Origin of the sequence: Lactobacillus sp. PV037 (assembly GCF_014522345.1) — a bacterium.
GTDB lineage: Bacteria > Bacillota > Bacilli > Lactobacillales > Lactobacillaceae > Lactobacillus.
In genome coordinates this window covers 1095758-1153428 of sequence record NZ_CP041987.1, presented here as the reverse complement: position 1 = coordinate 1153428, position 57671 = coordinate 1095758, and the positions used below count along the sequence as shown (strand labels likewise).

Annotated in this window: 38 protein-coding genes, 32 tRNA genes, 6 rRNA genes, 2 pseudogenes and 1 riboswitch (2 of these 79 running past the window's edge); of the genes and pseudogenes, 64 read left to right on the top strand and 14 right to left on the bottom strand. The window is 36.6% G+C overall.

Going from position 1 to position 57671, the window contains the following annotated elements; translation table 11 throughout:
* The 3 genes in view from FP435_RS06240 to FP435_RS06230 are tightly spaced (at most 1 nt apart) and all read left to right on the top strand, a layout consistent with a single transcriptional unit that may run on beyond the window.
* Positions 1-932, top strand: partial view of a bifunctional metallophosphatase/5'-nucleotidase gene (locus FP435_RS06240; RefSeq protein ID WP_265483332.1) — the 3' portion only. Its footprint begins 463 nt before the window's first position; 932 of the gene's 1395 nt are visible here — the last part of the coding sequence; its start codon lies off the left edge, out of view; its stop codon occupies positions 930-932.
* Positions 913-1455: a YutD family protein gene (locus FP435_RS06235; protein WP_265483330.1), complete on the top strand. Its 543-nt coding sequence runs from the start codon at positions 913-915 to the stop codon at positions 1453-1455. The genes FP435_RS06240 and FP435_RS06235 overlap by 20 nt, the downstream gene beginning before the upstream one ends.
* Before the next feature lies 1 nt (position 1456).
* On the top strand, positions 1457-2239 hold the full coding sequence (locus tag FP435_RS06230; protein WP_265483328.1) for a TIGR01457 family HAD-type hydrolase: 783 nt from the start codon (positions 1457-1459) through the stop codon (positions 2237-2239).
* A gap of 4 nt (positions 2240-2243) precedes the next feature.
* Here the strand turns inward: FP435_RS06230 and FP435_RS06225 are convergent, their stop codons facing one another.
* Positions 2244-2891 (bottom strand): VTT domain-containing protein, encoded by a 648-nt coding sequence (locus tag FP435_RS06225; RefSeq protein ID WP_265483326.1) that lies wholly within the window; start codon positions 2889-2891, stop codon positions 2244-2246.
* Between the two features lie 20 nt (positions 2892-2911).
* Entirely contained in the window at positions 2912-3868 is a 957-nt protein-coding gene (locus FP435_RS06220) for an NAD(P)/FAD-dependent oxidoreductase (protein WP_265483324.1), read from the bottom strand.
* A 100-nt stretch (positions 3869-3968) separates the two neighbouring features.
* Here FP435_RS06220 and FP435_RS06215 point away from each other — a divergent pair, with 100 nt between their 5' ends.
* The 39 genes from FP435_RS06215 to FP435_RS06025 all read left to right on the top strand — a co-directional run bounded on the left by FP435_RS06215 (position 3969) and on the right by FP435_RS06025 (position 24037).
* Positions 3969-4337: a CvfD/Ygs/GSP13 family RNA-binding post-transcriptional regulator gene (locus FP435_RS06215; RefSeq protein WP_265483322.1), complete on the top strand. Its 369-nt coding sequence runs from the start codon at positions 3969-3971 to the stop codon at positions 4335-4337.
* A 320-nt stretch (positions 4338-4657) separates the two neighbouring features.
* Positions 4658-6228, top strand: a 16S ribosomal RNA gene (locus FP435_RS06210).
* Positions 6229-6457: 229 nt separating this feature from the next.
* A 23S ribosomal RNA gene (locus FP435_RS06205) occupies positions 6458-9364 on the top strand.
* A gap of 59 nt (positions 9365-9423) precedes the next feature.
* Positions 9424-9540, top strand: a 5S ribosomal RNA gene (gene rrf / locus FP435_RS06200).
* The 16S, 23S and 5S rRNA genes sit together here with 16 tRNA genes alongside, the layout of an rRNA operon.
* Positions 9541-9542: 2 nt before the next feature.
* A tRNA-Val gene (locus FP435_RS06195) sits at positions 9543-9615 on the top strand.
* Positions 9616-9618: 3 nt separating this feature from the next.
* Positions 9619-9691: transfer RNA gene (locus tag FP435_RS06190), tRNA-Lys, on the top strand.
* A gap of 18 nt (positions 9692-9709) precedes the next feature.
* Positions 9710-9791, top strand: a tRNA-Leu gene (locus FP435_RS06185).
* A gap of 21 nt (positions 9792-9812) precedes the next feature.
* Positions 9813-9885, top strand: a tRNA-Thr gene (locus FP435_RS06180).
* Positions 9886-9902: 17 nt separating this feature from the next.
* Positions 9903-9974, top strand: a tRNA-Gly gene (locus FP435_RS06175).
* 12 nt (positions 9975-9986) lie between these two features.
* Positions 9987-10072: transfer RNA gene (locus tag FP435_RS06170), tRNA-Leu, on the top strand.
* 9 nt (positions 10073-10081) lie between these two features.
* Positions 10082-10155 (top strand) — tRNA-Arg (locus FP435_RS06165).
* Positions 10156-10159: 4 nt separating this feature from the next.
* Positions 10160-10233 (top strand) — tRNA-Pro (locus FP435_RS06160).
* A gap of 21 nt (positions 10234-10254) precedes the next feature.
* Positions 10255-10328: transfer RNA gene (locus tag FP435_RS06155), tRNA-Met, on the top strand.
* A 12-nt stretch (positions 10329-10340) separates the two neighbouring features.
* Positions 10341-10414, top strand: a tRNA-Ile gene (locus tag FP435_RS06150).
* 33 nt (positions 10415-10447) lie between these two features.
* Positions 10448-10521, top strand: a tRNA-Met gene (locus FP435_RS06145).
* Between the two features lie 3 nt (positions 10522-10524).
* A tRNA-Asp gene (locus tag FP435_RS06140) sits at positions 10525-10597 on the top strand.
* A gap of 5 nt (positions 10598-10602) precedes the next feature.
* Positions 10603-10675: transfer RNA gene (locus FP435_RS06135), tRNA-Phe, on the top strand.
* Positions 10676-10687: 12 nt separating this feature from the next.
* Positions 10688-10758, top strand: a tRNA-Gly gene (locus tag FP435_RS06130).
* Between the two features lie 4 nt (positions 10759-10762).
* Positions 10763-10837 (top strand) — tRNA-Ile (locus FP435_RS06125).
* Positions 10838-10839: 2 nt separating this feature from the next.
* Positions 10840-10929, top strand: a tRNA-Ser gene (locus FP435_RS06120).
* 1396 nt (positions 10930-12325) lie between these two features.
* A tRNA-Glu gene (locus FP435_RS06115) sits at positions 12326-12397 on the top strand.
* 23 nt (positions 12398-12420) lie between these two features.
* Positions 12421-12511 (top strand) — tRNA-Ser (locus FP435_RS06110).
* 6 nt (positions 12512-12517) lie between these two features.
* A tRNA-Met gene (locus FP435_RS06105) sits at positions 12518-12591 on the top strand.
* Between the two features lie 3 nt (positions 12592-12594).
* Positions 12595-12667 (top strand) — tRNA-Asp (locus tag FP435_RS06100).
* A 5-nt stretch (positions 12668-12672) separates the two neighbouring features.
* Positions 12673-12745 (top strand) — tRNA-Phe (locus FP435_RS06095).
* 4 nt (positions 12746-12749) lie between these two features.
* Positions 12750-12831: transfer RNA gene (locus FP435_RS06090), tRNA-Tyr, on the top strand.
* Between the two features lie 6 nt (positions 12832-12837).
* Positions 12838-12908: transfer RNA gene (locus FP435_RS06085), tRNA-Trp, on the top strand.
* A 28-nt stretch (positions 12909-12936) separates the two neighbouring features.
* Positions 12937-13009 (top strand) — tRNA-His (locus tag FP435_RS06080).
* A 7-nt stretch (positions 13010-13016) separates the two neighbouring features.
* Positions 13017-13088, top strand: a tRNA-Gln gene (locus FP435_RS06075).
* A 24-nt stretch (positions 13089-13112) separates the two neighbouring features.
* A tRNA-Cys gene (locus tag FP435_RS06070) sits at positions 13113-13183 on the top strand.
* 29 nt (positions 13184-13212) lie between these two features.
* A tRNA-Leu gene (locus FP435_RS06065) sits at positions 13213-13296 on the top strand.
* A gap of 123 nt (positions 13297-13419) precedes the next feature.
* On the top strand, positions 13420-14586 hold the full coding sequence (locus FP435_RS06060; protein WP_265483320.1) for a glycosyltransferase family 4 protein: 1167 nt from the start codon (positions 13420-13422) through the stop codon (positions 14584-14586).
* Positions 14579-15625: a glycosyltransferase family 4 protein gene (locus FP435_RS06055; protein WP_265483319.1), complete on the top strand. Its 1047-nt coding sequence runs from the start codon at positions 14579-14581 to the stop codon at positions 15623-15625. The genes FP435_RS06060 and FP435_RS06055 overlap by 8 nt, the downstream gene beginning before the upstream one ends.
* Positions 15622-16635: a lysylphosphatidylglycerol synthase transmembrane domain-containing protein gene (locus FP435_RS06050; protein ID WP_265483318.1), complete on the top strand. Its 1014-nt coding sequence runs from the start codon at positions 15622-15624 to the stop codon at positions 16633-16635. Before FP435_RS06055 ends, FP435_RS06050 begins: the two co-directional genes overlap by 4 nt.
* Before the next feature lie 8 nt (positions 16636-16643).
* A complete protein-coding gene (locus FP435_RS06045; RefSeq protein WP_265483316.1) occupies positions 16644-18707 on the top strand; it encodes an LTA synthase family protein in 2064 nt (687 codons plus the stop codon).
* Positions 18708-19069: 362 nt separating this feature from the next.
* A 16S ribosomal RNA gene (locus tag FP435_RS06040) occupies positions 19070-20640 on the top strand.
* A gap of 229 nt (positions 20641-20869) precedes the next feature.
* Positions 20870-23776: ribosomal RNA gene (locus tag FP435_RS06035) — 23S ribosomal RNA — on the top strand.
* A 59-nt stretch (positions 23777-23835) separates the two neighbouring features.
* Positions 23836-23952, top strand: a 5S ribosomal RNA gene (rrf, locus tag FP435_RS06030).
* Between the two features lie 12 nt (positions 23953-23964).
* Positions 23965-24037, top strand: a tRNA-Asn gene (locus FP435_RS06025).
* A 287-nt stretch (positions 24038-24324) separates the two neighbouring features.
* Here the strand turns inward: FP435_RS06025 and FP435_RS06020 are convergent.
* Positions 24325-25716 carry an MFS transporter gene (locus tag FP435_RS06020; RefSeq protein ID WP_265483314.1) on the bottom strand — a complete coding sequence of 464 codons (1392 nt, stop codon included), beginning with the start codon at positions 25714-25716 and terminating at the stop codon, positions 24325-24327.
* 123 nt (positions 25717-25839) lie between these two features.
* Here FP435_RS06020 and FP435_RS06015 point away from each other — a divergent pair.
* From FP435_RS06015 to metK, 4 genes are all read left to right on the top strand, one after another.
* A tRNA-Ser gene (locus tag FP435_RS06015) sits at positions 25840-25929 on the top strand.
* A gap of 179 nt (positions 25930-26108) precedes the next feature.
* A tRNA-Glu gene (locus FP435_RS06010) sits at positions 26109-26180 on the top strand.
* 5 nt (positions 26181-26185) lie between these two features.
* Positions 26186-26258 (top strand) — tRNA-Val (locus tag FP435_RS06005).
* A 72-nt stretch (positions 26259-26330) separates the two neighbouring features.
* Positions 26331-26409: riboswitch (SMK box riboswitch) on the top strand.
* Entirely contained in the window at positions 26407-27615 is a 1209-nt protein-coding gene (gene metK / locus FP435_RS06000) for a methionine adenosyltransferase (RefSeq protein ID WP_265483312.1), read from the top strand. It overlaps the preceding riboswitch by 3 nt.
* A 99-nt stretch (positions 27616-27714) precedes the next feature.
* Here the strand turns inward: metK and FP435_RS05995 are convergent, their stop codons facing one another.
* The 3 genes from FP435_RS05995 to FP435_RS05985 form a co-directional block, all read right to left on the bottom strand.
* Positions 27715-28476, bottom strand: a complete 762-nt coding sequence (locus tag FP435_RS05995) for a YibE/F family protein (RefSeq protein WP_265483310.1) — start codon at positions 28474-28476, stop codon at positions 27715-27717.
* Complete coding sequence (locus FP435_RS05990; protein WP_416209748.1) at positions 28473-29576, bottom strand: YibE/F family protein; 1104 nt, start codon at positions 29574-29576, stop codon at positions 28473-28475. Before FP435_RS05990 ends, FP435_RS05995 begins: the two co-directional genes overlap by 4 nt.
* 73 nt (positions 29577-29649) lie before the next feature.
* On the bottom strand, positions 29650-30303 hold the full coding sequence (locus tag FP435_RS05985) for a phosphatase PAP2 family protein (RefSeq protein WP_265483308.1): 654 nt from the start codon (positions 30301-30303) through the stop codon (positions 29650-29652).
* A 293-nt stretch (positions 30304-30596) separates the two neighbouring features.
* Here FP435_RS05985 and leuS point away from each other — a divergent pair.
* From leuS to FP435_RS05970, 3 genes and pseudogenes are all read left to right on the top strand, one after another.
* Positions 30597-33010 (top strand): annotated as a pseudogene (gene leuS / locus FP435_RS05980) (leucine--tRNA ligase).
* Between the two features lie 54 nt (positions 33011-33064).
* Complete coding sequence (locus FP435_RS05975) at positions 33065-34696, top strand: putative polysaccharide biosynthesis protein (protein WP_265483307.1); 1632 nt, start codon at positions 33065-33067, stop codon at positions 34694-34696.
* A 184-nt stretch (positions 34697-34880) separates the two neighbouring features.
* Positions 34881-35627: a hypothetical protein gene (locus tag FP435_RS05970; RefSeq protein WP_265483305.1), complete on the top strand. Its 747-nt coding sequence runs from the start codon at positions 34881-34883 to the stop codon at positions 35625-35627.
* Positions 35628-35657: 30 nt separating this feature from the next.
* Here FP435_RS05970 and FP435_RS05965 read toward each other — a convergent pair whose 3' ends face one another.
* Complete coding sequence (locus FP435_RS05965) at positions 35658-36275, bottom strand: SOS response-associated peptidase family protein (protein ID WP_265483303.1); 618 nt, start codon at positions 36273-36275, stop codon at positions 35658-35660.
* 62 nt (positions 36276-36337) lie between these two features.
* A tRNA-Leu gene (locus tag FP435_RS05960) sits at positions 36338-36421 on the bottom strand.
* A 67-nt stretch (positions 36422-36488) separates the two neighbouring features.
* Here FP435_RS05960 and FP435_RS05955 point away from each other — a divergent pair.
* Both FP435_RS05955 and FP435_RS05950 read left to right on the top strand, forming a co-directional pair.
* On the top strand, positions 36489-37337 hold the full coding sequence (locus tag FP435_RS05955; protein WP_265483301.1) for an NAD(P)H-hydrate dehydratase: 849 nt from the start codon (positions 36489-36491) through the stop codon (positions 37335-37337).
* A gap of 65 nt (positions 37338-37402) precedes the next feature.
* Positions 37403-38323: pseudogene (locus tag FP435_RS05950) on the top strand (serine hydrolase); the annotation flags it as partial.
* 34 nt (positions 38324-38357) lie between these two features.
* Here the strand turns inward: FP435_RS05950 and FP435_RS05945 are convergent.
* Entirely contained in the window at positions 38358-39746 is a 1389-nt protein-coding gene (locus tag FP435_RS05945) for an IS3 family transposase (protein ID WP_265482988.1), read from the bottom strand.
* A 163-nt stretch (positions 39747-39909) separates the two neighbouring features.
* Between FP435_RS05945 and FP435_RS08440 the strand changes: the two genes are divergently transcribed.
* The 4 genes from FP435_RS08440 (at position 39910) to fba (ending at position 43816) form a co-directional block, all read left to right on the top strand.
* Positions 39910-40143: a hypothetical protein gene (locus FP435_RS08440; RefSeq protein ID WP_416209737.1), complete on the top strand. Its 234-nt coding sequence runs from the start codon at positions 39910-39912 to the stop codon at positions 40141-40143.
* An 87-nt stretch (positions 40144-40230) separates the two neighbouring features.
* Positions 40231-40875, top strand: coding sequence for a L,D-transpeptidase (locus FP435_RS05935; protein WP_265483299.1), 645 nt, complete (start codon positions 40231-40233; stop codon positions 40873-40875).
* 252 nt (positions 40876-41127) lie between these two features.
* A complete protein-coding gene (gene argS, locus FP435_RS05930) occupies positions 41128-42804 on the top strand; it encodes an arginine--tRNA ligase (RefSeq protein WP_265483298.1) in 1677 nt (558 codons plus the stop codon).
* A 94-nt stretch (positions 42805-42898) separates the two neighbouring features.
* Positions 42899-43816 carry a class II fructose-1,6-bisphosphate aldolase gene (gene fba, locus FP435_RS05925; protein ID WP_265483297.1) on the top strand — a complete coding sequence of 306 codons (918 nt, stop codon included), beginning with the start codon at positions 42899-42901 and terminating at the stop codon, positions 43814-43816.
* Between the two features lie 40 nt (positions 43817-43856).
* On the opposite strand, the gene FP435_RS05920 is transcribed toward fba, so the two are convergent.
* Positions 43857-44711 (bottom strand): RluA family pseudouridine synthase, encoded by an 855-nt coding sequence (locus tag FP435_RS05920; RefSeq protein ID WP_265483295.1) that lies wholly within the window; start codon positions 44709-44711, stop codon positions 43857-43859.
* A 119-nt stretch (positions 44712-44830) separates the two neighbouring features.
* Here FP435_RS05920 and FP435_RS05915 point away from each other — a divergent pair, with 119 nt between their 5' ends.
* From FP435_RS05915 to FP435_RS05885, 7 genes are all read left to right on the top strand, one after another.
* Positions 44831-46891: a PBP1A family penicillin-binding protein gene (locus FP435_RS05915; protein WP_265483293.1), complete on the top strand. Its 2061-nt coding sequence runs from the start codon at positions 44831-44833 to the stop codon at positions 46889-46891.
* Between the two features lie 20 nt (positions 46892-46911).
* On the top strand, positions 46912-47268 hold the full coding sequence (locus tag FP435_RS05910; protein ID WP_265483292.1) for a YlbF family regulator: 357 nt from the start codon (positions 46912-46914) through the stop codon (positions 47266-47268).
* A gap of 2 nt (positions 47269-47270) precedes the next feature.
* The gene (locus FP435_RS05905; protein WP_265483291.1) at positions 47271-48491 is read left to right on the top strand and encodes a metallophosphoesterase family protein; all 1221 of its coding nucleotides are present in this window, start codon (positions 47271-47273) and stop codon (positions 48489-48491) included.
* Positions 48478-50910 carry an AAA family ATPase gene (locus FP435_RS05900; RefSeq protein WP_265483288.1) on the top strand — a complete coding sequence of 811 codons (2433 nt, stop codon included), beginning with the start codon at positions 48478-48480 and terminating at the stop codon, positions 50908-50910. The genes FP435_RS05905 and FP435_RS05900 overlap by 14 nt, the downstream gene beginning before the upstream one ends.
* A gap of 2 nt (positions 50911-50912) precedes the next feature.
* A complete protein-coding gene (locus FP435_RS05895; protein WP_265483287.1) occupies positions 50913-51893 on the top strand; it encodes a 3'-5' exoribonuclease YhaM family protein in 981 nt (326 codons plus the stop codon).
* A gap of 109 nt (positions 51894-52002) precedes the next feature.
* Positions 52003-52272 carry an ACT domain-containing protein gene (locus FP435_RS05890; RefSeq protein ID WP_265483285.1) on the top strand — a complete coding sequence of 90 codons (270 nt, stop codon included), beginning with the start codon at positions 52003-52005 and terminating at the stop codon, positions 52270-52272.
* A 9-nt stretch (positions 52273-52281) separates the two neighbouring features.
* On the top strand, positions 52282-53625 hold the full coding sequence (locus FP435_RS05885; protein WP_265483283.1) for a PFL family protein: 1344 nt from the start codon (positions 52282-52284) through the stop codon (positions 53623-53625).
* 90 nt (positions 53626-53715) lie between these two features.
* Here FP435_RS05885 and FP435_RS05880 read toward each other — a convergent pair whose 3' ends face one another.
* The 4 genes from FP435_RS05880 to FP435_RS05865 form a co-directional block, all read right to left on the bottom strand.
* Positions 53716-54639: a peptidylprolyl isomerase PrsA gene (locus tag FP435_RS05880; RefSeq protein WP_265483282.1), complete on the bottom strand. Its 924-nt coding sequence runs from the start codon at positions 54637-54639 to the stop codon at positions 53716-53718.
* A 101-nt stretch (positions 54640-54740) separates the two neighbouring features.
* The gene (locus tag FP435_RS05875) at positions 54741-55070 is read right to left on the bottom strand and encodes a hypothetical protein (protein ID WP_265483280.1); all 330 of its coding nucleotides are present in this window, start codon (positions 55068-55070) and stop codon (positions 54741-54743) included.
* Between the two features lie 14 nt (positions 55071-55084).
* Positions 55085-55621: a hypothetical protein gene (locus tag FP435_RS05870; protein WP_265483279.1), complete on the bottom strand. Its 537-nt coding sequence runs from the start codon at positions 55619-55621 to the stop codon at positions 55085-55087.
* Positions 55622-55676: 55 nt separating this feature from the next.
* The gene (locus tag FP435_RS05865; RefSeq protein ID WP_265483278.1) at positions 55677-56111 is read right to left on the bottom strand and encodes an HIT family protein; all 435 of its coding nucleotides are present in this window, start codon (positions 56109-56111) and stop codon (positions 55677-55679) included.
* Positions 56112-56215: 104 nt separating this feature from the next.
* On the opposite strand from FP435_RS05865, the gene FP435_RS05860 reads away from it, so the two are divergent.
* Positions 56216-56959, top strand: coding sequence for an ABC transporter ATP-binding protein (locus FP435_RS05860; protein WP_265483277.1), 744 nt, complete (start codon positions 56216-56218; stop codon positions 56957-56959).
* On the top strand, positions 56952-57671 hold the 5' portion of the coding sequence (locus tag FP435_RS05855) for an ABC transporter permease (RefSeq protein WP_265483276.1). 483 nt of this gene lie beyond the right edge of the window; 720 of the gene's 1203 nt are visible here — the first part of the coding sequence; the start codon lies at positions 56952-56954; its stop codon lies off the right edge, out of view. The genes FP435_RS05860 and FP435_RS05855 overlap by 8 nt, the downstream gene beginning before the upstream one ends.

The window sequence follows — 57671 nt, the reverse complement described above, 5'->3', positions numbered from 1 at the left end:
AAACGCTGGATAACATGCTTAAAAAAATGGCTAATAAATATGATTTTTTAATTGTAATTAGTCATATTGGGTTAACGTTAGATAAGTATATTGCTGAGCATTATCCACAGGTAAAGTTGATTATTGGTGGTCACAGCCATGATTTGCTTGCAGAAGGGATGAAAGTAAATCAAACTTGGATTACTCAAACCGGTAAATGGGGTAAATATGTTGGGGATATTCTTTTAGAAATAGAAAATCATCAGTTAAAAAGTGTTACTCCTAAAACAATAACAGTAGATGACTTGCCTGAGCACAAGGGAGATAGAGAGTTTGTTGAAAAATTAAGATTAAGTGGTGAAAAACTCTTAGCTGGTCGCCAGATTGCTAATTTACCTAAAAAATTTGCTCAGGGACAAGAAGTGATGATTCAGGCAGCTCTTAATGCAGTCAGTGAAGCGGCTAAGACAGATATTGCGATGCTAAATTCAGGGCTCTTTTTAACAGATGTGAAGCCAGGTGTCTTTACAGAAGCTGACTTACAAGCACTTTTACCTCATCCAATGCATGTGGTAAGAAGTAAATTAATTGGAAGAGAATTATGGCGCTTGATAATGGAAATGGAAAAAAATCGTCACTTTCTCCAGAAGTTTCACCAAATAGGAATGAGCTTTCGCGGGAAAATATTTGGTAATATCGTGTATAAAGGTATTAAAGTTGATCCAAATTCCAGAACTGTCTATATTAACGGACAAGAAATTGAACCAGAAAAAGAATATGTTATTGCCGTATTAGATCATCACGTCTTAGTGCCATTTTTCCCAACGCTATCAATTGTAGGAGAAAATAATTTTTTATTTCCTGATTATTTAAAGACAGTCGTTGCAAAGTATTTAAGTAAAAATTATCCCCTGAAAAAAAGAGGTGAAGATAGTGGAGAAAACAGAAAATGAAAAAAAGCAGGTTTATCATCCTTTAGCACAGGTAATTAAGGATGAAGAAAAGGTCTTTATTGATGGAAGAGAATATGAACTAATTGAAAATGTGAGAAATGCATTTGATGTAGAAGTTCTCAAAGAAAAATATGATCCTTTTTTAAATCAATATGATTATCTTGTTGGGGATGTTTCAAGTGAACATTTACGTTTAAAAGGATTTTATGATAGTCAAGATCGGGCTCCAATTGATAAAAAAGCAAATGTAATTGTTGATTACCTGGAAGAGTATTGTAATCCTGGAAGTCCATATTTTATCTTACATTTAGTTGAACAAAATGCAGTCAAGAAAATAGTATTGGGGAGAAAAAACACTCAACATAAAAAGCAGTATCGTTCTTCTAAAAAAGCCCATAATAAAAACAATTTTAAAGATAAAAAAGTTCATCGCACCCGTATTCGCAAGAATGCTATAGCAACTCGAAAAAAGAACCGAAGTAATAGAAAGAATAGTTTTGTAATTAAGAAAAGGAAGAGTTAAGTTGAAAAACAAAAAATATAAAGGCTATTTAATCGATCTAGATGGAACTGTTTATCGAGGTAAACAGACCATTCAAACAGGAGTGGATTTTGTTCATAGATTGCAAGAAAAAAATATTCCCTATCTTTTTTTGACTAATAATACTACTAGAACAAGACAAATGGTCTTAGAAAAGCTGAACGGGCATGGTGTAAAAACTCAGTTAGATCATATTTACACTCCTGTTTTGGCAACGATTGATTATTTATTAGAGAAAAATCCAGGAGTAGATAAAATTCCTGTCTATATAATTGGAGAAGTAGGTTTAAAAGAAGGACTCCTTAATAATTCTCATTTTTATCTTGATGAAGACAATCCTAAGTATGTAATTGTTGGAATGGATACCCAGATGACCTATGAAAAAATTAGGACGGCAGTTAGGGCAATCAGAAAGGGTGCAATTTTCTTGGGAACTAATCAAGATTTGAATTTACCCGCAGGGGATGAATTGCTACCGGGAAATGGTTCTCAGTGTGCAATGATTAGTGCAGCTTCTGGGGTAGAACCAATTTATATTGGAAAACCATCCCCAATCATTGTTAACTATGCTTTAAAGATAATTAATTTACCCAAAGAAGATGTAATAATGGTAGGTGATAATTATGATACTGATATCATGACTGGGGTAAATTATCAAATGGATACCTTATTAACATTGACAGGGGTAACAAAAAAGGAGGAATTAGTTGATAAACTAACTCCTCCTACCCATGTGGTTGAACATTTAGGAAATTGGCAAGTATAAAAAATTAAAATTCTTTTCTTTGGACAATTTTTTTTCGTATCCAGATAATAAGCACTGGAACTACTGAAATTAAAATGATGCCAAGAACGATTAATGAAAAATGATCTTGTACTAAAGGGATGTTTCCAAAGAAGTAACCAATGATTGAAAATAAAGTTACCCATAAAAAACCACCGATAAAGTTATAAATAATAAAAGTACGATAGTGCATTTTGCTAGCGCCAGAAACAAAAGGAACAAAAGTACGAATAAATGGAATAAAACGTCCAATTACAATAGTCTTTCCACCATGAGTAGCAAAGAAATTCTCTGCTGCTCTTTTTTTGTTCTCATCAATCAGCTTATTGAACCAAGAATGTTTAGAACCGCTGTGTTGGGACCAATTACCAATTTCGTAATTGGCAGTATCACCTAGAATAGCTGCAATTAAAAAGATAAAATAGCAAAGCCAAAAGTTAAGATGGTATTTTGGAATAGCAGCCATTGCACAAGCTGCAAAAATAAGTGAATCTCCTGGTAAAAAAGGAAAAATAACCACACCAGTTTCAATAAATATTATTAAAAATAAAAATAAATAAGACCAGTTACCAAATGTGTTAACCAATGTCACTAGGTGCTTATCAATATGTAAAATAAAATCAACTAGGTTCATCGAAAATCCTTTCTAAGTATTTATAGGCCAGTAGAGTGTAAGGTCATCTTTTTTTCTGGAAAAAGTGTGTCCATTATTTTACTAATGGCAATTTGTACTTCTCCAAAACCTATTCCAATCATTGGGGCACGCCCAGGATAGGTAATTGCATCTCCCACTGCATAAATTCCTTGAATATTTGTCTCCATAAAATTATTTACTTCAATTAGTCCGTGGCTTAATTGAAGTCCCCATTTTCTTAATTGAGTATTATTTGATTTAAATCCATATGCGACTAAAAGGTCATCAAATTCTTTTTCAATCAAGTTATTATTTCCTACTTCTTTAAGAGTAAGCTGGATTTTGTTTGAAGAAGTAGGTTGAATTTTAGAGGGAAGAAATGGGGTGAAAAAGCTTACATTTTTAGAATTAGAAAGGGTCGTGACATTGCTTTCAAGCCCCCTAAAAGATGTTCGCCGATGAATTAAGGTGACTTTATTACGTGGTGATAATTCAAGAGCCCAATCTAAAGCTGAATCTCCACCTCCTAGTACCGCGATTTGCTTGTTCTTGAAGTCTTGTGGATTAGGAAGAAAATAGTGAATATTCTGTTCAAGAGTGGAAGGAATTTCAAGTGGAAGAGGTTTAGGTTGAAAAGCACCTAACCCAGTGGCTAGAACAATACTTTTAACGTAGTAATCATTATCAATAATAAAACCATTTTGATCACTCTTATTGATTTTTTGAACACGATAATTAGAAATAATATTTTTAGTTTCAATTTGGTCATTGAGATTTTTAATTAAATTATCTCCGGTAATTTTGGGATAGGCGGGTATATCTTTGATTTGTTTGTTGGGATATAGATATTTTGGCTGGCCGCCAATTTTTTCTAAAGCTTCAAAAGTAACTGTGTTAAAACCATGGAGCTGGGCAAAACTAGTTGCAAAAAGTCCAATGGGTCCGCTACCGATAATAGCTAAGTCATATTTTTTCACAAAAATTAGTCTCCTTAATATAGAAATTATTCGTCTTTTATTATTACATATTTTTCAAGATAAAAGGGAGAGATTATAATAAGGTAAGGGAGATGAGACGATGAAAAAAGTAGAAATAGGAGAAGTAGTAGAAGGAAAAATTAGTGGGATACAACAATATGGAGCTTTTGTAAGATTAGAAAATGGTGAAGAAGGACTGATTCATGTATCAGAGGTAAGAGAAGGATACATCGCAAAAATTGGAGAAGAATTCTCTGTGGGACAATTGGTGAAAGTAAAGGTAATAGATATCGATCCTTATAATGGGCAAATAAGTCTTTCAACACGCGCTTTACAGCCAAGTAAAATGCGACGAGAAAGAAGACGCTTTTGGACATCTAAAAGTGTAAAAATAGGATTTAAAGGCTGTGAGGAAGAACTAAAAAAAGAAATAGAAAAAAGGGTTGCGAAAAGTAAAAGGATAGGGTAATATATTTATTGCTGTTAAGGAAGAAAAAACAGTGAAAAAATATGTTGACAAAGATGAATAAACAACGTATAATAATAAAATGTCTTCGGGATAACAAACCGGCGACAAAGAATTTTAAAATTATCTCTTGCAAGTAAAAAGCAAGTATGATATAATAGATAAGTCGTCAATCGACGCTTTAGTACCTTGAAAACTGAACAAAAATTCGTAAGTGTGCGGGGGAAATAAACCCCAAACAAAGCGAAGTCAATTCGCAAGCAATAAATTTGAGATAACAAATCAAAAAAACGTTAAGAGCTAAGAAAAGCTCATTTCAAAAAGGAAATGAGAGTTTGATCCTGGCTCAGGACGAACGCTGGCGGCGTGCCTAATACATGCAAGTCGAGCGAGCTTGCCTAGATGATTGAAATGCTTGCATTTCATGAAACTAGATACAAGCTAGCGGCGAACGGGTGAGTAACACGTGGGTAACCTGCCCAAGAGACTGGGATAACACCTGGAAACAGATGCTAATACCGGATAACAACACTAGACGCATGTCTAGAGTTTGAAAGATGGATTTCTATCACTCTTGGATGGACCTGCGGTGCATTAGCTAGTTGGTAAGGTAACGGCTTACCAAGGCAATGATGCATAGCCGAGTTGAGAGACTGATCGGCCACATTGGGACTGAGACACGGCCCAAACTCCTACGGGAGGCAGCAGTAGGGAATCTTCCACAATGGACGAAAGTCTGATGGAGCAACGCCGCGTGAGTGAAGAAGGGTTTCGGCTCGTAAAGCTCTGTTGTTGGTGAAGAAAGATAGAGGTAGTAACTGGCCTTTATTCGACGGTAATCAACTAGAAAGTCACGGCTAACTACGTGCCAGCAGCCGCGGTAATACGTAGGTGGCAAGCGTTGTCCGGATTTATTGGGCGTAAAGCGAGTGCAGGCGGTTTAATAAGTCTGATGTGAAAGCCTTCGGCTCAACCGAAGAACTGCATCAGAAACTGTTAAACTTGAGTGCAGAAGAGGAGAGTGGAACTCCATGTGTAGCGGTGGAATGCGTAGATATATGGAAGAACACCAGTGGCGAAGGCGGCTCTCTGGTCTGCAACTGACGCTGAGGCTCGAAAGCATGGGTAGCGAACAGGATTAGATACCCTGGTAGTCCATGCCGTAAACGATGAGTGCTAAGTGTTGGGAGGTTTCCGCCTCTCAGTGCTGCAGCTAACGCATTAAGCACTCCGCCTGGGGAGTACGACCGCAAGGTTGAAACTCAAAGGAATTGACGGGGGCCCGCACAAGCGGTGGAGCATGTGGTTTAATTCGAAGCAACGCGAAGAACCTTACCAGGTCTTGACATCCAATGACAACCTAAGAGATTAGGCTTTCCCTTCGGGGACATTGAGACAGGTGGTGCATGGCTGTCGTCAGCTCGTGTCGTGAGATGTTGGGTTAAGTCCCGCAACGAGCGCAACCCTTGTCATTAGTTGCCATCATTAAGTTGGGCACTCTAATGAGACTGCCGGTGACAAACCGGAGGAAGGTGGGGATGACGTCAAGTCATCATGCCCCTTATGACCTGGGCTACACACGTGCTACAATGGACGGTACAACGAGAAGCGAACCTGTGAAGGCAAGCGGATCTCTGAAAGCCGTTCTCAGTTCGGATTGTAGGCTGCAACTCGCCTACATGAAGCTGGAATCGCTAGTAATCGCGGATCAGCACGCCGCGGTGAATACGTTCCCGGGCCTTGTACACACCGCCCGTCACACCATGAGAGTCTGTAACACCCAAAGCCGGTGAGATAACCTTTAAGGAGTCAGCCGTCTAAGGTAGGACAGATGATTAGGGTGAAGTCGTAACAAGGTAGCCGTAGGAGAACCTGCGGCTGGATCACCTCCTTTCTAAGGAAGGGCAACTGATGGAGAGTGTGAAGACACTAAAAGAAGTCAGAAAGCCAAACAAGAAAAAGGCACACAGAAGAATTTTTGTTTAGTTTTGAGGGCAGTAAAGAAGTTCTCAAGAGTTAGTACATTGAAAACTGAATATAATCAAAGCAAAAAACCGAGACAATCGAAAGAGAAACAGATTGAAGAGCGACCGAGAAGAAGAGAGAAACTCAAACTTGAAATAGGTCAAGTAGAAAAGGGCGCATGGTGAATGCCTTGGCACTAGAAGCCGATGAAGGACGTGACGAACCACGAAAGGCTTCGGGGAGCAGTAAGTAAGCGATGATCCGGAGATATCCGAATGGGGGAACCCAATACCGAGAGGTATTATCGTATGATGAATAAATAGTTATACGAAGGAAGACGCAGTGAACTGAAACATCTAAGTAGCTGCAGGAAGAGAAAGAAAAATCGATTTCCTAAGTAGCGGCGAGCGAACAGGAAAGAGCCCAAACCAACTGGCTTGCCAGTTGGGGTTGAAGGACTGCGATGTAGTACTTGAAGTGATAGCAGAATTATCTGGAAAGATAAGCCAGAGAGGGTGATAGCCCCGTAAGCGAAATTGCGACAAGACTTAGCAGGATCCTGAGTAGGTCGGGACACGAGGAATCCCGATTGAATCCGCGAGGACCATCTCGTAAGGCTAAATACTAACTAGTGACCGATAGTGAACCAGTACCGTGAGGGAAAGGTGAAAAGAACCCCGGGAGGGGAGTGAAATAGAACCTGAAACCGTGTGCCTACAAGTAGTCAGAGCACATTAAAGTGTAATGGCGTGCCTTTTGTAGAATGAACCGGCGAGTTACGTTATGTTGCAAGGTTAAGTCAGAAAAGACGGAGCCGTAGCGAAAGCGAGTCTGAATAGGGCGAAAGAGTAATGTGACGTAGACCCGAAACCAAGTGACCTACCCATGACCAGGTTGAAGGTGTGGTAAAACACACTGGAGGACCGAACCCACGTGAGTTAAAAATCGCGGGGATGAGTTGTGGGTAGCGGTGAAATTCCAAACGAACTTGGAGATAGCTGGTTCTCTCCGAAATAGCTTTAGGGCTAGCCTCGTGTGAATGATAATGGAGGTAGAGCGCTGTTTGGACTAGGGGCCCGTCATGGGTTACTGAATCCAGATAAACTTCGAATGCCAGATATCAATGCACGGGAGTCAGACTGCGAGTGATAAGATCCGTAGTCGAAAGGGAAACAGCCCAGATCACCAGTTAAGGTCCCCAAATCTATGCTAAGTGGAAAAGGATGTGGAGTTGCGTAGACAACTAGGATGTTGGCTTAGAAGCAGCCATCATTTAAAGAGTGCGTAATAGCTCACTAGTCGAGTGACGCTGCGCCGAAAATTTACCGGGGCTAAGCATAGTACCGAAACTGTGGATGCATATATTATATGTGTGGTAGGAGAGCGTTCTAAGTGCGGTGAAGTTAGATCGAGAGGACTAATGGAGCGCTTAGAAGTGAGAATGCCGGTATGAGTAGCGAAAGATAGGTGAGAATCCTATCCGCCGTAAGACTAAGGTTTCCTGGGGCAGGCTCGTCCGCCCAGGGTAAGTCGGGACCTAAGGTAAGGCCGAGAGGCGTAGCCGATGGACAACAGGTAGAAATTCCTGTACTGAAACTGCTTGTTATGAGCAATGGAGGGACGCAGGAGGCTAATGACGCATGGTGTTGGATATCCATGTGCAAGCGTTAAGAGTTAAGATGAGTCAAATGCTTGTCTTTAAAAGCTTGAGACGTGATGCGTAGTGAAGTTAAGTAGCGAAGGTCATGATGTCACACTGCCAAGAAAAGCTTCTAGCCAGAGTAGTTTTACCCGTACCGCAAACCGACACAGGTAGTCGAGGAGAGTATCCTCAGGTGAGCGAGAGAACTCTCGTTAAGGAACTCGGCAAAATGACCCCGTAACTTCGGAAGAAGGGGTGCTGATTGTAAAAGATCAGCCGCAGTGAAGAGGCCCAAACAACTGTTTATCAAAAACACAGGTATCTGCAAAATCGTAAGATGACGTATAGGTGCTGACACCTGCCCGGTGCTGGAAGGTTAAGAGGAAAGCTTAGCGCAAGCGAAGGTTTGAATTGAAGCCCCAGTAAACGGCGGCCGTAACTATAACGGTCCTAAGGTAGCGAAATTCCTTGTCGGGTAAGTTCCGACCTGCACGAAAGGTGTAATGATTTGGGCACTGTCTCAACGAGAGACTCGGTGAAATTATAATACCCGTGAAGATGCGGGTTACCCGCGACAGGACGGAAAGACCCCATGGAGCTTTACTGTAGCTTGATATTGAGTATTTGTTAAACATGTACAGGATAGGTAGGAGCCAGAGAAGATAGGACGCTAGTTTTATCGGAGGCAATGTTGGGATACTACCCTTGTTTGATGGATCCTCTAACTCAGATCGCTAAGCGCGGTCGAGGACAGTGTCAGGTGGGCAGTTTGACTGGGGCGGTCGCCTCCTAAAGTGTAACGGAGGCGCCCAAAGGTTCCCTCAGAATGGTTGGAAATCATTCGCAGAGTGTAAAGGTATAAGGGAGCTTGACTGCGAGAGCTACAACTCGAGCAGGGACGAAAGTCGGGCTTAGTGATCTGGTGGTACTGTATGGAAAGGCCATCACTCAACGGATAAAAGCTACCCTGGGGATAACAGGCTTATCTCCCCCAAGAGTTCACATCGACGGGGAGGTTTGGCACCTCGATGTCGGCTCGTCGCATCCTGGGGCTGAAGTCGGTCCCAAGGGTTGGGCTGTTCGCCCATTAAAGCGGCACGCGAGCTGGGTTCAGAACGTCGTGAGACAGTTCGGTCCCTATCCGTCGTGGGCGTAGGAAATTTGAGAGGAGCTGTCCTTAGTACGAGAGGACCGGGATGGACATACCGCTGGTGTACCAGTTGTCGAGCCTTCGGCATCGCTGGGTAGCTATGTATGGACGGGATAAGCGCTGAAAGCATCTAAGTGCGAAGCCCCCCTCAAGATGAGATTTCCGATGCGAAAGCAGTAAGACACCTTAAAGACGATGAGGTAGATAGGCTAGGAGTGTAAGCTCAGTGATGAGTGAAGCGGACTAGTACTAATCAGTCGAGCACTTGACCAAAGCTCTAGGTTTTAGGCTTTAGATTATATTCAGTTTTGAGTGTAAAAGCTCAAAGAAAGTATAGTAACGATAGCAAGAAGGAAACACCTGTTCCCATGCCGAACACAGAAGTTAAGCTTCTTAACGCCGAAAGTAGTTGGTGGGAAACTGCCTGCAAGGATAGGTAGTTGCTATGCATGGAGGATTAGCTCAGCTGGGAGAGCATCTGCCTTACAAGCAGGAGGTCACAGGTTCGAGCCCTGTATCCTCCATCTGAGTCGTTAGCTCAGTTGGTAGAGCATCTGACTTTTAATCAGAGGGTCGGCAGTTCGAGACTGCCACGACTCATTGACCCTATATATTTTTGCGGGTGTGGCGGAATTGGCAGACGCGCTAGATTTAGGTTCTAGTGTTTTCGGACGTATGGGTTCAAGTCCCATCACCCGTATCCGCCTTAAGTGAGCAGCTTGCCGATTTAGCTCAGTTGGTAGAGCATCTGTCTTGTAAACAGGGGGTCGAAGGTTCGAATCCTTTAATCGGCATTACAATTAAATATTATGCGGAAGTAGTTCAGTGGTAGAACATCACCTTGCCATGGTGGGGGTCGCGGGTTCGAATCCCGTCTTCCGCTTATCATTATCATGCCGGGGTGGCGGAACTGGCAGACGCACGGGACTTAAAATCCCGCGGTTGGTGACAACCGTACCGGTTCGATTCCGGTCCTCGGCATATAATGATGCACCCTTAGCGCAACTGGATAGAGTGTCTGACTACGAATCAGAAGGTTGAAGGTTCAAATCCTTCAGGGTGCATTTTCGGGAAGTGGCTCAGTTTGGTAGAGCACCTGGTTTGGGACCAGGGGGTCGCAGGTTCGAATCCTGTCTTCCCGATTTGTAACATGGTTACATATTGGCGGTGTAGCTCAGCTGGCTAGAGCGTCCGGTTCATACCCGGGAGGTCGAGGGTTCGATCCCCCCCGCCGCTATAAGGTATACTTGGACCTTTAGCTCAGTTGGTTAGAGCAGACGGCTCATAACCGTCGGGTCGTAGGTTCGAGTCCTACAAGGTCCATATTCGGATCTTGATTTTTTATATTAGAATTATCGCGGGATGGAGCAGTCTGGCAGCTCGTCGGGCTCATAACCCGAAGGTCATAGGTTCAAATCCTATTCCCGCAATTTGGTCCCTTAGTGTAGCGGTTATCACGCCTCCCTGTCACGGAGGAGATCACCGGTTCGATTCCGGTAGGGACCGTAAATGGCTCGATAGCTCAGTTGGTAGAGCAAAGGATTGAAGCTCCTTGTGTCGGCGGTTCGATTCCGTCTCGCGCCATTAGAAAAACATGCGGGTATAGTTTAGTGGTAAAACGAAAGCCTTCCAAGCTTTAGTCGCGAGTCCGATTCTCGTTACCCGCTTTATGGGCCTATAGCTCAGCTGGTTTAGAGCGCACGCCTGATAAGCGTGAGGTCGATGGTTCAAGTCCATTTAGGCCCATTGGAGATTTACTCAAGTGGCTGAAGAGGCGCCCCTGCTAAGGGTGTAGGTCGGTTTATACCGGCGCGAGGGTTCGAATCTCTCAATCTCCGTAACAAGAGGATATTAAATTAAAATAGTTAATGAAGATAAGACGCAATTAGTTGAAAAGGCTAATTGCGTCTTTTTATAATCTTTCTTTTTAGTTATATTTTCTTCAGCTATTTGTATTTTAATAAATGCCATAAAAGTGTATAACTTGTAGAAGAAGGAAACCATACCTAGATTGGATACCGAGGATACTTTAGAGCGCAAATTACTTATTAAACTGCTCTTTCTCCTAGATTTAAATGTAAACTATCTACTAAACTTATGTAAAGAAGTGCCAATAGGTTAAATTTAAGGGGATAAGCAAGCTTTATAAAGTGGAGAAATTACTGCCTAGGGTACCTGGTTGGGCCCCTCTCTGCTCTTTTATCAAGGAGTGAGAGACGCTACTTCCTATTTTCTAGTGAGTTTTCTTATCATGAGTAATGAGTTCCTCGCTAAAATTTATTCTAAAACCAGTTCTGAGGTTGGTAGTGACTTGAATATTAATGATTTATTGATGAATACCATAAGAAGCCCCTAATTCTAAAATTTTCTGTAGGAATGGTATTAAAGAACCATTCAGTAGCTTTGAGTAGCAATCCAGAGAGTAAGGGAAAGATTTTTATTATAAAAGTCGGACTGCATGATGAAACTTCTATTTTAGCCAAATCTAGAATACACAGCACAAACTTGTTAGATTGCAAATTACCTCTAAAACACCTATCGTAAAAGTGGGAGAATGAAATTCTTCTCACTGTAAACTCTATTATTAGAGCTAAAAATTTTTAACCAAAAGACAAGAGATTTTAAAGATTCCTACTAAAAATAGATTTTTGTAAATTTTAAAATCTATCAGAGTTTGGCAATTAATCTTGGAAGGTCTGATAGTAAGGTGTAAGACGTATTTTTGCAAGGAAGACTAAGTATTATACCCTAGTGTATTTATCGCTTAGCGCTGCTTATAGTTGGAGGCAGCAAAATTCAAACCAATAGAGCTTAAACCGTTTAAAGCTCAATGTGAAAGATACTTGAGTATTTAAATAAAGCTGAGGCAAGTGAGAAGTAAAAGAAAGAATAGAAAAGTGAAATTATTTAAAGGGGAAAGAGATAACAAAGGGATGAAAAAGAAGAAGTCAGGTTTATTTTTACACATCTAAACACCAAAAATGTTCTTACTAACATGAGGCAGAAGAGAATTTTATAAAATATGAGGGTTATAAAAGGCGCCATTAAAAGGTTTAAGAAAATAGGAGAAAATAATTTTAAAAAACACTTGCATAAGTCAGGTTTTTCTAGTATTATGATTATTGCTGATGCGATGAAAAGTGAGAAAGCTTAAATCAAGTCAGAAAAAAGTAAAAAAAGTTGTTGACGAAAGTTAACAGATCTGGTATCATTAATAAATGTGTTAGATAAGAAGGCCCGTTGGTCAAGTGGTTAAGACACCGCCCTTTCACGGCGGTAACATGAGTTCAAATCTCGTACGGGTCATTACCATTTAATGGTAATATTATGGAGGATTACCCAAGTCCGGCTGAAGGGAACGGTCTTGAAAACCGTCAGGCGGGTTCTGCCCGCGCGTGGGTTCGAATCCCACATCCTCCTTATTATCGCGGGATGGAGCAGTCTGGCAGCTCGTCGGGCTCATAACCCGAAGGTCATAGGTTCAAATCCTATTCCCGCAATTTGGTCCCTTAGTGTAGCGGTTATCACGCCTCCCTGTCACGGAGGAGATCACCGGTTCGATTCCGGTAGGGACCGTAAATGGCTCGATAGCTCAGTTGGTAGAGCAAAGGATTGAAGCTCCTTGTGTCGGCGGTTCGATTCCGTCTCGCGCCATTCTGGAGGCCTAGCGAAGTGGCTAAACGCGGCGGTCTGTAAAACCGCTCTCTCTGAGTTCGGTGGTTCGAATCCACTGGCCTCCATAAAATAGGGATATCGTATAAAGGTAGTACATCGGTCTCCAAAACCGCTAGTGTGGGTTCAATTCCTACTATCCCTGTTTTGATATATTATTTATCAAATCCACGGCGGAATTGGTGAAGTGGTTAACACACCGGTTTGTGGATCCGGCATGCATGGGTTCGATCCCCATATTCCGCCCTAACATTGGAATATAGCCAAGCGGTAAGGCAATGGACTTTGACTTCATCACGCGCTGGTTCGAATCCAGCTATTCCAATTGGTTATTGTAAACGCAGAAGGTGGCGGTGTAGCCAAGTGGTAAGGCAGAGGTCTGCAAAACCTTTATCGTCGGTTCAAATCCGATCACCGCCTTTGTCTGGAGTTCTAGAGTTTAACTTTATGGCGATGTGGCGGAATTGGCAGACGCGCCAGACTCAAAATCTGGTGTCCCTTGGGACGTATCGGTTCGACCCCGATCATCGCTATTAATCAGACAGGAAAAAAACACGTAAGCTTATATACTTACGTGTTTTTTTGTATTCTTGATTCTCGTTGTAATCTTTCTCTTTAAACTTTATAATATAAAGAAGAAATATGGAGGTAGCTTTATGAACATTGGTCTATTTACAGATACTTATTTTCCCCAAATATCTGGAGTAGCGACTTCAATTCAAACTTTAAAAAATGCATTAGAAGCTCAAGGTCATTCTGTATTTATTTTTACTACTACCGATCCTCATTTGCCTAAAGGGACAGTTGAGCCAAATGTCTTTCGTTTAAGTAGTGTACCTTTCATTTCTTTTACAGATCGAAGAATTGCATTTAGGGGATTATTTCAAGCTACCAAAATAGCTAAAGAAGTAAAATTGGATGTCGTTCACACCCAAACTGAATTTTCGATGGGTGCTATTGGTAAATATGTTGCCCATAATCTTAAAATCCCTGCTATTCACACTTATCATACAATGTATCAAGACTACTTACATTACATTTTAAATGGTCATTTATTAAAACCATATCATGTAAAGCAATTTTGCCGAGCATACCTTCATAATATGGAAGGTGTTATTGCTCCAAGCATCCGTGTAAAAGATACTTTAAGAGAATATGGGGTAAAGATACCTTTGAAGATAATTCCGACGGGAGTGGATCTTAAAGGAATTAATGAGACCCCTCGAAGAGATGTAAGAAAAGATTTAGGATTAAAAGAGAGTGATAAAGTATTATTAACTTTGAGTAGAGTAGCTCCTGAAAAGAAAATAGGTAATTTATTAGCAGTCCTTCCAGAATTAATTAAGAAGCATCCCACTGTAAAGCTTGTAATTGCGGGCGATGGACCGGATCTCAAAAATTTAAAAAATAAAGTTGAAGAGATGCACTTAGAGGAATATGTACTTTTTATTGGAAGTGTGGAGCATAGTGATGTGGGAAATTATTATGCGATGGCTGATCTTTTTGTTTCAGCAAGTGATACCGAAACTCAAGGATTAACTTATATAGAAGCAATGGCAGCAGGAACACCAAGTATTGTTTATGCGACTGAATATACTGAACAAATATTTAACCATAAAGAATTAGGGGCAGTTTTCACTTCTCAAAAACAAATGGCAGAATTGATAGACAACTATTTAAATAAGGTACCACTTGTAATTTCTAAAGATCTATTAAAAGAAAAGCTAAAAGAAGTATCTGCTGAAACTTTTGCAAAAAATGTCGTGAACTTCTATCAAGAAGCAATAGATAAACTAAACACAACTGAGGTATTAGATGATTAGAATTAATATGTTTTCTCAAGCTGATAGCGTTCAAGGTCAAGGCGTGGGGTCAGCGTATAAAGAATTAATCCGACTCTTGAGAAAGAAACTCGTTGATGACTTTTATGTCACGGTTAATCGCTATGGAACCAGTGATCTCACGCATTACCATACAATTAATCCAACCTATTTTGCCAATAGTTTTTCTAAAAGTCGTGGTCGAAAGATAGGATATGTACATTTTTTACCTGAAACCTTAGAAGGATCTATAAAACTTCCTGGATTTGCTCAAGGAATTTTGAATAGATATATAATTGATTTTTATGATCGCATGGATCAAATTGTAGTAGTTAATCCGATGTTTATTGGAAAGTTAGCTCAGCATGGGATTGATCCGCAAAAGGTAAAATATATTCCTAATTTTGTCTCAAAAAGTGAATTCTATGAACAAACTCAAGAAGAAAAAAATGCGTTTCGAAATTCTTTAGGAATTCCCTTAAATAAATTAGTTGTTTTTGGGGATGGACAAGTGCAAGAACGTAAGGGTGTAGATGATTTTGTCAAATTAGCAAAAAAGAATCCAGATATTCAATTTATTTGGGCAGGTGGTTTCTCCTTTGGAAAAATGACCGATGGCTATAATCACTTCAAAGAAGTAGTTGCTAATCCACCTAAAAATCTTACCTTTACAGGTATTGTGGAAAGAGAAAAACTAGTAAATTACTTAAATATTGCAGATGTATTTTTGCTACCATCATTTGATGAACTTTTCCCAATGTCAGTATTAGAAGCATTTAGTTGTAATACTCCAGTTTTATTAAGAGATTTGGAATTATATAAGTCTATTATTGATGGTTACTATATGCCAGGTAGGAATTTTAATGAATTGAATAGCTGGCTGCAAGAAATCAAAAAAAATCCATATATTCTTGCAAAATATAAAGAACTTTCTCGTCAAGCAAGTAATCAATATTCTGAAGATCACTTAGCAGAAATTTGGAAGGATTTTTATACTGAGCAATATGAATTAGGGAAAAAGTTAGGACAAATAAAACTATGAACAAAAAGCACCTAATTGGAATTATTATAGTTTTAATAATTAGTGGTGGAGTGATATATTTTCAGTTAAAAAACACTCCAATTAATTCCCTAATTCAAGCTGCAAAGAGTTTGAATCCTTCTTTCTTAATTCTAGTTTTTGCAATTATGATTTTATCCTATGTTTTTGAAGCTGGAATTTTGGCTACTCTTTCATATGAGAGAAAAAAAGAGTATTCTACTTGGGCTTTTTTTAGAATACCGTTGATTCAAGCTCTCTTTAATGCTATTACTCCGTTATCAACGGGAGGACAACCTTCACAATTAGTTGCAATGATGCAAATGGGGATGAAGGGAGCAAGGGCAACTTCAATTTTGCTGATGAAGTTTATAATTTATCAAATTTGTGTTCTTTTTGCCTATGTTTCAACAATTGCTTTTGGCTTCAAAATGATTGCTGGCAGGTTTAGTGGACTGGCTTTATTTATTTTTATTGGATTTCTAATTCATATTAGCTCAATTATGTTTTTATTGGCGGTTATGTTTGCTTATAACTGGACAAAAAAAATCACCCTATGGATTATGAAAATTTTGGAAAAAGTTTTTGGGACGAAAAGAGTGAATAATTGGCGTCAATCAACTTTAAACCAAATAGAAACTTTTTATCAAGAAGGACAAAAATTAAAAAGAGAAAAAAAGAAGCTTCTGATTGCTAGTATTTTGACAATTGGACAATTACTATGTTTTTATTCTATTCCATACTTTATTTTACTAGCACTTAATTTACATCCTTCGTGGTTAGCTGTTACCGGGATGAATATCATGATTATAATGTTTATGGCAATTGTTCCAATTCCAGGTGCATCTGGTGGAGCTGAGTTTAGTTTTCAGACTTTATTCTCAATTTTTATTTCTTCAAATGCACTATTGACATTAGGGATGTTTTTATGGCGATTTACCACTTATTTCTTAGGATTAATTTTAGGAGTAGTGGGTTGGATTATTAAGCCTAAAAAGGTAGAAGAAAGTTGAGACTATGTATGCAAAAAATTAAAAAAATTAAAGATTGGTTTTTAGATACAAAATTAGGCTTTTTTACGTTCATGGTTGTTTTGTTCTGGCTAAAAACTTGGCTTATCTATTTAACAAAATTTAATTTAGGTGCTGAGGGAGCAATGCAACAATTTTTGTTACTGATAAATCCTGTGGCACCAGCCATAATCTTATTAGGAATTGGGCTATTCATCAAAGGACGAAAATCTTACTGGATAATGGCTATAATTGATTTTTTGCTTTCTCTTTGGCTTTTTGCGAATATTTTATATTATCGCGAATTTTCTGATTTTTTATCCATCTCAATTATTAAAACTTCGGGCTCTAGTTCCGATAATCTTGGAAAGAGTATTGCAGGTATAACCAAGGGAACAGATTTTTTAGCCTTTTTGGATGTGGCTTTAATTATAATCTTGCTTATCTTTAAAGTCTTTAAGATTGATCCAAGAAAATTAAAGTTAAAAGTGGCAGGTCTAATTGAAGTTTGTGCATTTTGCTTGTTAGGCATTAATTTAACTATGGCACAGCAAGATCGTTCTGGATTGTTAACAAGGACATTTGACAATAACTATATTGTTAAATATCTGGGACTTAATAACTATGCAGTGTATGATTCATTTAAAACAGCTCAGACCAATGCGATAATGGCAAAGGCCAATCAGAATGATTTAAAGTCAGTTGAAAATTATATAAAGAAAAACTACATTCCCCCTAATCCAGAATATTATGGTGTAGCGAGGGGAAAAAATGTATTAGTAATTCATTTAGAAAGTTTTCAACAGTTTTTAATTGATTATAAATGGCATGGGAAAGAAGTAACACCTAATTTAAATAAAATTTATCATTCTTCTAATACTATTAGTTTTGATAACTTTTTTAATCAGGTAGGCCAAGGGAAAACCTCTGATGCTGAAATGATGTTAGAAAATTCGTTATTTGGATTACAGTCAGGGTCTGCAATGTCTAGTTATGGGACATCAAATGTTTTTCAAGCTACTCCAGCTCTTTTGGATCAAAAAGCAGGTTATACTAGCGCAGTAATGCATGGAGGCGCAGGATCATTTTGGAACAGAGATAATGCTTATAAATCATTTGGATATGACTACTTTATGCCACTATCGTATTATCAAAATAAAAAGGGATATTACATTGGCTATGGTATAAAAGATAAACTATTTTTTAAACAATCAGTTCAATATATCGAACGTTTACCGCAACCCTTTTATTTAAAAATGATTACTGTATCTAATCATTATCCTTATGATTTGGATAAGCAAAATCAAACTATTTCTAAAACAGATACTGGTGATAATACAGTGGATGGTTATATCCAGACAGCTCATTATCTAGACCAGGCTATCGGTGAATTAATGACCTACTTAAAAAAGTCGGGTCTAGAGAAAAACACATTAATTATGTTTTATGGTGATCATTATGGAATTTCTGGGAATCATCATAAGGCTTCAGCCCAATTACTAGGGAAAAGTAGCTTTAATGATTTTGATAATTTACAATTTCAAAGAGTACCTTTAATGTTTCATATGAAAGGGCTAAAAGGAAAAATTGATCATACATATGGGGGAGAAATTGATGTTAGGCCAACACTATTTAATCTCTTAGGAATAAGTGACAAAGGGCTAATTCAATTTGGACATAGTCTTCTTTCAAAAAATGCACCGCAAATTGTGGCGCAACGAAATGGAGATTTTATTACACCGACATATAGTAAAGTAGATGGCAGATACTACTATACAAGAACAGGGATGCTCATAGAACATCCAACTAAAAAGCAAAAACAAGAATTAGGTTTGATCTCAAATACTGTGACTAGTGAATTATCTTTATCAGACAGGGTAATAACAGGAAATCTGCTGAGGTTTTATAAGGTTAAAGATTTTAAGGCAATAAATCGAAAAGATTATAATTATAAAAAAGAAAAGTCGCTTGAAAAGTTAAAGAGTGCAAAAACTACCTTGTTGGATAAAAATAAAGGAAAGTCCACAGAAGATTTATATAAAACAAATGCGCCAGAATTAAAAGAAAAGAATTAAAACTAATCTCACTTAAATGGAAAAGACAAAGTAAAGTTGTTTAGCCATGAAAGTGAGATTTTTTATAATTATATTTAAAAAATATGTTGACAAAGATGAATAAACAACGTATAATAATAAAATGTCTTCGGGATAACAAACCGGCGACAAAGAATTTTAAAATTATCTCTTGCAAGTAAAAAGCAAGTATGATATAATAGATAAGTCGTCAATCGACGCTTTAGTACCTTGAAAACTGAACAAAAATTCGTAAGTGTGCGGGGGAAATAAACCCCAAACAAAGCGAAGTCAATTCGCAAGCAATAAATTTGAGATAACAAATCAAAAAAACGTTAAGAGCTAAGAAAAGCTCATTTCAAAAAGGAAATGAGAGTTTGATCCTGGCTCAGGACGAACGCTGGCGGCGTGCCTAATACATGCAAGTCGAGCGAGCTTGCCTAGATGATTGAAATGCTTGCATTTCATGAAACTAGATACAAGCTAGCGGCGAACGGGTGAGTAACACGTGGGTAACCTGCCCAAGAGACTGGGATAACACCTGGAAACAGATGCTAATACCGGATAACAACACTAGACGCATGTCTAGAGTTTGAAAGATGGATTTCTATCACTCTTGGATGGACCTGCGGTGCATTAGCTAGTTGGTAAGGTAACGGCTTACCAAGGCAATGATGCATAGCCGAGTTGAGAGACTGATCGGCCACATTGGGACTGAGACACGGCCCAAACTCCTACGGGAGGCAGCAGTAGGGAATCTTCCACAATGGACGAAAGTCTGATGGAGCAACGCCGCGTGAGTGAAGAAGGGTTTCGGCTCGTAAAGCTCTGTTGTTGGTGAAGAAAGATAGAGGTAGTAACTGGCCTTTATTCGACGGTAATCAACTAGAAAGTCACGGCTAACTACGTGCCAGCAGCCGCGGTAATACGTAGGTGGCAAGCGTTGTCCGGATTTATTGGGCGTAAAGCGAGTGCAGGCGGTTTAATAAGTCTGATGTGAAAGCCTTCGGCTCAACCGAAGAACTGCATCAGAAACTGTTAAACTTGAGTGCAGAAGAGGAGAGTGGAACTCCATGTGTAGCGGTGGAATGCGTAGATATATGGAAGAACACCAGTGGCGAAGGCGGCTCTCTGGTCTGCAACTGACGCTGAGGCTCGAAAGCATGGGTAGCGAACAGGATTAGATACCCTGGTAGTCCATGCCGTAAACGATGAGTGCTAAGTGTTGGGAGGTTTCCGCCTCTCAGTGCTGCAGCTAACGCATTAAGCACTCCGCCTGGGGAGTACGACCGCAAGGTTGAAACTCAAAGGAATTGACGGGGGCCCGCACAAGCGGTGGAGCATGTGGTTTAATTCGAAGCAACGCGAAGAACCTTACCAGGTCTTGACATCCAATGACAACCTAAGAGATTAGGCTTTCCCTTCGGGGACATTGAGACAGGTGGTGCATGGCTGTCGTCAGCTCGTGTCGTGAGATGTTGGGTTAAGTCCCGCAACGAGCGCAACCCTTGTCATTAGTTGCCATCATTAAGTTGGGCACTCTAATGAGACTGCCGGTGACAAACCGGAGGAAGGTGGGGATGACGTCAAGTCATCATGCCCCTTATGACCTGGGCTACACACGTGCTACAATGGACGGTACAACGAGAAGCGAACCTGTGAAGGCAAGCGGATCTCTGAAAGCCGTTCTCAGTTCGGATTGTAGGCTGCAACTCGCCTACATGAAGCTGGAATCGCTAGTAATCGCGGATCAGCACGCCGCGGTGAATACGTTCCCGGGCCTTGTACACACCGCCCGTCACACCATGAGAGTCTGTAACACCCAAAGCCGGTGAGATAACCTTTAAGGAGTCAGCCGTCTAAGGTAGGACAGATGATTAGGGTGAAGTCGTAACAAGGTAGCCGTAGGAGAACCTGCGGCTGGATCACCTCCTTTCTAAGGAAGGGCAACTGATGGAGAGTGTGAAGACACTAAAAGAAGTCAGAAAGCCAAACAAGAAAAAGGCACACAGAAGAATTTTTGTTTAGTTTTGAGGGCAGTAAAGAAGTTCTCAAGAGTTAGTACATTGAAAACTGAATATAATCAAAGCAAAAAACCGAGACAATCGAAAGAGAAACAGATTGAAGAGCGACCGAGAAGAAGAGAGAAACTCAAACTTGAAATAGGTCAAGTAGAAAAGGGCGCATGGTGAATGCCTTGGCACTAGAAGCCGATGAAGGACGTGACGAACCACGAAAGGCTTCGGGGAGCAGTAAGTAAGCGATGATCCGGAGATATCCGAATGGGGGAACCCAATACCGAGAGGTATTATCGTATGATGAATAAATAGTTATACGAAGGAAGACGCAGTGAACTGAAACATCTAAGTAGCTGCAGGAAGAGAAAGAAAAATCGATTTCCTAAGTAGCGGCGAGCGAACAGGAAAGAGCCCAAACCAACTGGCTTGCCAGTTGGGGTTGAAGGACTGCGATGTAGTACTTGAAGTGATAGCAGAATTATCTGGAAAGATAAGCCAGAGAGGGTGATAGCCCCGTAAGCGAAATTGCGACAAGACTTAGCAGGATCCTGAGTAGGTCGGGACACGAGGAATCCCGATTGAATCCGCGAGGACCATCTCGTAAGGCTAAATACTAACTAGTGACCGATAGTGAACCAGTACCGTGAGGGAAAGGTGAAAAGAACCCCGGGAGGGGAGTGAAATAGAACCTGAAACCGTGTGCCTACAAGTAGTCAGAGCACATTAAAGTGTAATGGCGTGCCTTTTGTAGAATGAACCGGCGAGTTACGTTATGTTGCAAGGTTAAGTCAGAAAAGACGGAGCCGTAGCGAAAGCGAGTCTGAATAGGGCGAAAGAGTAATGTGACGTAGACCCGAAACCAAGTGACCTACCCATGACCAGGTTGAAGGTGTGGTAAAACACACTGGAGGACCGAACCCACGTGAGTTAAAAATCGCGGGGATGAGTTGTGGGTAGCGGTGAAATTCCAAACGAACTTGGAGATAGCTGGTTCTCTCCGAAATAGCTTTAGGGCTAGCCTCGTGTGAATGATAATGGAGGTAGAGCGCTGTTTGGACTAGGGGCCCGTCATGGGTTACTGAATCCAGATAAACTTCGAATGCCAGATATCAATGCACGGGAGTCAGACTGCGAGTGATAAGATCCGTAGTCGAAAGGGAAACAGCCCAGATCACCAGTTAAGGTCCCCAAATCTATGCTAAGTGGAAAAGGATGTGGAGTTGCGTAGACAACTAGGATGTTGGCTTAGAAGCAGCCATCATTTAAAGAGTGCGTAATAGCTCACTAGTCGAGTGACGCTGCGCCGAAAATTTACCGGGGCTAAGCATAGTACCGAAACTGTGGATGCATATATTATATGTGTGGTAGGAGAGCGTTCTAAGTGCGGTGAAGTTAGATCGAGAGGACTAATGGAGCGCTTAGAAGTGAGAATGCCGGTATGAGTAGCGAAAGATAGGTGAGAATCCTATCCGCCGTAAGACTAAGGTTTCCTGGGGCAGGCTCGTCCGCCCAGGGTAAGTCGGGACCTAAGGTAAGGCCGAGAGGCGTAGCCGATGGACAACAGGTAGAAATTCCTGTACTGAAACTGCTTGTTATGAGCAATGGAGGGACGCAGGAGGCTAATGACGCATGGTGTTGGATATCCATGTGCAAGCGTTAAGAGTTAAGATGAGTCAAATGCTTGTCTTTAAAAGCTTGAGACGTGATGCGTAGTGAAGTTAAGTAGCGAAGGTCATGATGTCACACTGCCAAGAAAAGCTTCTAGCCAGAGTAGTTTTACCCGTACCGCAAACCGACACAGGTAGTCGAGGAGAGTATCCTCAGGTGAGCGAGAGAACTCTCGTTAAGGAACTCGGCAAAATGACCCCGTAACTTCGGAAGAAGGGGTGCTGATTGTAAAAGATCAGCCGCAGTGAAGAGGCCCAAACAACTGTTTATCAAAAACACAGGTATCTGCAAAATCGTAAGATGACGTATAGGTGCTGACACCTGCCCGGTGCTGGAAGGTTAAGAGGAAAGCTTAGCGCAAGCGAAGGTTTGAATTGAAGCCCCAGTAAACGGCGGCCGTAACTATAACGGTCCTAAGGTAGCGAAATTCCTTGTCGGGTAAGTTCCGACCTGCACGAAAGGTGTAATGATTTGGGCACTGTCTCAACGAGAGACTCGGTGAAATTATAATACCCGTGAAGATGCGGGTTACCCGCGACAGGACGGAAAGACCCCATGGAGCTTTACTGTAGCTTGATATTGAGTATTTGTTAAACATGTACAGGATAGGTAGGAGCCAGAGAAGATAGGACGCTAGTTTTATCGGAGGCAATGTTGGGATACTACCCTTGTTTGATGGATCCTCTAACTCAGATCGCTAAGCGCGGTCGAGGACAGTGTCAGGTGGGCAGTTTGACTGGGGCGGTCGCCTCCTAAAGTGTAACGGAGGCGCCCAAAGGTTCCCTCAGAATGGTTGGAAATCATTCGCAGAGTGTAAAGGTATAAGGGAGCTTGACTGCGAGAGCTACAACTCGAGCAGGGACGAAAGTCGGGCTTAGTGATCTGGTGGTACTGTATGGAAAGGCCATCACTCAACGGATAAAAGCTACCCTGGGGATAACAGGCTTATCTCCCCCAAGAGTTCACATCGACGGGGAGGTTTGGCACCTCGATGTCGGCTCGTCGCATCCTGGGGCTGAAGTCGGTCCCAAGGGTTGGGCTGTTCGCCCATTAAAGCGGCACGCGAGCTGGGTTCAGAACGTCGTGAGACAGTTCGGTCCCTATCCGTCGTGGGCGTAGGAAATTTGAGAGGAGCTGTCCTTAGTACGAGAGGACCGGGATGGACATACCGCTGGTGTACCAGTTGTCGAGCCTTCGGCATCGCTGGGTAGCTATGTATGGACGGGATAAGCGCTGAAAGCATCTAAGTGCGAAGCCCCCCTCAAGATGAGATTTCCGATGCGAAAGCAGTAAGACACCTTAAAGACGATGAGGTAGATAGGCTAGGAGTGTAAGCTCAGTGATGAGTGAAGCGGACTAGTACTAATCAGTCGAGCACTTGACCAAAGCTCTAGGTTTTAGGCTTTAGATTATATTCAGTTTTGAGTGTAATAACTCAGAAAGAGTACGGTGGCAATGGCAAGAAGGAAACACCTGTTCCCATGCCGAACACAGAAGTTAAGCTTCTTAACGCCGAAAGTAGTTGGTGGGAAACTGCCTGCGAGGATAGGTAGTTGCCGTGCTCTTTTACTTATTCCGGCTTAGCTCAGTTGGTAGAGCACCTGACTGTTAATCAGGCTGTCGTCAGTTCGAGTCTGACAGCCGGAGTTCAAATTGTATTAGTCACTAGTCCACTTGAAAGTACATCTTCAGGTGGATTATTTTTGTTTTTTGGAATCTACTTTCTTCTAATTGCCTGCTTGCTTTGGCTCCTATCCTTGGATAGCACTACAATAATATAATCTCTCCTTATTCTTAAGGTGGTCTCCTAATAAAAAATATTCAATAAATCTAAAGAAATTTTAGATTTATTGAATACAACTATAAGGGAACTAGTCTAGAATCTTTTTAAACTTAGTATAAATTCTCCCTCTTCTTTAATATATCTTCACTCTTTACTTATTCGATTTGGGAATAAAGAAAAACTCTATCACTAAGCTCAGAGAGATTAAAAGGATTAAAGTGATGAAAATCCTTTTATTCCCCTGGGCTGTTCCATTAGCTAGAGACTGGGAAGTAGCTTTTTGACTTATTGCAATTAAGCTTCCCGCTAATGCTGTTCCTACTGCTCCGGAAAATTGTTGTAGTGTATTGTAGATAGCATTTCCTTCAGCTTGTTCCTTTTTTGTTAGCGCTGTTAGCCCACTTGTCATTAGGGTACTAAAGCTTAGTCCATATCCTCCATAGTAAAGGATATATAAAAAAATAATAAGAGTATTAGTAAGATGTGGAGTGGAAAGAAATAATAGAGAAAGACTCAGTAAACTAACAAAGGTTCCACTTATTATAGGTAACCGATTGCCCCGTTTTGCTAAAATTTTTCCTCCTACAGCTGCCATGATAGCATCGGCGATGGCCCCTGGTAATAAAATCCACCCTGCTATAGAGGAACTCCCAAAATTGACCAATTCAATATATAAGGGGAGGGCAAATCCTAATGCTAGAGTTGAAATCTTAGCTATACAATAACAAACTAATTGCATAGTGAAAGTGATGTCTTGAAAAATTTTAGGATTAATTAAAGGATTCTTATCCCTCCAAGATAATTTCCCCCAAATTATTAGGCTAATAATACCCCCAATTATAAAACTACTAACTTTATATGAAAGTAAAGAATTTTTTACAAAATTTGTAAATCCGATTATTAAGAGAATTAGCCCTATTCCTAGAGTTACCCATTGAAGAACTTTGAAATGAACTTTTTTACTTGCTAAGGAAAGTTGCGGAATAGTAAAAAGACCACTAATTAGCCCAATGGTCCCTAAAATAAATGAGATGATAAATATCCATCTCCAGTTTAACCTTTGAGTTATTATTCCTCCAAACACTGGCCCAATTGCTACAGCAGCTGCAGTAATCATAGTTCCAATTCCCATCATAAAATCAAGATGAGCTTTTGGGACTTTTTCTAGAATAATGTTATACATTAAGGGAAGGCCGATTCCAGTACCAATCCCTTGGAAGATGCGACCAAGTAAAAGGAAATCAAAACGTGGAGAAACAATGTCAATTAACAACCCCATCATAAAAATTAATATTCCACTTAAAAAAATATTTTTTGTAGAAAAACGTAATTTGATTTGAGAACTTATTGGGACGATAACTGCAATAACTAATAAAACAATTGTATTAACCCATTGAACTTGACCAGTTGTAACAGAAAATTCATTAATTAGTATTGGAAAAGTTACAGTAGTAGCAGTTTCATCTAAGATCCCCAAAAAAGATAATATACCAGCTGACAAAATTGCAATTAATAATTTTCTATTTAATCTTTTAGATTCCATAATTACCTCTTTTCTTAGTAATCTAACATAATTAGTATAAACTTTTTAAGAAAGAAAACTAAATTTTTGATTGACAGATAGATAAAGAAAGACTTATAATATTTAAGTAACATTTAAATACATGGAGTGTTGTCCGAGAGGCCGAAGGAGCATGATTGGAAATCATGTATACGGGTATTCCCTGTATCGAGAGTTCGAATCTCTCACACTCCGTTAAACGGATCTTTTAAGTAAAGGATCTTTTATTTTATTAAAAAAGTACTTGCTTTTTCTTTGCAGGATCTGTATTATATTATTTGTCGGTAAATGAGATCACCAGTTTAAAAAGTGATAAAAAAGTTATTGACATTGTAATTGATTATAGTATAATTAATAATTGTGTTAAAGATGACGGCCCGTTGGTCAAGTGGTTAAGACACCGCCCTTTCACGGCGGTAACATGAGTTCAAATCTCGTACGGGTCATGAACGGAGGATTAGCTCAGCTGGGAGAGCATCTGCCTTACAAGCAGGAGGTCACAGGTTCGAACCCTGTATCCTCCATCGTTCAGAGAGGCCACCAATTTTGGTGGTCTTTTTTATTACCTTCTTTGAACGAATAACTTATTATGTTAGATCGGTTAAGGTCCCGAAAGGATCCGGAGACGGAGATGCCTTGTAACCGAAAAGTTTTATTTAGGGGGACTCCTTTATGACAAAAGAAAAGCGTTTATTTACTTCAGAATCTGTTTCTGAAGGACATCCTGATAAAGTAGCAGATCAAATTTCAGATGCGATTTTAGATGCGATTTTAGCTAAAGATCCAAATGGGAGAGTAGCATGTGAAACTACTGTCACTACTGGTCTTGTATTGGTAGTAGGAGAAATTTCAACTACTGCTTATGTAGATATTCAGAAAGTTGTTAGAGATACAATTATTAAAATTGGTTATAACAGACCAGAATTAGGATTTGATGGAGATAATTGTGCAGTACTTGTTGACATTGATGAGCAATCTCCAGATATTGCTGGAGGAGTAGACAGTGCCTTAGAAGTAAGAGAAAGTAATTCTAAAGATAAAGATGAGCTAGATCAAATTGGTGCTGGAGATCAAGGATTAATGTTTGGGTTTGCAATTAATGAAACTCCAGAATTAATGCCATTACCAATTGCTTTAGCGCATAAATTAATGCAACGTGTGGCTAAGTTGCGCAAAGAAAATACTTTACCTTGGCTTCGTCCAGATGCTAAGGCTCAAGTAACAGTTGAATACGATGAAAATAATAAGCCTAAAAGAGTTGATACTGTCGTAATTTCAACACAAACCGATGATCAAGTAAGTAACGAAGTTATTCGTTCTAGCATGATTAATGATGTAATTAAAAAGGTAATTCCAAGTAAGTATATTGATGAAAATACCAAATATTTAATTAATCCATCTGGTCGCTTTGTAATTGGGGGACCTAAAGGAGACTCTGGTTTAACAGGCCGAAAAATTATTGTGGATACTTATGGAGGCTATGCACGTCATGGTGGGGGTGCATTTTCTGGAAAGGATCTTACTAAGGTTGATAGAAGTGCCAGTTATGCTGCTCGTTATGTAGCTAAAAATATTGTAGCAGCAGGGTTAGCAGATCAATGCGAGATTCAGCTTGCTTATGCAATTGGGGTAGCGCACCCAGTATCAATTATGGTTAATACGGCTGGAACTGGAAAAGTAAGTGATGAATTATTAGTTGAAGCAATTCGAGATACTTTTGATTTACGTCCAGCAGGGATTATTAAAATGCTTGATTTACGCCGCCCAATTTATGGCCCTACAGCTGCTTATGGTCACTTTGGTAGAACAGATATTGATTTACCTTGGGAACACACCGATAAAGTAGAAGAATTAAAGAATTACGTTAATAATCATAAATAAATTTTATTAAATTTAATTACTAATAATAAAAATGGATAATCTTGATGAGAGCAATCTTCGCAATTGAAGTTTGTATTCTCATCAGTTGATTATCCGTTTTTATTTTGACTTTTTGAAAATAGGAATTGGATGTGTTACAAGGTAAATAGATAATGGAACAACTAAAATCACTCCTATTAGTGAGTAAAACATGATTAAAAGATTATTGATCACTAGTTTGTCATTAATAATTTCGCCGATGGAGTAATGAAGAGGGTAGAACCAAAGAATTAGAGGGAGTAAACTTCCAAATATTCCATACGTAATGGTATTGAGAGAAGTCCCGATAATATCACGTCCAATTGAAAATCCACTTTGTTTTAAGGTGTAAGTAGAAAGAGTAGAATTATTATTTTTAAGCTCTAAAAGTCCAGCCGTAATAGCGACAGCTGCTTCTGCAATTGCTCCTAATGCTGAAAAAATTGCAACAGTAACAGAAATTAATGGATAACTAAGGCCAGGTTGTTGGGATTGTCCAATAAGAACATCATTTGCTTCAATGTTCATACCAGCTGCTTGAGCAAAATATTGGCCTGCAATGATAATTAAGATAACAATACAAGCAATAATTAGCGAACTTATAAAAGAAGTCCACCCGACCTTTTTATTTCCTGTTCCTACAAAAATTATTGTAGCTAGTTTTAGCGGAATAAATATCAGAGTTAGGATAATGATATTTAAGCCAGTCGCAATTAAGATAGCAACAATCACTAATAAAAGAATGTTAATTAAAATACTAAAGAAACTTCTGATTCCTACTTCACCACCAATTATTGCCATTAAAATTGCCAGTAAAACAATTAATGCAAAAAGAGTACTCATTTTTTATCCTCCTTCTTAAAAAAGAGTAGGCTACATCCTGTAGCACTAGCAACAGTTAAAACAATTCCAATTGCGGCTACCATTGTTTGTGTAAGACCAAGAGTCAAAGAATAATTGAAACTATCTACAATATTGCTGTTATCTCTAAGATAAAGTATCAATAAAGGAAGTTCACTAGCTATGAAAATTAGTAATAAAACGTTAATTAAAGGACCCATAATTTCTTTTCCTAGAGCTTGTCCACTTTTTAAAATTTCTTTTTGAGTTATTGTAGGATTATGAATAATTAGTTCGCTTAAACTTGATACAATGTCAGTTGATTCATCTAAAACTGCACCTAGTACACTGAGAAGTGTTTGGGCGAGGAACACACCTTGTAAATCTTGATTAGAAAAATCAGAATTATCATACATCATTTGAGAATTTCCCGTTAGTTTCATTACTAGGTAACAAAGGAAAAATGAAGTGAAGAGTCCAATTAGAGTAGAGAGCCAAGTAACAAGCATTTTTTTATTAAATCCTTGTACAATTAATAAGGCTAAAAATGATAAAATAATTGTTCCGGCCCCGTAAAGAAGAATATTATGAAAAGAATGGGTTTGGATGTCTAAGCTAATTAAGGCAAAAAATATCCCCCAACTGATTGTCATAGAAACAAGGAGAGCCCAGACGTGTTTCCCAGCTATTAAAATTATTGAGCAAAGTGTTAAAGTACCTAATGCTACCAAGATCCAATCACGTTTAATAGTCGAAATTGTAGACCGATGGCGAATAAATTTTATTAATAAGTGATCATTAGGGCGATATTTTTGAGTTAGGAGTTGAGAAGGCGAGTAGGTATTGGTAAGGCGGTAAACTTTACCTGAGTTTTTACCAGATAGAACTTTAATATCGAATTTTTGCAACCGAACTTGATCATGATTTTGGTAGATATCTTTTGTGTTATGAGAAAGAGTATCAGAAAAATTATTCTTTTGAATCACAGCGATGTCTTCGTGATGGTAAAGAGAGGTTGAATTGTAAGTTATCCAGGTTAAAATAATGCCGCCAATTAAAACGCATAAGGCAGCCCATATGCGAAGATTGATCTTTTTTTTAATAATAATCACTCCTTAAGTTGTAATAATCTAATGGTACTACTTTTTAGCCAAGAAAAAAGCTAGCTAATGAATTTTAGCTAGCCTTTAATAAATTCTGAGATGATGTTTTTAAATAAATAGCATATCCTATTAAAACAAAGGATAATCCTTCAAGCCATCCTCCTAGTACATCTGATGGATAATGGACATGAAGATAAATACGTGTATAACCAATTATTAAGGGGAAAACTACCCAAAGAATATTTAGAAAGAACTTAAGAGGTTTATTTTTTACTAAAATACAAGTAATAATAAATAAACTTCCAAATAAGGTTACACTTCCCAAAGAATGACCAGAAGGAAAGGAATAGCCGTCTGCATAGACTAAATGAGTAACGGTTGGCCGAGGACGTTTGACTAGATTTTTAATAACCCAGTTGCAGGCATTTCCCAAAATCATAATTCCTGCTTCTAAGCCAGCCAATCTATAGTGTCTGAAAATTAATAGACTAATAAATAGGATGATTGCTTCTACGACAATAGTTGAGGTGTTCCCAAGAGTAGTTAAACTGCGAGCAATTTTAAGGTTTGTAGGATTGTTATTAGAAATTATATTAATAATATTTTTGTCAAAGGTATGAATAAAATTTTGCTGAGTAGCCACACAAATTGCCCAAACAATAAAGATAATTCCTGCGCCGATTCCTAAACTCAAACTTAGTTGATATTTTTTATAAGAATTTTCCAAGATTAAATTCTCCTCTTGTTTTTTTTAGTATTTGTGGTAAATTATAATCATTATCTAAAAGAAAATAAAGGTTGAAAAGTAGTAATAAGAAAATTTTTTCAGAGAGAGATTGGTTGGTGCAAAGTCTTAAAGTTGACTTATGAACTTGTTTCATTTAAATGCCTTACGTTTAACATGCGTTAAAATGTTATGAGGGTTGCTTAGAGAAGCAAAACTTAGGTGGTACCGCGAATGTTAGATCGTCCTATGTGTTGAGCATGGGACGATTTTTTTATGGATAGAAAGAGGAATTTATGTACAATCATAAAGTTGTTGAAAAAAGTGGCAAAAGTATTGGGCAGATCATGATAGTTTTAAAACAACTCAAGATCCAGCTAAGAAGAATTACTATGCTTTAGATATGTTCCCATTTCCTTCAGCAAAAGGCCTTCATGTGGGACACCCTGAAGGTTATACTGCTACAGATGTTATGGCACGTATGAGACGGGCACAAGGCTATAATGTGCTTCACCCAATGGGTTGGGATGCATTTGGTCTTCCTACAGAACAATATGCCTTAAAGACTGGTGAAGATCCAGCTAAAGTTACCGATGAAAATATTGCTAATTTTAAGCGTCAGCTAAATAAGCTTGGCTTTTCCTATGATTGGGATCGTGAAGTTAGAACTTCTGACCCTAATTTCTATAAGTGGACTCAATGGGTTTTTGAGCAAATGTATAAAAAAGGCTTAGCTTATGAAGCTGAAGTTCCTGTTAACTGGTCACCAGATTTGGGAACTGTTGTTGCAAATGAAGAAATTGTTGATGGTAAAACTGAACGTGGTGGTTTCCCAGTATATCGTCGTAATATGAAGCAATGGATGCTTAAGATGACTGCTTATGCAGATAGATTGCTTGAAGATTTAGATGATTTGGATTGGCCAGAACCTGTTAAAGAAATGCAAAGAAACTGGATTGGTCGTTCAGTTGGAGCACAAGTAACTTTCAAAGTTAAGAATAGTGACAAGACTTTTGATGTTTTTACTACCCGTCCGGATACTTTATTTGGTGTAAGTTACACTGTATTAGCTCCAGAAAATAAATTAGTTCAAGAAATCACCACTCCTGAACAAAAAGAAGCTGTGGATGCTTATATTAAGAAAATTGAATCAAAATCAGATCTTGAAAGAACAGATTTAAATAAAGATAAGACTGGAGTCTTTACTGGTGCTTATGCAATTAATCCAGTAAACGGTAAAGAAGTTCCAATTTGGATTTCTGACTATGTGTTAGCAAGTTATGGTACTGGTGCGGTTATGGCAGTTCCTGCTCATGATGATCGTGATTATGCATTTGCCAAAAAATTTGATTTGCCAATTAATCAGGTAATTGAAGGTGGTAATCTTGAAAAGGAAGCCTTCACGGGTAATGATAAGCACATTAACTCTGATTTCTTAGATGGGTTAAATAATGATGAAGCTAAAAAACGTATGGTGCAATGGCTTGAAGAACACAATGTTGGTAAGCAAAAAGTTAATTACAAGCTTCGTGATTGGGACTTCTCTCGCCAACGTTACTGGGGTGAACCAATTCCTGTAATTCACTGGGAAGATGGAACAACTAGTTTAGTTCCTGAAGACGAACTTCCACTTCGTTTACCACATGCCACGAATATTAAGCCTTCTGGTACGCCAGAAAGTCCTTTAGCTAACTTGACAGATTGGGTAAATGTAGTTGATGAAAATGGACGTAAGGGTAAGCGTGAAACTAATACAATGCCAAACTGGGCTGGTTCATCATGGTACTACTTACGCTATATTGATCCTCACAATGATCAAGAATTAGCTGATTATGACTTACTTAAACAATGGTTACCAGTTGACCTTTACATTGGTGGTGCAGAGCACGCAGTTCGTCACTTGCTTTATGCTAGATTTTGGCACAAAGTTCTTTATGATTTGGGAGTAGTACCAACCAAAGAACCATTCCAACGTCTTTATAACCAAGGGTTAATTTTAAAAGATCATGAAAAGATGTCTAAGTCTAAAGGTAATGTTGTTAACCCAGATGATGTGATTGAAGAATATGGTGCAGATAGCTTAAGAATGTACGAAATGTTCATGGGCCCATTGGATGCTTCAATTGATTGGGATGATAATGGTCCAGCTTCCACTAAGAAATTCTTAGATCGGGTATGGCGCTTGATGGTTAATGATCTTGATTTAAAGGCTATTCCAAGTGAAAATATTGTTGATGAAAATGATGGTACTTTAGATAAGGTTTATAACCAAACCGTTAAGAAAGTAACTGAAGACTTTGAAGCTCTTCACTTTAACACTGCTATTTCTCAAATGATGGTCTTTATGAATGAAGCTCAAAAAGCTAAAAAGATTCCACGTGAATATGCAGAAGGGTTTGTTAAATTATTAGCCCCAGTTGCTCCACACATGATGGAAGAAATTTGGTCAATTCTAGGTCATGATGAATCTATTACCTATGCAAAATGGCCAACTTATGATGAAAGTAAGTTAGTTGAATCAACTGTGGAAATCATGGTTCAAGTAAATGGTAAGTTACGTGGTAAATTTGAAGCTGCTAAAGATGCTGCTAAAGATGATTTAGAAAAGCAAGCTCTTGCACTACCACATGTTCAAAAATTCTTAGAAGGAAAAGACGTTAAGAAGGTTATCGTAATTCCTAATAAGATTGTCAATATTGTGGCAAAATAATTTTCCTGTTCTATTTTTATAAGAAAAGTATTGAAGAAAAGAATAGGAAATTATATGAAAAATAATAATTCACATGAAAATAATTCACAAGCAACCATGATTCGTGGCTCTGCCTGGATGACATTTGGTTCAATTGTTTCTAGAATCTTAGGAGCAATTTATATAATTCCTTGGTATGCCTGGATGGGAAGCGATGGCAATTTAGCCAATGCTCTAACTGCTAAAAGTTATAACATTTATAGTTTATTTTTAATCGTTTCAACAGCTGGTATTCCTGGAGCTGTAGCTAAGCAGGTAGCCAAGTACAATGCTTTAAATGAGTATGGAATAGGTCGTAAATTATTTAGGCGTGGCTTGTTTTTAATGATTATTTTTGGGGTAATTTCTGCGGCTATAATGTATTTAGGTTCCCCATTTTATGCTGGTGGTGACAAACGGCAAATACCAATTTTGCATAGTTTATCTTATGCGGTTTTAATTATTCCAATTTTAAGTATTATGCGAGGATATTTTCAAGGATATGCGGATATGATGCCAAGTGCAATGTCTCAATTTATTGAACAACTTGCACGTGTCATCTGGATGTTATTAACAGCGTATGTAATTATGCAAGTGCAGCATGGTTCATATTTAAAAGCTGTTATTCAGTCAAATTTAGCTGCTGCGATTGGGGCAGCATTTGGTATTTTGCTCTTAGTTTGGTTTTTATTTAAACGAAGAAATTACTTAAATTCTTTGGTGGCTCATTCAAATAATCAAATAAAAATTTCTACTTCAAGTTTATTTAAAGAGATTATAGAACAAGCAATCCCATTTATTATCATCGATGCTGGAATTATTTTTTATCAGTTAATTGATCAATACACTTTTCACCCAATGTTAGCAAAATTTGTTCATGCAAGTTCAGACCAGATTGAGAGTTGGTACGCTTTATTTGGTTTAAATGCAAACAAGGTGATTATGATTATTGTCTCTGTTTCAACTGCAATGGCAGTCACAGCAATTCCACTTTTATCAGGAGCACATGCGCGAAAAGATTATCACGATATTGCATCCCAATTAGAAAATACCATTGAATTGTTTTTCTTTGTAATGTTACCAGCATCTTTAGGAATGGCTGCGATTAGTACACCGGTTTATACCATTTTCTATGGTTATGATCCATTAGGTTCAAGTGTGCTATATTTATCGTCATTTACCGCAATTTGTCTTGGATCATTTACAGTTTTAATGGCAATGTTACAGGGGTTATCTGAAAATGGTTTAGCAATAAAATATTTAATTTTTGGTTTAATTATCAAATTTATTGTGCAGTTACCAATGATTAGAATTTTTAAAATTTATGGTCCTTTAATTGCTACTAATATTAGTATGCTATTTGTAATTTGGCTCTGTTTAAAACATTTACATACTCAATATCATTACAATAATGATCGTGCAGCAAGAAGATTTGCTGGAACAGCCGTCTTTTCAGTAATAATGTTTTTGATTGTAACTATTGTTACTAAATTTGCAGGGAAAATTTTTAGCCCGCAGACACGCTTTGGTGCAATTATCCTTGTTATAATTGGAGTAGCAGTTGGAGCAATCTTCTATATCTTCATGACTTTAAAAACTAGTCTTGCTCAAAAGATCTTGGGGAATAAGGTTGAAGCGATTGCTCGTAAATTACATATTAATATTTAAAAATAGAAAAAGCCTTTCGATTAATTTCGAAAGACTTTTTTGTCTTTTCAAGTTTGAAAAGCGCCCCTGCCAAGGAACTTCAGTATATCATAAAAAATGAATTACTTAAAAATAGTACAAAAATTTTTGCTTAGAGTCAAAAGAGAGTAAAATTAAAACTGAGAATAAGAGAGGACATGATTTTATGAAAAAAGATACATACAAAACTTTAGTTGGTTTCCGTGATATTTGCTACAATGACTTCAATTTTGAAGTTGATGTTAAAAATTTTTATTTAGGTACTGATTCCTATAAAAAAATTAATGATATCCTAGTAAAGCATCAAGAAGATGATGAAAGTTTATTAACTTCTTTTGAAGAGGGAGCAGATATCTATCAAGATTATGGTAGAGAATATTTAAGCACAGCTACTAAGCGTGAAATTCAACATGATATTAATGCAGCACGTGAATTTAAAGATAATTTTGAAGGAAATAAAGATGACTTTGAAGATAGTTATAAGGCATTTTTAGATGAAAATTCTTTAAGTTATGCATTTGGTCCAAAGAGTAATCTTGATGAAGTACAAGCTGAATTAAATGAGGTAGAAACTGATCGAGTAATTATTTGGCAAAGAAGAGAAAATGAATATATTCTATTGCCTCATACAGTTAAGAGTTTACAACGTATTCGTGATCGTATCACAAAAAGTCGTGATATTGAAGATAAGGAATTGCGTCATGCAATGGAAAAATTATTTAATAATTTAAATAATTTCCTTGAACCATTTAGTGATCGTGATTTAGGTAAGCATGAAGATAATTTAACTGATCAACAAAAGAATGCAATTATGGATTTTGCCCTAGATGTTCAATTAGATGCACGTGAAGAAGGTGCAGAAAAAGTAGCAAAATTTGCATTGGAAACTGCTAAAAAAGATAATAATGAATAAAGAAAAAAGTCACTATTAAGTGACTTTTTCTTATAGTTGGCGATGTGGCAAAAGGGTGCGAGTGATTGGAAAATTAGTTCGATCAATTAAAGAAGTAAAGTTTTGGAAAAGCCAGCGTCTTAATTCTGCTGGGCTAATTACTAAAGGCATTCTAGGATGAGCAGCTAAAACAGTTTCGTTAGAGTTAGTAGTCGCAAGTGCAAAGTAATCATTATCGTAGATGCCCGCTAAAAAGGTCATGGGATAATCACTGGCTTTGAAGCTAAATTCTTCATGGTATTTTTTACCATTTTCCAGCGTGTAGGTAGAACGACTACTTTCAAAAAATTGGCTAGTAATCACAATACAGCGTTGACGTGCAAAAGAAGTATCCCACATTGATGGCTTAGTCTCATAAAAACGTTCAATGCGTGCATTATTTAAAACTTGATTAGGTTTAAATGGACTAGGGTAACCCCATTGTTTTACTTGAAGTTGCAGCTGATCATTTTGGTAAAGTAAAACTAAGCCCTGACGTTTAGGATAAACTTCTGTAAAAGTTTCAAATGGGGCTGTAGAAAAACTTGGTTTGACCAAAGGAAGTTGTAAATCATCCTTTAAGTAAGATTCAATTTCCTTAATTGGTGGTTGTTGAATATGACTACACATAATGGTTCTTCCTTTCTAAAAAATAGAATAAAAAAGCGACTAGAATACTAGCCGCAATCCGATGCCTCAAACAGGATTTGAACCTGCACTCACTTACGTGAACAGCGACCTGAACGCTGCGCGTCTGCCAATTCCGCCATTGAGGCAATATAACTCTATTTTACCAGAAAAATGATGTTTTTTAAATAAGTAAACTAAGGAATTAAAGTGATTATGGAAAAAATTAGGGAAGACATTTTAACAAAAGTAATCAAAAAAAGACGTAGTAATTCTCATAAAGGAAATTTTGGAAGAGTACTGTTAATTGGTGGAAATAAGAAATTTGGTGGCGCTATTATTATGGCTGCTGAAGGAGCATTAAATGCTGGGGCAGGCTTAGTCACTGTTGCAAGCGATGAAGCTAATTTGACAGCGTTACATACAAGAGATCCAGAGATAATGTTTTTGAATTGGAATGATGAATTAACCCTAGGTCAAATGATTGCCAAAGCAGATGTAATAGTGTGTGGTATGGGACTAGGAGAAGACCAACAGGCACAAAAGATTTTAAAATTAATAAAAAAACAGCTTACTAACAAGCAAACTATTTTATATGATGCTAGTGCTTTAGATTTAATTGCCAAATATAACGATTTATTAGCCTTGCAAGCGCAAACGATCATTTTGACTCCCCATCAAATGGAATGGGAACGTTTAAGTAAAATAAAGATCCCAGACCAAACGAATATTAATACCCAGGAAATTTTAAGAAAAATGTTTCCAAGTAGAAATGTAATTTTAGTTTTAAAGAGTAATCATACCCAAGTTTATTACCAAGATAAAATTTATAAAAATTACCTGGGAAATCCTGGAATGGCGACTGGTGGAATGGGTGACACCTTAGCTGGAATTATTGGAAGTTTTTGTGGGCAATTTGAAACAAGCATTGATACTGTAGCAGCTGCGGTTTATCTTCATTCTTTAGCGGGGGATGAAATTTATAAAAATAATTATTTAGTGCGTCCCACGAAGTTAAGTGCTAGTCTGCCCCGCTTGATGAAATTGCATCAGCAAAAATCTTAAAAGGCGATGCGGTTAAGACAGTTTTTTGCTAGAATTGAGAAGGACTTCATTTGAAAGGAAAAATTATGAAATTATCTAAAAAAATATCTTTCTTTTTTCTAACTTTGTTTCTATTTATTGGAATTGCTACAGTAGCTAATCCATCAGTAGAGGCAGCCACTATTGATAACTATCATCAAAATAATGTAAATTTAGATGTTAAAGCGGCCATTGCAATTGATGGCAAAAATGGGCAAGTATTATATGCAAAAAATGCTAATCAGGCCCTTCCAGTAGCTTCAATGTCTAAATTAATCACTATTTATTTAACTCTTCAAGCAATTAAAGATAAAAAAATTACCTGGAATCAAAAAGTTACCCCAACAAAGCAAATTGTAAAGGTAAGTAAAAATCCAGACTATTCAGGAGTGGAACTTAATTTAGGTCATACTTATACTATTCGCCAGTTATATCAATCAACATTAATTCAATCTGCTAATGGTAGCGCAATGCTTTTAGGAGAGGCAATTGCAGGATCACAAGTTAAATTTGTTAATCAAATGCGTAGCCTGCTAAAAAAATGGGGGATTAAGGATGCAAAAATATATACCCCAGATGGCTTGCCAAATTATACCCAAGGTGCAGATGCTTATCCTGGTGCAAGTAAAAATGCAGAAAATACTTTGTCAGCTAGTGACATGGCAATTGTAGTAGATAAATTACTGACAGATTTTCCTGAAGTAACAGAAACGACAAAGCTCTCTCATTTAGATTTTAATGATCATGGTAAAGTTACTAAAATGACTAGTTGGAATTGGATGTTGAAAGGCCTCTCGCAATACGATGCAGCTTTTCCATTAGATGGCCTAAAAACAGGAACCACTGATGCTGCAGGAGCATGTTTTGCAGGAACTATGGTTAAAAATGGCCGTCGCATCATCACAATAGTGATGGGGGCTAGTCACAAGGATGGGACAGATCCAAGTCGTTTTGTACAAACTAAGAAATGATATGAACCCTAAAATTAGGACATATTATTAATTAGCTTTGATTCATAATCGCATTCCGATATTCAATCGGTGTGCGATTTTTTAGTACAGTTTTAATTCGTTTAGTATTGTAATATTCAATATATTCTTTGATGGCTTCTTCTAACTCATCTAAATTACTAAAATTATTTTCGAATCCATAAAACATTTCTCTTTTAAGTATGCCAAAGAAACCCTCCATCATGCCATCATCTAAAGAATTACCTTTACGTGACATACTTTGGGTTATGCCATGATTTTTAAGCCATGATTGAAAGAGAGGATGTTGATATTGCCAGCCTTGATCAGTATGAAATACTAAACCATTAAGGGCCGGATACTTTTTATAGGCCAGCTTTAACATATCCATTACTTGCTTTAAAACAGGATGACGACTTAGAGTATAAGAGACAATCTCTTGTGTGCAACCGTCCATAATTGGGGATAGATAAAGCTTTTCACCATTCAAATGAAATTCCGTCACATCTGAATACCACTTTTTATTTGGAATTACAGACTTGAAATTACGTTTAATCAAGTTACTTTTGATCTTACCTACAGTTCCACGATAGCTTGAATATTTATGCTTACGTCTAATGGCAATGCCATATAAGTGCATTTTAGTCATTAGACGTTTTACTTTCTTATGATTGATTTTAAGTCCTTCACGTTGAAGTTGTGCAGTAATTCTTCTATAACCGTAGCGATGTTTGTGCTCTTCATATACTTCTTTGATCCTTTCCATGATATTTTGGTTTTTCCTATCTTTATCATCATGTCCTTGAACATAGTAATAATTACTCCTAGATAGGTGAGGAAGGTCAGGTTTAGAATTGATCACTTTAAGCACAAAACTCACAGTCACATGAAGTTCTTGCCTTAGCTGTGTGACTGCAGAAACTATTTCTTGTGCTTTTGGTTTCTGATTCTTTGTGCCACTAAGGCATCTAATTTTTTTATAAATTCGTTCTCGACAGTAAGCTCTAAATTCTTTTGTTTGAGGTCCTTGATTTGCTTTTGAAGTTCTTGAATCTGTTTGTCTTTGTTCTGCATTAGATCTTCTACCTTTCTTATGATTAATGACATTATACCCATTTTCTTTGTATTTGCGAACCCAATTGTAAAGCATGGCCCTACTACGTAAACCAAGATCTAATGATATTTGGGACATAGTTTCGTCTCCTGAAAGAACCCTTCTAATTGCCTTTTCTTTAAATTCTATTGAATAAAAAGTATAGGGCTTATCTAGGATTTCTAATCCATATTTATCGATTAATTTAAATAAGTATCTAAGACTATCAGAGGTAATTCCATATTCTTTTCCTAATTGAAGAGAAGATTTACCGTAATATTTCCAATTATTATAAATATCAATTTTATCTTGTTTAGACAGTTTAGTCATAATAAAAAACCTCGAAATTCTTGTCCGAATTTCGGGGTTCATATCAAAATTATTACAATATGTATTTTCTAACTACCAACTTTACATTTTAAAAAAGAACCAAACAATTTCTGGTGCTAAAACCGTTGCAGTACCTGAAGGAAAAGAACGAACTGCGGATTTGGTGCTCCAAAAAGATACCGGAATTTGGCTCTCTAAAAATGAAAAAGTAGTAGGTGTAGCAAATCCTAAAAGTATTTCTGCTCCTCAAGTTGCTGGTAAAAGGGTTGGTTCAATTGCTTTAAAAGCAATTCCAAGTATTAAAGATGCAGATGGGGTCCAATTACCAGCAACGGTGAAAACTAATGTAGAAAAAGCTAACTTTTTTGTAAGAATTTGGCGTAAGATCTTTGGTTAAGGTGCAGATTTAAATTTGAGAATTTTGAAAAAGTCACATATAATAATTAAAAAGAGCAGTAGTAATTATTGAAAAGAAGAATCTAAATTGAAACAAAATAGAATAGTGATAGCTATTGCAGTGGGAATTTTGTTAATAGCTGGAATAGTCTTTTTTCCAAAAATTAATATCGCGGATACTAATAGAAAAGTTGAATCTACAAAAGTAGTTAAAACAAGCACGCCAAAAAAATCAAAAAATGTGGCTCCTTACAAAGATCCCAAAGACTTGCGTCCAGAAGGAACTTGGAAGAAAAAAAGTGAAAAAAAGGCTCATCCAAATTTGCAACAAGTAAAGAATTTGTGGATAAGAGTTTCTTTAAAGGGTAATCGAACTTATATTATGAGTGGCAAAAAGCCAATTTATACGATGCTCTCAACTGGTGGCTTGTATCATAATGGGAAATCAGATACGCCAACAGGTACTTACTATATTCAAGAAGAACGTGGACAAAAGTTTTATAACAAAAAATTAAAAGAAGGCGCCCGTTACTATGTTAGTTGGAAAGATCATGGCATTTACTTGTTCCACTCCGTGCCAACTAAACGTGGAGATAAAATTGATGTAAAAGAAGCTAATAAATTGGGTAAAACTCAAGGTTCTCATGGTTGTGTCAGATTAAGTTTACCCGATGCCAAGTGGCTAATGTATAACGTACCTTATGGAACTAAAGTGGTAGTAAAAGATTATTAATTAAGGGTTGGTTCTTATTTAAATACCTGTTATAATCTAATCACACAGGTCAAAAGTAGTAAGTAAAGAAGTTTAATAGCGAGTCTATGTTGGTGGAAGATAGACAAATGGTTTTACTGAAGGCGTGTTTGGCTAACAACTAAATTATTTTTAAGCGGATACTTTGTATCAATTAGAGTGGTACCGCGGGCTTTCCCGTCTCTTTCTATTTATTTAGAAAGAGACCTTTTTTATTTTACGAGGTGAATTTTTATGGATTTTAAACAAAAAGTAGTTGACTTAATTAATGAACAAGTTGATTTACCGAAGGGAAAAATCAACTTATTAATCGAACGTCCAAAAAATGAAAAAATGGGTGATTATGCTTTTCCAGCTTTTGCCTTAGCTAAAATTGAACATAAAAATCCAGTTGAAATTGCAAAAAATATTGCCGAAAATATTAGTGATGAAAATTTCACTAGTATTCAAGCAGTTGGCCCATATGTAAACTTTGCAATTAATCATGAAAAATTAGTAAAGTCAACTTTAGAAGACGTATTAACTGAAAAGCAAAACTATGCCAATCAAAAATTAGGTACTGGAAATGTTGCGATTGACATGTCATCCCCTAATATTGCTAAACCAATGTCAATGGGACATTTACGTTCAACAGTAATTGGTAATTCAATCTCTAAAATTATGAAAAAAGTTGGTTATACACCAATTAAAATTAATTATTTAGGGGACTATGGAACTCAATTTGGTAAATTAATCACTGCTTATAAGCTTTGGGGTAACGAAGAAGAAGTAAAAAAGGATCCAATTACTAATCTTTTCCACTACTATGTTAAGTTTCATGAAGAAGCAGAAAAGAATCCTGAATTAGAAGATGAAGGACGTGCTTGGTTTAAGAAGCTTGAAGAAGGAGATCCAGAAGCAGTTAAATTATGGAAGTGGTTTAGAGAAGTTTCTTTACAAGAATTCAACCGCATCTATAAAGAATTAGATGTTGATTTTGATTCATATAATGGTGAAGCTTTCTTTAATGATAAGATGACACCAGTAGTAGATGAGTTGAGAGAAAAAGACTTGCTTCACGAATCACGTGGTGCACAGGTTGTTGACTTAGGTGAAGATGAAAATCCAGCTTTAATTTTAAAATCAGATGGTTCAAGTCTTTACATGACTCGTGACTTAGCAGCTGCACTTTATCGTAAAAATCAATATGACTTTGTCATGTCACTTTATGTGGCAGGTAATGAACAAAGTGGCCACTTTAAGCAATTAAAACAAGTGTTAAAGAAAATGGGCTATGATTGGGCAGACGACATCCACCACATTCCATTTGGCTTAATTACTCAGGGAGGTAAAAAATTATCTACTCGTAAGGGTAATGTAGTTTTCTTGGATCAAGTTTTAAAAGATGCTGTTGACTTAGCGCAAAAACAGATTGAAGAAAAGAATCCTAATTTAAATGATAAGGAAAAAGTTGCTCACGATGTTGGTGTTGGGGCAGTTGTTTTCCACGATTTAAAAAATGATCGTTTAGACAACTTTGATTTTGATTTACAAGAAGTTGTACGTTTTGAAGGAGATACTGGTCCTTACGTTCAATACACTAACGCACGTGCTCAAAGTATTTTGCGTAAAGCAAATAAGACCATTTCAATGGAAAGTTTAAGCTTAGATGATGATTGGGCTTTTGCCGTAGCAAAACAATTAGCAGATTTTCCAGCAGTTGTTGCTAAAGCAGCTGAAAAATTTGAACCTTCAATTATTGCTAAATATGCCCTTAGTCTAAGTAAAAAGTTTAATAAATATTATGCTAATGTCCGTATTTTAGAAGATGATGAGCAATTAAATGCCCGTTTAGCACTTGTACAAGCAACTTCAGTGGTGTTAACAGAAGCATTACGTTTATTAGGTGTAAATGCACCACAAGAAATGTAAAAAGATAAAAATAATTTTTATTAGACTTAACTATGTTAATTTTTGCACAATTGGGTTAAACTAATAATGTAAGAAATATAGGAGGTTATTTCAAATGGCTTATTTTGTAAATGGTAACGAAATTTTTAAAGCTGCACGTAAGAACCACTACGCTGTTGGTGCATACAACACTAACAACCTTGAATGGACTCGTGCATTATTAAAAGGTGCTAAGGAAACTAGAACTCCATTATTAATTCAAGTTTCTACTGGTGCTGCTAAGTACATGGGTGGTTACAAGACTGTTAAGGATCTTGTTGAAAATGAAATGGATAACATGGACATCGATGTACCAGTTATCTTAAACTTAGACCACGGTGACTATGAATCAGCTAAGGAATGTATTGCACTTGGTTACTCATCAGTTATGTTTGATGGTCACAAGTTACCAGTTGAAGAAAACTTAGAAAAGACTAAGGAAATCGTTAAGTTAGCTCACGAACGTGGAATTTCTGTTGAAGCTGAAATCGGTAAAATTGGTGAAAACCAAGGTGCTGATGGTGGTGAATTAGCTTCTGTTGAAGATGCTAAAGCATTCGTAGCAGCTGGTGTTGATAAACTTGCTTGTGGTATTGGTAACATCCACGGTGTTTACCCAGAAGGCTGGAAAGGCTTAAACTTCACTCGCTTAAAGGAAATTGCTGAAGCTGTTCCTAACACTCCACTTGTATTACACGGTGGTTCAGGTATTCCTCAAGACCAAATCGAAAAGGCAATTCAATTAGGTATTGCTAAGATTAACATTAACACTGAATTCCAATTAGCATTCCAAGCTGCTACTCGTAAGTACATTGAAGACAAGATGGACTTAGACAAGGGCAACAAGGGTTACGACCCTCGTAAGCTTTTGAGAGCTGGTACTGATGCAATTACTGCTTCTATGAAAGAAATGATTTCATGGATGGGTACTGCTCCAATCGATTCTAAGGAATCTTCAGTACAATTTGATGAAGCTTCATTAAACGAAGAATAATTTAACTTATTAAAAAATAGATTTCGAGTTAACTCGAAATCTATTTTTTTGTTTCAAATAAGGAAATAGTCTTCTTTTTAAAAGAAAAGGGAAGGTTAAGAGATAACTGGTAGGCAGTTAGGGCAAGAGACTGACCAGCGGAATAATGTTGATTGTATAAAGGATCACCCAGAATAGGATAACCGATTGATTGTAAATGAACACGAATTTGATGTGTTCGCCCTGTTTCTAATTGTAATTTTAAAAGAGTAGATTCAGTTGTTTGTTTAAGGACTTGGTAATGGGTAGTAGCAGGAAGACCAGTTGAAAGAGTAAGCCTTTTTCGTTGGTCGCTTGGATCTTGCCCAATCGGAGCATTAATTGTCCCTTTTGAAGGTAAAGAAAAATCAGGCGCTACTTTTGCTAAGTATTGCCGGTTTAAAGTTTTGTCAATTAATTGTCGATTTAAAATTGGTACAACTGCTGGATTTTTAGCCACTAATAATAGCCCATGTGTCAACATATCTAAGCGATGTACAATGTAAGGGGAATAGCCTAAATAAGTACTGCAGTCATTAAGTGCTGTATTATTTTCTCCTTGATTAGGGTGAGTTTTTTGCCCAGCGGGTTTATTGATTACCAAAATATTTTTATCTTCGTAGATAATATCAGGTAAATGACCGCTAGGGGGATAGGGATGCTGGAGAGATTCAACATGGTCAAGCAAAATTTTAATTCTATCACCTGGCTTTACTAAAAAATTTAAGGGAAGATATTTATCGTTTATTAAAATTTTATTTTCACTCCGTAAGAAATGACGCCATTTACGAGGAATAAGCAATTTACGCATCACTTTATCAACACTTAAGGGAGTAAAAGTAAGTGGGTATGTCAAAGAAAACTCGTATTCAGTCATAAATTTTAATCCTTTCTTATGTGAAATTTAACTATTAATCAAGCTTACTAATATGCAAGCATATGATAAAATTTTTATATTAAGGTAAGTGGATTTTTAGTAAAGGAAGTATAGCAGTAATGCATGATTCCCAAAGTCAAGATTTTAAACACCGTCTTGGAAAAGAAATTAAATATTTTAACCATCGTTTTCAAATTTGGCGTTGGTTAATATTACTTTTTTTAGTATTGTTGCTGGGTGTGTGTTCTTATTATACCGTAAAAGTTAAGACCTCAAATATTGGCAATTTGAAGGCTTCTTTATCAACAACGACAATTATTTACGATAATCAAAATAAAAAAGCTGGATCTTTATATTCGCAAAAGGGAACTTATGTAAATTTAGATAAAATTTCTCCCTATATTCAAAATGCAGTTATTTCAACTGAGGATCGAACTTTTTATAAAAACCCTGGTTTTAGTGTTAAAGGGATGGCCCGCGCTGCAATTGGTGGAATTATTCATGGTGGAATTGTTGGTGGAGGTTCGACCTTAACTCAACAATTAGCAAAAAATGCACTTTTAACCCAAAAGCAAACTTTTTCACGTAAACTAGAAGAGCTGTTTTTTGCAATAGAAATTAACCATGTTTACTCTAAAAAAGATATTTTAACTATGTATCTTAATAATGCCTATTTTGGCAATGGTGTTTGGGGAGTTCAAGATGCAGCAAGAAGATATTTTGGAAAAGATGCTTCTGATGTAACCCTTAGCGAAGCAGCAACAATTGCTGGAATTTTGAAAAATCCAGCAGCCTATAATCCAGCTGACCATTTAGATAATGCGACTGCTAGACGTAATGTTGTCCTCGGTTTAATGGTTGATAATAAAAAAATTACGCAACAACAGGCCGATGAAGCTAAAAATAGTACCTTAGTACTAAGAAATACCTTTACACAAGAAGATGGTTATAAATATCCTTACTTTTTTGATGCTGTAGTTGATGAGGCGATTAAGCGCTATGGTATTAAAGAAGAAGATGTGATGAATAAAGGTCTAAAAATTTATACTACTCTAGATCAAAATTATCAAACAGCAATGCAAAGTTCTTTTGAACAAAGTTGGAACTTTCCAGCAGATAGTAGTGATGGAACCCAGGTCCAAGGGGCTAGCGTAGCTGTTGATCCAAAAACAGGGGCTGTGAGTGCAATTGTAGGAGGTAGAGGCGATCATGTCTTTAGAGGCTATAATCGAGCAACTCAGATGAAACGTCAACCTGGTTCCACAATGAAGCCGTTAGCAGTTTATTCTCCCGCCTTACAAAATGGTTATCATTATGATTCAGAATTATCAAATAAATTACAAAGATTTGGTAAAAATGGTTATGAACCAAAAAATGTAGATAATCAGTATTCAAATGAAATTCCGATGTATAAAGCACTAGCAGAAAGTAAAAATGTACCAGCAGTTTGGCTGTTAGATAAGATTGGAGTAAGTAAAGGAGTTCAATCGGTTGAAGATTTTGGAATTAAAGTACCTAAAAAAGATCAAAATCTTGCTCTAGCATTGGGTGGATTATCAAGTGGAGTATCACCAATCCAGATGGCTCGGGCTTATAGTGCTTTTGCCAATGATGGGAACTTACCTAATCAAACTTATTTTATAACTAAAATTACCGATGCCAGCGGTAAGGTATTAGCAGAAAATGATAATACAGGTAGTCATCGAATTATTTCTTCAAATACCAGCAAAGAAATGACATCGATGATGCTAGGAGTTTTTTCAAATGGGACTGCTCAATCAGCTCAGCCGAGTGGCTATAGAGTAGCTGGAAAAACAGGTTCAACTGAAGTACCAGATTCATATGGTTATGGAACAAAGGATCAGTGGATTGTTGGTTATACTCCCGATGTAGTTGTGGCTACTTGGGTTGGATTTGATAAGACGGATGCTGAACATTATATGCAGGGAATTTCAGAAACTGGAATTACGCATTTATATAAGTCAGAGATGGAAGCAATCTTACCATATACTAATCAGACCCAGTTTAAAGAACAAAGTCCACAACAAATTAACAAGTCAACTGGGGCAAATTCTAACTGGATGGGCAATATTCAAAAAAATATTGAAAAAGGAGTTAATGGAGCCAATTCTAAAATTAATGAATGGTATAATAATATAAAAGGTCTATTAGGCCAGTAACATTAAAGGAGAATAACATTATGGCAAGTATTTTAGATACAGCAAATCAAGTCGGAGAAGCATTAAAGCAAACTGATGAATTTAAGGCTTTACAAGAAGCAATAAATGCTGTTAAGGCAGATCCAGCTACTTCAGATCTTTACAAGCGGATGGAAAAATTACAACAAAACATTATGGCTGCTCAACAAGCTAACCAACCAATTAGTGAAGAACTTCAAAAAGAATACCAAGAAATTAATGCAGCTATTGAAAAAAATGACTTATTAAAAGACATGATTACTAAAGAACAAGGCGTCTTTAATATTTTAAATGATGTTCAACAAGTTTACACTAAACCATTGAACGAATTATACAGTACTCTTAAAGAAGAAAAGTAATTATGAAATTTATTCATCTTTCAGATGCACATTTAGATAGTCCTTTTTTAGGGCTATCTTTTTTGCCTTTTAACCAATTAAATGCCATCAAAAACAGTAGTAATGAATCATTCCACAAAGCCGTTACAATTGCCATTAAGGAAGAAGTGGATTTGTTTTTAATTGCTGGAGATACGTTTGATTCTGTTACTCCAAGTCCTAAGAGTCAGCTATTTTTATTGCAAGAGTTAGAGCGACTCATTAATAATAAAATTCAAATAGTAATGATTTTAGGAAATCATGATTATCTTTCTCCGCAAAAAATGTTATTGCCCCAAAATCCCTATTTTAAATTATTGGGTGCTAATCAAGAGGTTGAAACTTTCAAAGGCAATACGCAAACAGGCTTTTCTTATCAAGTTCATGGTTTTTCTTATCAAAAAAATCATATTCACAAAGATATGGTAGAGAACTTTCCTGTTAAAGATCCAAATAGTTTCAATATTGGTCTGATGCATGCTCAAGAAGAGAGAAATCAAGTAGGGGCAGATGTTTATGCTCCCTTTAAATTAAGTGATTTAAAAAACTTAGCCTATGATTATTTTGCGCTTGGCCATATTCATAAACGTCAGAATTTAAGTCAGCAGCCATTGATTGCTTATAGTGGAAATATTCAAGGGCGTCACATTAATGAAAGAGGACCAAAAGGAATTAGTTTGGTCACTGTTGATGAACAAACTAACCAAGCAAGTATTGAATTTATAAAAACAAGCAAGCTTGAATGGAAATTATTAGAAATAAAAATTCCTCATCCCTTAAAGCCACAGGAGCTATTTGAATTAATTGAGATGAATATTAATCAAAATATTTCTAGTCAAAACCTAGTGGGAATCAAATTAAAGGGAAGTGAATTTCTAACCGAGGAACAAGAAGAATTGCTTCGTGAAGGGGATGCCTTAAAGGAAATCTCACAGAAATTAAAGTTTAATTCGGCTCTAGTAAAAGTTTATTTTCAAGTAAGTGAGAGTATACAATTAAATCCAGCAGATAAAGATGCTTTTCAGGAGGCCCAAAAGGAAATCCTGACTAAAGAAAAGTTAGCTGAACTTTCAAAAAGTTTAGTTACCAAAGGAGACTGGATTAATGAAATGGTTAATAAGCAAGATTTTTTGGATGAAGTAACAGAATTAGCACAGGTGAAATTGGGTCAGAAATTAAAGGATAAGATAAATGAAACTGACTAAAATTAATATTTTAAATTTTGGGAAATTAAGTAACATAAATTTTGAATTAACGAATAATCTTTCAATTTTTGAAGGAAATAATGAAGCAGGTAAGAGTACTACAGTAGCTTTTATTAAACAAATTCTCTTTGGCTTTTATTTAAAAACTCGTCATACTAGTTTCTTTGAAAATTATGAACCTAAAGAAAATAAAGGACTGATGGGGGGATCACTGACTTTTAAAGATGGTGAGAATGAATTTGAACTGACAAGAACTTATAAAAAGGGTGATAGCAAGAAGGGGAATTTAGTAGTTAATTTAAATGGGGAACAAATCCCAGAAAATGTTTTTTTTGACCGCCTGCAAAACATAGATGGAGATTTTTATACAGACAGTTTCATTTTTAATCAAGATTTATTACGGCAAGTGACCAGTTTAGATGAGGAACAGTTACTTGAAAGAATTTACTTCCTAGGAGCAGCAGAGAGCAATAAGTTTTTGCAATTAAGAGATTCCTTCAAAAAGGAAAGTGAGCTTTTATTTAAAAAAAAGGGGCGTAAGCCAGAAATTAATCAATTATTAACTCAGATAGAAGAGCAAAAAGTGAAGCTCAGCGGATTGGACCAAGAGTTTGAAAATTATGGTAATTTAGAAAATGAACTAAATACGCAGGCAAAAAATAAAAGAAAACTAACCGATGAAGCAGAAGCACTCCAAAAACAGCAGCTTAAGTATGGTCATTTAAATACCCAACTGGAAAACTATAGAAGTTACCAAGAATTAGAAGAGAAAAAAGAAAAAGTCAATTTTTCTCCTGAAGCTTTGCAAGATACTAAAAATCTAGAAGTACAATTAGAAACTTTAAAAAACAATCTAGCTCAATTGATAAATAACCAAGCTATAAATGAGAAAAATGATTTAGATCAGCTTGATGAGCTTGAAAAGGTTTTAAATAAAAGAGTTAATTATTTACAGTGGAAGAGTATTTTGACAAAGGATGAGCAAAATATTAGCCAGGCAAAAAATAAAATAGCTCAAATTAAAGAATATAATCCTGAAATTCAAAAAATTCTCTCTTTAAGTCCCCAGCAGCGAAAAGATTTAAAGAAAGAGTATGACTTTTTTCAAAAGCAGAGTAGTGATAACTATGGGAATCAAGAAAAATACTTAACAATGTTTGGTTTAACTTTAAGTGTTTTGGGGATTTTATTAGCTTTAACAATTTCTCCAGCTTGTTGGTTACTTGTACTTTTTGGTGGAGCAAGCTTAGGCTATGGTTATTTTCAAAAAAGAAAAAGGGATGATCAAAAGCTAGAGTTTGAAGAAAAGTATAATTTAGATCCAAGTAAAATTGCTTTAGATCTTCTGTTAAGTAAAGTACTTGAAGTTTCTGCCTTAGAAGATGACATTGCCCAAACTAATCTTGAAATCAACCAGGTTAACACCCAACTTACTAACTACTTGGCAAAATTAGGATATTTAAGTAAAAAAGAAGTGACACCTTCCAATGCAGAATTTATCCTCGATGAATTATCAACAAAGATAAACTCTTTTAGTAAGAATCAACAATTAGCACAGGAGCAAGAACGACAGATTTTTCTTTTAAAAAATAAAATTAATGAGTATGAAAAGAAGTTAAATGATTTACTTTTGAGTAATAAGGTTAGCTCAATTAAGCAACTAGAAGAATTAGGGCAAAAAGCTAGTGCCCAAGAAGAAATCCAAGTAAAAGAAAAAGCCTTGGCTAATTTATTAAAAGAAGATTTGGAAACTTTACAAGAAATAAATTCAAATTTACCAGCATTTCGAGAAAAACAAGAAGAAGTAGGTAAAAAATTGAAGGCGGTAAAGCAACAATTGGAGCAAGAAGAAGCAAAGTTAGCTGAAATCAAAGTTGAAATGAGTAATTTGGCTACTTCAGATAAACTTTTCCAAGAAAAGCAAAAATTAGCTAACTTAAAAACTCAAGTAAAAGAAAAGAGTACTGAATATTTAGCAGATTTATTGGTATCAGCTTGGATTTCTCGTGGTTTGGACTTAGCTTCTAATGAACGTTTTCCAAAGATGTTAAACAATGCTCGAAATTACTTTAAATTATTAACAGGGGAGCAATATATCAACATTGAGATTGGGAAAAAGATTAAGGTTAGAAATAAAAATGGTAAAAAATTTGAGGTGGAGTTTTTATCTAGAGGTACTAGAGAACAACTATATTTTGCTTTAAAATTAGCATTTGTAGAACAAGTTTATGATAAAATTGCTTTACCAATTTTAATTGATGATGCCTTTGTTAATTTTGACGAGCAAAGAACAGAGTATATTATTGAACTCTTGAAAAAGCTTACTCAGAAAGCACAGGTACTTATTTTTACGCAAAAGAAACAATTAGGAAAAGCTTTGGGGATAGAAGTTTTAAATTTTAAAAAGAAAGAAGTGTAGGAATGTTAAGAAGACGCCTATTAGATTATCATGATGGCGAGGAAATGGATATTGTAGTGTTAATCAAAGATGCCCAATTACGTCCGAGCAAAAATGGAAAACAATATTTATTACTCCATTTTTGTGATAGTAGTGGCATAATTAGGGGAAATTTTTGGAATGCGACCAGTCAAGATGCTGATAGATATGTCCCTGGTACTTTAGTAGAATTGAATGGAAAAAGAGAAGAATATCAAGATCATCCTCAAATAAGAATCTATAGTATGCGCCTTGTAGATGAGCATGAAGGTTATAAGTTAGAAGAATTCGTAAAAAGTGCACCAATTGCCCAACAACAACTTAAAACAGATATAGAAAATAAAATCGCAGAAATTAAAAATGAAAATTGGCATGCAATTGTTCAGTATTTAATAAATAAGTGGGGTGAAAAATTTTACTCTTACCCAGCTGCTAAATCTAACCACCATGCGGTTAAAAATGGTTTGGCCTTTCATACTCAGTCCATGCTTAAGGATGCTGAAGCTTTGGCAAATAACTATCCACAAGTTAATAAAGAACTTTTATATGCAGGGTGCATTTTACATGATATGGGGAAAGTGATTGAACTTTCTGGTGTAATGGGGACAACTTATACACCAGAAGGAAATTTAATTGGTCATTTAGTTTTAATTGATGAAGAAATCATATTAGCTGCTAATGAATTAGGATTAGACTCCCATTGTGAAGACATTATGTTATTGCGTCACATGGTAATTAGTCATCATGGCTTGCCAGAATATGGAGCAGCCAGACGACCTTTTTTGCTAGAAGCAGAGTTGCTTCATAAAATTGATGATTTAGATGCAAGTATTTATGCTATTACAAATGCTTTGCAACAAACTGAACCGGGTAAATTTAGTGAGATGGTTTTTTCTAAAGAAAATAGAAAGTTTTATCGGCCAAAGTTCAATACTAGTTTGAATAATATAGATAATTTAGAATAAATCTAGCAGGCTAGATAAAAGATTAGGTAACTGAGTTCTTCTTGACAACATAGGCAAATATCAAGTAGAATTGTGGCAATAAATTTTAAGGAAAGTGGATTTTAAAATTATGAAAGCAATTTTATCAGTAATTGGAGAAGATAAGGTCGGCATAATTGCAAAAGTAAGTAATGTGTTAGCTGAAAATAATATTAATATTCTTGATGTTTCACAAACTATCATGGAAGAAGATTTTGTAATGATGATGTCATTAGCTTTACCTAAAGAAGCAAATATTCAAAAATTAAATACAATTTTTGAAAAGTTAGGTAATGAGTTAAACTTGGAAATTAATGTTAGAAATGCCAAGCTCTATGAAGCAATGCATACATTAGATTAGGGGAAAATGATGGATTCACAACAAATTTATGAAACTAGTCATATGATTAGTAGTGAAAATCTTGATGTTCGGACAATTACAATGGGAATTTCACTTCTTGACTGTATCGACAGTGATAGTACCCGAGCATGTGAAAAAATTTATGACAAAATTACTACTAAGGCAAAAGATTTAGTAAAAGTGGGCCAAGAAATAGAAAGTGAATATGGAATTCCAATTGCTAATAAAAGAATTACGATAACACCAATTTCTTTAATTGCTGCAGCTAGTGGAGATAATGACTATGTGAAGTATGCCAAAACTTTAGATAAGGCTGCTAAAACATTAGGCGTTGACTTTATTGGTGGATTTAGTGCGCTAGTTCAAAAAGGATTTCAAGAAGGAGATAAGATCTTAATTAACTCACTTCCCCAAGCTTTAAGTGAAACTAACTACGTTTGTGCCTCTGTTAATGTGGGTTCTACTAGGAGTGGAATTAACATGGATGCAGTAAAAAGCATGGGTGAGATAGTAATTAAGAGTGCAAAATTAGACTATATGACAAATACTAAATTGGTGGTATTTTGTAATGCAGTTGAAGATAATCCTTTTATGGCTGGAGGTTTTCACGGAGTTAGTGAGCCTGATTGTGTAATTAACGTCGGTGTTTCAGGACCTGGAGTAGTTAAAACTGCTTTAGAAAAAGTTAAAGGTCAATCAATGGATGTGGTAGCCGAAACCATTAAGAAAACTGCTTTTAAAGTTACTAGAATGGGTCAACTGGTTGGTAGTGTCGCTGCAAAAAAATTAAATGTTCCTTTTGGAATAGTTGATCTCTCTCTTGCACCAACTGCTGCAGCAGGTGATTCAGTAGCTGAAGTACTGGAAGAAATAGGAGTTTCACAAGTAGGAGCACATGGCACCACGGCTGCTTTAGCAATGCTAAATGATGCTGTTAAAAAGGGTGGTTTAATGGCTTGCAGTCATGTTGGTGGATTATCAGGAGCATTTATTCCAGTTTCTGAAGATGCAGGAATGATTAAAGCAGTGGAAAACGGGATGTTAAATATTGCAAAATTAGAAGCAATGACAGCTGTTTGTTCTGTAGGGCTTGATATGATTGCAATTCCCGGGGATACTCCTGCTGAAACTATCAGTGGAATGATTGCTGATGAGGCAGCTATTGGAATGATCAACAATAAAACAACTGCTGTAAGAGTAATCCCTGTACCTGGTAAAAAGATAGGGGATAATGTTGAATTTGGAGGATTATTGGGCCATGCACCAATTATGGCTGTCAGCAATGCAGACAGTAGCGTAATGGTTAACCGTGGTGGTTTAATTCCCGCTCCAGTTCATAGTTTTAAAAATTAAAATTTGGATTAAATAAAATAAGAGCAAGATTTCAAAAATGGAATCTTGCTCTTATTTGTTAGCCTAGAAAGTTAGTTTGTCTAGACATTTTTATTTGCTTGAACTAGTTGTGCTTGAAGTAGTTGAACCAGTTGATACATATTGTGATAAAACGTTCTTTAAGTCGTTGTCCTTAATTGAAACATCAGCACGTTTTAAGACAGTTGCTATAACACTCTTCATTACACTTTGGTCTTGTGCCATTGAGTTGTAAATTTGGTTATCAATTTCTTTCTTGTGTTCCTTTAAGGTTCCCTTAGCAGGGTGCTTAATCATCTTAATGATGTGGTAACCATATTGAGTTTTAACTGGAGTAGTAGTGTATTCACCAGTTTTAAGCTTAAAGGCTGCTTTCTTGAAAGTTGAGTCTAAACTAGTATCTGTTGAATCAAATGCTGGTAATTTACCGGCATCATTCTTAGTAGCAGTATCAGTTGAGTACTTCTTAGCCAAGGATTTGAAGCTTTCGCCATCGTTTAGCTTTTGAATAACTTCTTCAGCAGTACTTTTCTTTGAAACTAAGATTTGTTGTACTTCAACCTTAGGTTGGTAATCTTTCCAAGCCTTTTCTTCTTGTGACTTAGAAATTGTCTTAATATGCTTTAATGCAGCTTCAGTTAATAAGTTTGTCTTTAAGTTGTCCTTAAATCCAGAAGCAGTAAGGCCGTTTTGTTCTAAAATTGAATTAAATTGAGAGCCGTATTGCTTTTTATATTTATCATATTGGGCATTAACTTGCTTTTGAGAAACATATTTGCCGTATTGACTTTCTAATGCATCAGAAATAATCATATTAGCTAAGGTAGATTGTCCAGCTTGGGATTCTTTCATCTTATCGTAATATTGACTCTGAGTAATTTTACCGCCTTTGTAGCTAACAACAGTTTTGTCATTTGAACAAGCAGTAGCAGTTAGGGCCACACCTGCGAATGCTACAACAGCAGCTGCTTTTTTCCATGTGTTTTTTAACTTCATAAAATACCGTCCTTTGCATATTTACTTTACCAATATAACATAAAAAGTCTCTTTCCCCAAAAAAGGGAAGAGACTTAAACGTATTTAAAGAAATTTAAATTTTATTTTACTTCTTTATTTAGTTTTTCTATGTTTTCTTTAAGAACTTGTACTTTAGGCTTAGCTGTCATTTCAAAAACTTTAATTGAGCGATGAATGCTTGCCAAATCTTTTTTAGCTGCTGGAAGATCAGTAGTTTTGAGAGTGGAAAGAGTTGCTTTAATATTTTGAATATTTTTTTGAATATTTAAACCATCTTTCAAATCTTCAATAACAAAATCTTTTACTTCTGTTCTGATCGGTTTTCCAGTTTTTTGGTCTTTAAGAAAAGAAATTCCAGTTCCTAAAAGAGTTCCCAAACCCAAACCAGTAGAAAAATATTTAAGTTTCATTCTAATTACTTTCTTTATTTATGATTGTCTTCTTTTGCTTGTTTTGCCTTTTCTTTAAGCTCTGAAAGCTCTGCTTTGGCTTTAGCTTCTTTTTGCGCTAAATCTTCTTTAAATTCAGCATGCTTTTCTGAAACTTTAGCCTTCATATCATTAGCTTCTTTTTCAGCCTTAATTTTAGCAATTTCAGCTTTTTCTTTGGCTTTAGCTTTAAAATCAGTAGCCTTTTCTTTGGTTTTGTTGACTAAATCATTTAAATCTTTATTTTTGCTTGTGACTGTTTTAATAGCAGTAACTAAATCACTGGCTTTTTCCTTAGCAGTGACGTGAGCTTTGGTAGCTTCATCATTAGTAGCTGGAGCTACTTCTTGATTTTTGCGATCATTTTGTAATTCTTGGTAGTTATTTTTGACAGCAGTGCAAGATTCTTTTAGCTCTTCAGCATGTTTACGAATATCTTCACGAATTGGTTCGTCAGTTGAAGGATTTTTGACAAAGGATGCTGCTGCACCAACTAGACCACCAGAAACGACACCTAATAAAAATGGAAACATAATTATTACCTCTATCTTTTACTATAATACATCTACTTTACAGTTCTATTATAAGCTAATTGAGGTGCTTTTTGATACTATTTGCTACTGCGAGATAATCTTTATCATTATATTGACTAGCATTGTTTGCGTGTGGCAAGTCCACATTATCGTTTTCATAGCGTGGAATAAAATGAATATGCGAATGCATTACAACTTGTCCTGCTGCTTCGCCGTTATTTGCTATTACATTAACTCCTTTAATGTCAGGATTTGAATTTTTAACTGCATTAGCAATTTTAGGAATATATTGTAAAAACTTAGCTGCATCTTCTTGACTATAGTCAAAAAAATTAACAAGGTGTTTTTTAGGAACTAATAAAACATGTCCTCTGGTAACTTGTGAGATATCAAGAAATACCTTAATGTCGTCATTTTCAAAGACAGTATAAGAAGGAATTTCTTTACGAATTATTTTGCAAAATAAACAATCTTCTTGTAATTCAGCCATAAAAAGCTTCCTTTCTCTATTATAATAGAAATTTAGTTTGATCTAAGTTAATGCTATCATAGAGAGAGAGCTTTTTCAGTATTTTTAGAAAGGATTAATTGCCTATGGCTTTAAAAATTGAAAATTTATCTGGAGGCTACAGTGGAATTACTGTAATTCATGATATTAATTTAACAATTGAACCTGGACAAGCAATTGGTTTGATTGGATTAAACGGTGCTGGTAAATCAACAACCATTAAGCACTTATTAGGTTTACTAAGAATGCAAAAGGGAACAATAGAATTAAATGGTGTAAATTTAACTCAAAGTCCTACTAAATTTAAAAAAATGATTGCTTATATTCCAGAAACGCCAATCTTATATCCAGAATTAACCCTTAAAGAGCATTTGGAACTGGTAATTTTAACTTATGGTTTAGATAAAAATAAGGTTTGGGACCGAGCAGTGCAACTTTGTAAAATGTTTAGATTAGACAATAAGTTGGATTGGTTGCCAACAAACTTTTCTAAAGGGATGCAGCAAAAAGTAATGATTGTATGTGCTTTTTTGGCTGATCCAGATTTGTTAGTTATTGATGAACCTTTTACAGGACTAGATCCTTTAGCGGTTGCAAACTTCATTGATTTGGTAAAACAAGCAACTGCTAATCAAAAAATGGTCTTAATGACAACGCATGTCTTAGCAGAAGCTCAAGAAGCAGTTCAAAAGTTTGCGGTTTTAAATGATGGCAGTATTCAGACAATTGGCGATTTAAAACAAATTAGAGAATTTTACGGCTTAAAGCCGAGCGATTCGTTTGACCGCTTGTATCAAGTTTTAAATCAGGAGCAAAATAAGCATGAATGAGTTAATAAAAAAGCGCCAACAAGCTAATTTAAAGCGCCAAATGCGTTATTTGAGTTTAGTGTTTAATGATTTCTTTATTTTAGCGTTAATTTTAATGTTTGGTGCTTTAATGTTTTGGTACGCACAAAACATTAAAAATTGGCCTAATAATCTTTGGTTTTACAAACCATTACTAGCAGTTATTTGGACAATTGTAATTAGCATTGGGCATCTAGCAACACTTTTTCAAAAAGCGGATACGCACTTTCTCTATATGCAAGATAAGTACATGCATGCCTATTTGAAACCAATGATTAGAAGGAGTATGGTTTTACCCACTATTCTCTTGCTTTTAGTTTCGGGGATTCTCTATCCATTTGCGATTTTACGTGTGCAGATACCTGTTGCGTCTTATGTCTTTTTAGTAATTGGTTTAATTTTGACAAAATATGTTCAATTAAAGCTAATTGCGCGCAGCCTTTACTTTAATAAAACCAAAATTTATAATTTTTGGTTATTTGAATTAGTTGTTTTGCTTGTTTTATGGTTAAGTTTAAATAATTCTCCTTATATTTATTTCTTCTTAGCAGTAATTGCAGCAGTTGGGGTAAATTATTTGCCAACGGGGAAAGTATTTAACTGGTACTATGCAGTTGATTTGGAAGAAAAACGACGTGATAGTCAAGATAATTTTTATAGTATGTTTACTGATGTGGCTGATAAAAAAATCAAA

Bases quoted from the DNA above. Each gene is read 5' to 3' on its own strand.
- FP435_RS06055 (WP_265483319.1), top strand. From the start codon at position 14,579: ATGATTAGAATTAATATGTTTTCTCAAGCTGATAGCGTTCAAGGTCAA.
- FP435_RS05890 (WP_265483285.1), top strand. From the start codon at position 52,003: ATGAAAGCAATTTTATCAGTAATTGGAGAAGATAAGGTCGGCATAATT.
- FP435_RS06045 (WP_265483316.1), top strand. From the start codon at position 16,644: ATGCAAAAAATTAAAAAAATTAAAGATTGGTTTTTAGATACAAAATTA.
- FP435_RS05875 (WP_265483280.1), bottom strand. From the start codon at position 55,070: ATGAAACTTAAATATTTTTCTACTGGTTTGGGTTTGGGAACTCTTTTA.
- FP435_RS05995 (WP_265483310.1), bottom strand. From the start codon at position 28,476: ATGAGTACTCTTTTTGCATTAATTGTTTTACTGGCAATTTTAATGGCA.
- fba (WP_265483297.1), top strand. From the start codon at position 42,899: ATGGCTTATTTTGTAAATGGTAACGAAATTTTTAAAGCTGCACGTAAG.
- FP435_RS05880 (WP_265483282.1), bottom strand. From the start codon at position 54,639: ATGAAGTTAAAAAACACATGGAAAAAAGCAGCTGCTGTTGTAGCATTC.
- FP435_RS06060 (WP_265483320.1), top strand. From the start codon at position 13,420: ATGAACATTGGTCTATTTACAGATACTTATTTTCCCCAAATATCTGGA.
- FP435_RS05870 (WP_265483279.1), bottom strand. From the start codon at position 55,621: ATGTTTCCATTTTTATTAGGTGTCGTTTCTGGTGGTCTAGTTGGTGCA.
- FP435_RS06020 (WP_265483314.1), bottom strand. From the start codon at position 25,716: ATGGAATCTAAAAGATTAAATAGAAAATTATTAATTGCAATTTTGTCA.
- FP435_RS05900 (WP_265483288.1), top strand. From the start codon at position 48,478: ATGAAACTGACTAAAATTAATATTTTAAATTTTGGGAAATTAAGTAAC.
- argS (WP_265483298.1), top strand. From the start codon at position 41,128: ATGGATTTTAAACAAAAAGTAGTTGACTTAATTAATGAACAAGTTGAT.
- FP435_RS06225 (WP_265483326.1), bottom strand. From the start codon at position 2,891: ATGAACCTAGTTGATTTTATTTTACATATTGATAAGCACCTAGTGACA.
- FP435_RS05895 (WP_265483287.1), top strand. From the start codon at position 50,913: ATGTTAAGAAGACGCCTATTAGATTATCATGATGGCGAGGAAATGGAT.
- FP435_RS05945 (WP_265482988.1), bottom strand. From the start codon at position 39,746: ATGACTAAACTGTCTAAACAAGATAAAATTGATATTTATAATAATTGG.
- FP435_RS05915 (WP_265483293.1), top strand. From the start codon at position 44,831: ATGCATGATTCCCAAAGTCAAGATTTTAAACACCGTCTTGGAAAAGAA.
- FP435_RS05965 (WP_265483303.1), bottom strand. From the start codon at position 36,275: ATGTGTAGTCATATTCAACAACCACCAATTAAGGAAATTGAATCTTAC.
- FP435_RS06050 (WP_265483318.1), top strand. From the start codon at position 15,622: ATGAACAAAAAGCACCTAATTGGAATTATTATAGTTTTAATAATTAGT.
- FP435_RS06215 (WP_265483322.1), top strand. From the start codon at position 3,969: ATGAAAAAAGTAGAAATAGGAGAAGTAGTAGAAGGAAAAATTAGTGGG.
- FP435_RS05970 (WP_265483305.1), top strand. From the start codon at position 34,881: ATGAAAAAAGATACATACAAAACTTTAGTTGGTTTCCGTGATATTTGC.
- FP435_RS05975 (WP_265483307.1), top strand. From the start codon at position 33,065: ATGAAAAATAATAATTCACATGAAAATAATTCACAAGCAACCATGATT.
- FP435_RS05920 (WP_265483295.1), bottom strand. From the start codon at position 44,711: ATGACTGAATACGAGTTTTCTTTGACATACCCACTTACTTTTACTCCC.
- FP435_RS05905 (WP_265483291.1), top strand. From the start codon at position 47,271: ATGAAATTTATTCATCTTTCAGATGCACATTTAGATAGTCCTTTTTTA.
- FP435_RS05910 (WP_265483292.1), top strand. From the start codon at position 46,912: ATGGCAAGTATTTTAGATACAGCAAATCAAGTCGGAGAAGCATTAAAG.
- metK (WP_265483312.1), top strand. From the start codon at position 26,407: ATGACAAAAGAAAAGCGTTTATTTACTTCAGAATCTGTTTCTGAAGGA.
- FP435_RS05885 (WP_265483283.1), top strand. From the start codon at position 52,282: ATGGATTCACAACAAATTTATGAAACTAGTCATATGATTAGTAGTGAA.
- FP435_RS05860 (WP_265483277.1), top strand. From the start codon at position 56,216: ATGGCTTTAAAAATTGAAAATTTATCTGGAGGCTACAGTGGAATTACT.
- FP435_RS05955 (WP_265483301.1), top strand. From the start codon at position 36,489: ATGGAAAAAATTAGGGAAGACATTTTAACAAAAGTAATCAAAAAAAGA.
- FP435_RS05865 (WP_265483278.1), bottom strand. From the start codon at position 56,111: ATGGCTGAATTACAAGAAGATTGTTTATTTTGCAAAATAATTCGTAAA.